General features: G+C 38.1%; 56 protein-coding genes, 3 pseudogenes and 2 riboswitches (1 of these 61 running past the window's edge). Of the genes and pseudogenes, 48 read left to right on the forward strand and 11 right to left on the reverse strand.

Going from position 1 to position 57,671, the window contains the following annotated elements:
- Positions 1 to 238 precede the first annotated feature (238 nt).
- The 18 genes and pseudogenes from B9P78_RS01495 to B9P78_RS01580 all read left to right on the forward strand — a co-directional run bounded on the left by B9P78_RS01495 (position 239) and on the right by B9P78_RS01580 (position 21,946).
- Complete coding sequence (locus tag B9P78_RS01495; protein ID WP_094517821.1) at positions 239 to 1,150, forward strand: restriction endonuclease; 912 nt, start codon at positions 239 to 241, stop codon at positions 1,148 to 1,150.
- Positions 1,131 to 4,415, forward strand: coding sequence for a DEAD/DEAH box helicase family protein (locus tag B9P78_RS01500; RefSeq protein WP_233487641.1), 3,285 nt, complete (start codon positions 1,131 to 1,133; stop codon positions 4,413 to 4,415). The genes B9P78_RS01495 and B9P78_RS01500 overlap by 20 nt, the downstream gene beginning before the upstream one ends.
- Positions 4,415 to 5,440, forward strand: a complete 1,026-nt coding sequence (locus B9P78_RS01505; protein WP_094517822.1) for an Eco57I restriction-modification methylase domain-containing protein — start codon at positions 4,415 to 4,417, stop codon at positions 5,438 to 5,440. Before B9P78_RS01500 ends, B9P78_RS01505 begins: the two co-directional genes overlap by 1 nt.
- Before the next feature lie 43 nt (positions 5,441 to 5,483).
- Positions 5,484 to 5,591: riboswitch (TPP riboswitch) on the forward strand.
- 49 nt (positions 5,592 to 5,640) lie between these two features.
- Positions 5,641 to 5,749: riboswitch (TPP riboswitch) on the forward strand.
- Between the two features lie 64 nt (positions 5,750 to 5,813).
- Positions 5,814 to 6,635, forward strand: coding sequence for a hydroxyethylthiazole kinase (gene thiM, locus B9P78_RS01510; protein WP_094517823.1), 822 nt, complete (start codon positions 5,814 to 5,816; stop codon positions 6,633 to 6,635).
- A pseudogene (gene thiE, locus B9P78_RS01515) lies at positions 6,622 to 7,285 on the forward strand (thiamine phosphate synthase). The gene thiM and the pseudogene thiE overlap by 14 nt, the downstream one beginning before the upstream one ends.
- Position 7,286: 1 nt before the next feature.
- Positions 7,287 to 8,126: a bifunctional hydroxymethylpyrimidine kinase/phosphomethylpyrimidine kinase gene (gene thiD / locus B9P78_RS01520; RefSeq protein ID WP_094517824.1), complete on the forward strand. Its 840-nt coding sequence runs from the start codon at positions 7,287 to 7,289 to the stop codon at positions 8,124 to 8,126.
- On the forward strand, positions 8,092 to 8,766 hold the full coding sequence (gene tenA / locus B9P78_RS01525) for a thiaminase II (RefSeq protein ID WP_199445716.1): 675 nt from the start codon (positions 8,092 to 8,094) through the stop codon (positions 8,764 to 8,766). Before thiD ends, tenA begins: the two co-directional genes overlap by 35 nt.
- A 95-nt stretch (positions 8,767 to 8,861) precedes the next feature.
- Complete coding sequence (locus B9P78_RS01530; RefSeq protein WP_094517825.1) at positions 8,862 to 9,131, forward strand: hypothetical protein; 270 nt, start codon at positions 8,862 to 8,864, stop codon at positions 9,129 to 9,131.
- Positions 9,132 to 9,254: 123 nt separating this feature from the next.
- Complete coding sequence (locus tag B9P78_RS01535; protein WP_094517826.1) at positions 9,255 to 10,364, forward strand: hypothetical protein; 1,110 nt, start codon at positions 9,255 to 9,257, stop codon at positions 10,362 to 10,364.
- 88 nt (positions 10,365 to 10,452) lie between these two features.
- Complete coding sequence (locus B9P78_RS01540; RefSeq protein ID WP_094517827.1) at positions 10,453 to 11,577, forward strand: NADH-dependent flavin oxidoreductase; 1,125 nt, start codon at positions 10,453 to 10,455, stop codon at positions 11,575 to 11,577.
- Positions 11,578 to 12,517: 940 nt separating this feature from the next.
- On the forward strand, positions 12,518 to 13,723 hold the full coding sequence (locus B9P78_RS01545) for an acyl-CoA dehydrogenase family protein (RefSeq protein ID WP_094517828.1): 1,206 nt from the start codon (positions 12,518 to 12,520) through the stop codon (positions 13,721 to 13,723).
- Positions 13,724 to 13,848: 125 nt separating this feature from the next.
- The gene (locus B9P78_RS01550; RefSeq protein WP_233487642.1) at positions 13,849 to 14,757 is read left to right on the forward strand and encodes a LysR family transcriptional regulator; all 909 of its coding nucleotides are present in this window, start codon (positions 13,849 to 13,851) and stop codon (positions 14,755 to 14,757) included.
- Positions 14,758 to 15,029: 272 nt separating this feature from the next.
- Positions 15,030 to 16,217: an acetyl-CoA C-acetyltransferase gene (locus B9P78_RS01555; RefSeq protein WP_233487643.1), complete on the forward strand. Its 1,188-nt coding sequence runs from the start codon at positions 15,030 to 15,032 to the stop codon at positions 16,215 to 16,217.
- A gap of 36 nt (positions 16,218 to 16,253) precedes the next feature.
- Entirely contained in the window at positions 16,254 to 17,099 is an 846-nt protein-coding gene (locus B9P78_RS01560) for a 3-hydroxybutyryl-CoA dehydrogenase (protein WP_094517830.1), read from the forward strand.
- A gap of 17 nt (positions 17,100 to 17,116) precedes the next feature.
- A complete protein-coding gene (locus B9P78_RS01565; RefSeq protein ID WP_094517831.1) occupies positions 17,117 to 17,902 on the forward strand; it encodes an enoyl-CoA hydratase-related protein in 786 nt (261 codons plus the stop codon).
- Between the two features lie 27 nt (positions 17,903 to 17,929).
- Entirely contained in the window at positions 17,930 to 19,228 is a 1,299-nt protein-coding gene (locus B9P78_RS01570; RefSeq protein WP_094517832.1) for an acetyl-CoA hydrolase/transferase family protein, read from the forward strand.
- A gap of 74 nt (positions 19,229 to 19,302) precedes the next feature.
- Positions 19,303 to 20,202, forward strand: a complete 900-nt coding sequence (locus tag B9P78_RS01575; protein WP_094517833.1) for an MBL fold metallo-hydrolase — start codon at positions 19,303 to 19,305, stop codon at positions 20,200 to 20,202.
- Between the two features lie 868 nt (positions 20,203 to 21,070).
- Positions 21,071 to 21,946: a CBS domain-containing protein gene (locus B9P78_RS01580; protein ID WP_094517834.1), complete on the forward strand. Its 876-nt coding sequence runs from the start codon at positions 21,071 to 21,073 to the stop codon at positions 21,944 to 21,946.
- Positions 21,947 to 22,028: 82 nt separating this feature from the next.
- Here the strand turns inward: B9P78_RS01580 and B9P78_RS01585 are convergent, their stop codons facing one another.
- Entirely contained in the window at positions 22,029 to 22,970 is a 942-nt protein-coding gene (locus tag B9P78_RS01585; protein ID WP_158520567.1) for a sugar-binding transcriptional regulator, read from the reverse strand.
- 152 nt (positions 22,971 to 23,122) lie between these two features.
- Here B9P78_RS01585 and B9P78_RS01590 point away from each other — a divergent pair, with 152 nt between their 5' ends.
- The 9 genes from B9P78_RS01590 to B9P78_RS01630 all read left to right on the forward strand — a co-directional run bounded on the left by B9P78_RS01590 (position 23,123) and on the right by B9P78_RS01630 (position 28,911).
- Positions 23,123 to 23,980 (forward strand): class II fructose-bisphosphate aldolase, encoded by an 858-nt coding sequence (locus tag B9P78_RS01590; RefSeq protein ID WP_199445717.1) that lies wholly within the window; start codon positions 23,123 to 23,125, stop codon positions 23,978 to 23,980.
- Positions 23,973 to 24,668: a triose-phosphate isomerase gene (locus B9P78_RS01595; protein ID WP_094517836.1), complete on the forward strand. Its 696-nt coding sequence runs from the start codon at positions 23,973 to 23,975 to the stop codon at positions 24,666 to 24,668. Before B9P78_RS01590 ends, B9P78_RS01595 begins: the two co-directional genes overlap by 8 nt.
- 12 nt (positions 24,669 to 24,680) lie before the next feature.
- Entirely contained in the window at positions 24,681 to 25,202 is a 522-nt protein-coding gene (locus B9P78_RS01600) for a YjbQ family protein (RefSeq protein ID WP_094517837.1), read from the forward strand.
- A 141-nt stretch (positions 25,203 to 25,343) separates the two neighbouring features.
- Positions 25,344 to 25,664, forward strand: coding sequence for a CAT RNA binding domain-containing protein (locus B9P78_RS01605; RefSeq protein WP_094517838.1), 321 nt, complete (start codon positions 25,344 to 25,346; stop codon positions 25,662 to 25,664).
- A 50-nt stretch (positions 25,665 to 25,714) separates the two neighbouring features.
- On the forward strand, positions 25,715 to 26,230 hold the full coding sequence (locus tag B9P78_RS01610; protein ID WP_094517839.1) for a PRD domain-containing protein: 516 nt from the start codon (positions 25,715 to 25,717) through the stop codon (positions 26,228 to 26,230).
- A 14-nt stretch (positions 26,231 to 26,244) separates the two neighbouring features.
- On the forward strand, positions 26,245 to 26,766 hold the full coding sequence (locus B9P78_RS01615; protein WP_094517840.1) for a YjbQ family protein: 522 nt from the start codon (positions 26,245 to 26,247) through the stop codon (positions 26,764 to 26,766).
- 21 nt (positions 26,767 to 26,787) lie between these two features.
- Positions 26,788 to 27,255 carry a PTS sugar transporter subunit IIA gene (locus B9P78_RS01620; RefSeq protein ID WP_094517841.1) on the forward strand — a complete coding sequence of 156 codons (468 nt, stop codon included), beginning with the start codon at positions 26,788 to 26,790 and terminating at the stop codon, positions 27,253 to 27,255.
- Between the two features lie 18 nt (positions 27,256 to 27,273).
- Entirely contained in the window at positions 27,274 to 28,608 is a 1,335-nt protein-coding gene (locus B9P78_RS01625; protein ID WP_094517842.1) for a PTS galactitol transporter subunit IIC, read from the forward strand.
- 18 nt (positions 28,609 to 28,626) lie between these two features.
- A complete protein-coding gene (locus tag B9P78_RS01630; RefSeq protein WP_094517843.1) occupies positions 28,627 to 28,911 on the forward strand; it encodes a PTS sugar transporter subunit IIB in 285 nt (94 codons plus the stop codon).
- Between the two features lie 50 nt (positions 28,912 to 28,961).
- Here B9P78_RS01630 and B9P78_RS01635 read toward each other — a convergent pair whose 3' ends face one another.
- A complete protein-coding gene (locus tag B9P78_RS01635) occupies positions 28,962 to 29,846 on the reverse strand; it encodes a LysR family transcriptional regulator (protein ID WP_094517844.1) in 885 nt (294 codons plus the stop codon).
- 129 nt (positions 29,847 to 29,975) lie between these two features.
- Here B9P78_RS01635 and B9P78_RS01640 point away from each other — a divergent pair, with 129 nt between their 5' ends.
- The 6 genes from B9P78_RS01640 (at position 29,976) to B9P78_RS01665 (ending at position 33,013) form a co-directional block, all read left to right on the forward strand.
- Positions 29,976 to 30,566 carry a DapH/DapD/GlmU-related protein gene (locus B9P78_RS01640; RefSeq protein ID WP_094517845.1) on the forward strand — a complete coding sequence of 197 codons (591 nt, stop codon included), beginning with the start codon at positions 29,976 to 29,978 and terminating at the stop codon, positions 30,564 to 30,566.
- The gene (locus B9P78_RS01645; protein ID WP_094517846.1) at positions 30,566 to 30,934 is read left to right on the forward strand and encodes a cyclophilin-like fold protein; all 369 of its coding nucleotides are present in this window, start codon (positions 30,566 to 30,568) and stop codon (positions 30,932 to 30,934) included. The genes B9P78_RS01640 and B9P78_RS01645 overlap by 1 nt, the downstream gene beginning before the upstream one ends.
- Positions 30,935 to 31,025: 91 nt before the next feature.
- A complete protein-coding gene (locus B9P78_RS01650; RefSeq protein WP_094517847.1) occupies positions 31,026 to 31,613 on the forward strand; it encodes a sugar O-acetyltransferase in 588 nt (195 codons plus the stop codon).
- Positions 31,614 to 31,649: 36 nt separating this feature from the next.
- Positions 31,650 to 32,123 carry a DUF1456 family protein gene (locus B9P78_RS01655; protein ID WP_094517848.1) on the forward strand — a complete coding sequence of 158 codons (474 nt, stop codon included), beginning with the start codon at positions 31,650 to 31,652 and terminating at the stop codon, positions 32,121 to 32,123.
- A gap of 250 nt (positions 32,124 to 32,373) precedes the next feature.
- Entirely contained in the window at positions 32,374 to 32,694 is a 321-nt protein-coding gene (locus B9P78_RS01660; RefSeq protein ID WP_094517849.1) for a PTS lactose/cellobiose transporter subunit IIA, read from the forward strand.
- Position 32,695: 1 nt separating this feature from the next.
- Entirely contained in the window at positions 32,696 to 33,013 is a 318-nt protein-coding gene (locus B9P78_RS01665) for a PTS sugar transporter subunit IIB (protein WP_094517850.1), read from the forward strand.
- A 204-nt stretch (positions 33,014 to 33,217) separates the two neighbouring features.
- Here B9P78_RS01665 and B9P78_RS01670 read toward each other — a convergent pair whose 3' ends face one another.
- From B9P78_RS01670 to B9P78_RS01685, 4 genes and pseudogenes are all read right to left on the reverse strand, one after another.
- A complete protein-coding gene (locus B9P78_RS01670) occupies positions 33,218 to 33,700 on the reverse strand; it encodes an ECF transporter S component (protein ID WP_094517851.1) in 483 nt (160 codons plus the stop codon).
- 587 nt (positions 33,701 to 34,287) lie between these two features.
- Positions 34,288 to 35,004, reverse strand: a complete 717-nt coding sequence (locus B9P78_RS01675; RefSeq protein WP_094517852.1) for a GntR family transcriptional regulator — start codon at positions 35,002 to 35,004, stop codon at positions 34,288 to 34,290.
- Positions 35,005 to 35,438: 434 nt separating this feature from the next.
- Complete coding sequence (celB, locus tag B9P78_RS01680) at positions 35,439 to 36,710, reverse strand: PTS cellobiose transporter subunit IIC (RefSeq protein ID WP_094517853.1); 1,272 nt, start codon at positions 36,708 to 36,710, stop codon at positions 35,439 to 35,441.
- 27 nt (positions 36,711 to 36,737) lie between these two features.
- Positions 36,738 to 38,139, reverse strand: a pseudogene (locus B9P78_RS01685) (glycoside hydrolase family 1 protein).
- A gap of 191 nt (positions 38,140 to 38,330) precedes the next feature.
- Between B9P78_RS01685 and rlmD the strand changes: the two are divergent.
- A complete protein-coding gene (gene rlmD / locus B9P78_RS01690; RefSeq protein ID WP_094517854.1) occupies positions 38,331 to 39,731 on the forward strand; it encodes a 23S rRNA (uracil(1939)-C(5))-methyltransferase RlmD in 1,401 nt (466 codons plus the stop codon).
- A gap of 463 nt (positions 39,732 to 40,194) precedes the next feature.
- Positions 40,195 to 41,361 carry a hypothetical protein gene (locus B9P78_RS01695; RefSeq protein WP_094517855.1) on the forward strand — a complete coding sequence of 389 codons (1,167 nt, stop codon included), beginning with the start codon at positions 40,195 to 40,197 and terminating at the stop codon, positions 41,359 to 41,361.
- 55 nt (positions 41,362 to 41,416) lie between these two features.
- Here B9P78_RS01695 and B9P78_RS01700 read toward each other — a convergent pair whose 3' ends face one another.
- Entirely contained in the window at positions 41,417 to 41,974 is a 558-nt protein-coding gene (locus B9P78_RS01700; protein WP_233487644.1) for a rhodanese-like domain-containing protein, read from the reverse strand.
- A gap of 165 nt (positions 41,975 to 42,139) precedes the next feature.
- On the opposite strand from B9P78_RS01700, the gene B9P78_RS01705 reads away from it, so the two are divergent.
- Positions 42,140 to 42,709 carry a TIGR00730 family Rossman fold protein gene (locus B9P78_RS01705; protein WP_094517856.1) on the forward strand — a complete coding sequence of 190 codons (570 nt, stop codon included), beginning with the start codon at positions 42,140 to 42,142 and terminating at the stop codon, positions 42,707 to 42,709.
- Positions 42,710 to 43,048: 339 nt separating this feature from the next.
- Here B9P78_RS01705 and B9P78_RS01710 read toward each other — a convergent pair whose 3' ends face one another.
- Positions 43,049 to 43,570, reverse strand: coding sequence for a hypothetical protein (locus tag B9P78_RS01710; RefSeq protein ID WP_094517857.1), 522 nt, complete (start codon positions 43,568 to 43,570; stop codon positions 43,049 to 43,051).
- Positions 43,571 to 43,728: 158 nt separating this feature from the next.
- Between B9P78_RS01710 and budA the strand changes: the two genes are divergently transcribed.
- The 5 genes from budA (at position 43,729) to B9P78_RS01735 (ending at position 47,659) form a co-directional block, all read left to right on the forward strand.
- Complete coding sequence (gene budA, locus B9P78_RS01715; RefSeq protein ID WP_094517858.1) at positions 43,729 to 44,433, forward strand: acetolactate decarboxylase; 705 nt, start codon at positions 43,729 to 43,731, stop codon at positions 44,431 to 44,433.
- A 33-nt stretch (positions 44,434 to 44,466) separates the two neighbouring features.
- Positions 44,467 to 45,174 (forward strand): M48 family metallopeptidase, encoded by a 708-nt coding sequence (locus B9P78_RS01720; protein ID WP_094517859.1) that lies wholly within the window; start codon positions 44,467 to 44,469, stop codon positions 45,172 to 45,174.
- A gap of 98 nt (positions 45,175 to 45,272) precedes the next feature.
- Positions 45,273 to 46,478 carry a dicarboxylate/amino acid:cation symporter gene (locus B9P78_RS01725; protein WP_094517860.1) on the forward strand — a complete coding sequence of 402 codons (1,206 nt, stop codon included), beginning with the start codon at positions 45,273 to 45,275 and terminating at the stop codon, positions 46,476 to 46,478.
- A 185-nt stretch (positions 46,479 to 46,663) separates the two neighbouring features.
- On the forward strand, positions 46,664 to 47,128 hold the full coding sequence (locus tag B9P78_RS01730; RefSeq protein WP_094517861.1) for a VOC family protein: 465 nt from the start codon (positions 46,664 to 46,666) through the stop codon (positions 47,126 to 47,128).
- Positions 47,129 to 47,140: 12 nt separating this feature from the next.
- Positions 47,141 to 47,659 (forward strand): SRPBCC domain-containing protein, encoded by a 519-nt coding sequence (locus B9P78_RS01735; protein WP_094517862.1) that lies wholly within the window; start codon positions 47,141 to 47,143, stop codon positions 47,657 to 47,659.
- A 306-nt stretch (positions 47,660 to 47,965) separates the two neighbouring features.
- Here B9P78_RS01735 and B9P78_RS01740 read toward each other — a convergent pair whose 3' ends face one another.
- Positions 47,966 to 48,652 carry a 2,3-diphosphoglycerate-dependent phosphoglycerate mutase gene (locus B9P78_RS01740; protein ID WP_094517863.1) on the reverse strand — a complete coding sequence of 229 codons (687 nt, stop codon included), beginning with the start codon at positions 48,650 to 48,652 and terminating at the stop codon, positions 47,966 to 47,968.
- Between the two features lie 494 nt (positions 48,653 to 49,146).
- Positions 49,147 to 49,916 (reverse strand): annotated as a pseudogene (locus B9P78_RS01745) (glucose 1-dehydrogenase).
- A 272-nt stretch (positions 49,917 to 50,188) separates the two neighbouring features.
- On the opposite strand from B9P78_RS01745, the gene B9P78_RS01750 reads away from it, so the two are divergent.
- From B9P78_RS01750 to nox, 3 genes are all read left to right on the forward strand, one after another.
- Positions 50,189 to 51,073 carry an AI-2E family transporter gene (locus B9P78_RS01750; RefSeq protein ID WP_255377051.1) on the forward strand — a complete coding sequence of 295 codons (885 nt, stop codon included), beginning with the start codon at positions 50,189 to 50,191 and terminating at the stop codon, positions 51,071 to 51,073.
- A gap of 17 nt (positions 51,074 to 51,090) precedes the next feature.
- Positions 51,091 to 51,408 carry an AI-2E family transporter gene (locus B9P78_RS10450; RefSeq protein WP_255377052.1) on the forward strand — a complete coding sequence of 106 codons (318 nt, stop codon included), beginning with the start codon at positions 51,091 to 51,093 and terminating at the stop codon, positions 51,406 to 51,408.
- Between the two features lie 417 nt (positions 51,409 to 51,825).
- Positions 51,826 to 53,163, forward strand: a complete 1,338-nt coding sequence (gene nox, locus B9P78_RS01755; protein WP_094517864.1) for a H2O-forming NADH oxidase — start codon at positions 51,826 to 51,828, stop codon at positions 53,161 to 53,163.
- Positions 53,164 to 53,226: 63 nt separating this feature from the next.
- Here nox and B9P78_RS01760 read toward each other — a convergent pair whose 3' ends face one another.
- Positions 53,227 to 53,973: an alpha/beta fold hydrolase gene (locus tag B9P78_RS01760; protein WP_094517865.1), complete on the reverse strand. Its 747-nt coding sequence runs from the start codon at positions 53,971 to 53,973 to the stop codon at positions 53,227 to 53,229.
- 249 nt (positions 53,974 to 54,222) lie between these two features.
- Between B9P78_RS01760 and B9P78_RS09845 the strand changes: the two genes are divergently transcribed.
- The 4 genes from B9P78_RS09845 to B9P78_RS01775 form a co-directional block, all read left to right on the forward strand.
- Positions 54,223 to 55,056 (forward strand): glycoside hydrolase family 3 protein, encoded by an 834-nt coding sequence (locus tag B9P78_RS09845; protein WP_199445718.1) that lies wholly within the window; start codon positions 54,223 to 54,225, stop codon positions 55,054 to 55,056.
- Positions 55,057 to 55,076: 20 nt separating this feature from the next.
- Entirely contained in the window at positions 55,077 to 56,318 is a 1,242-nt protein-coding gene (locus B9P78_RS09850; protein WP_199445719.1) for a glycoside hydrolase family 3 C-terminal domain-containing protein, read from the forward strand.
- A gap of 332 nt (positions 56,319 to 56,650) precedes the next feature.
- A complete protein-coding gene (locus B9P78_RS01770) occupies positions 56,651 to 57,079 on the forward strand; it encodes a pyridoxamine 5'-phosphate oxidase family protein (protein WP_094517866.1) in 429 nt (142 codons plus the stop codon).
- A gap of 39 nt (positions 57,080 to 57,118) precedes the next feature.
- Positions 57,119 to 57,671: the 5' portion of a CPBP family intramembrane glutamic endopeptidase gene (locus B9P78_RS01775; RefSeq protein WP_233487647.1), read on the forward strand. The gene runs 191 nt beyond the window's last position; 553 of the gene's 744 nt are visible here — the first part of the coding sequence; it begins with the start codon at positions 57,119 to 57,121; its stop codon lies off the right edge, out of view.

The following is a 57,671-nucleotide window of genomic DNA, read 5'->3' on the forward strand; positions in this document are numbered from 1 at the left end:
GACTTATTTTATTAAGTGTCTACTTTTAGGGGGAGCATATCAGCTACGCTATTTGCTTTTTTATTAGAGTTATAAGGAAAATTAGTAGTAGCAGAATATGAAATTTTCAATGATAATAGGTATAAATTACTTAAGGAAAGATGAATTATTTTTGTCTATTTCATTCTAAATTAGCAATAACATGATAGAATATACTTTAATAAGTATAAAGAACAATGATAAAGAGGGGAGGTTGAAAATGTCTACTACAGATGAATTAGAAGAACATAATAGTACTGATATTTCAGAAGATGCTATCTGGGAACAGTATCCAAAGATTTTGGATTTTTTATTAATTGATAGAACCAAAACGACTCCTCGAAAGATTAAAAACATAATTTGGGCTAATGAAAATTATGTGAAATTTGGTAGTGCTGCGTATGCACCGACATCAGAAATGAAACGTGAATTGATTACAGGTGCAATGGGGAAAATAATTAAACCTCGAGCTTTAAAATCTACAGAAACTCAAAAAAAACGAACGAGAGACAAAGCAGAAGTTTTTACGCCTACTTGGGTAGTGAAATTACAGAATGATGAAGTAGATAAGAACTATGCGCAAGATGATCTAGAAACTTATGTCGGGCGTAAATGGCTGGAAATAACATGTGGGGAAGCACCATATATGGCCACTCGCTATGATATGGAAACAGGGCAAATCATTTCCTTAGATGAACGAGTAGGATTTGTCGATAGAAAACTCCGTAGAATTAATAGCGAAATAGACGATAAAGCTGAATGGCAACGATTAGTTGAAAGCGCATACAAATCCAGTTATGGGTTTGAATGGAGTGGAGATTCTTTATTTCTAGCTAGGGAGAATTTGCTATATACCTATAGGGATTTTTATTTTGATAAATGGTCTGAGGAACCGTTAGCGGGTTTGTTTGAAGATATTGCCAAAATTATAAGTTATAACGTATTCCAAATGGATGGGTTGAAATATATTATTCCATTATCTGAAAAAAGAGAGCTAGTAACGACAGTACAATTATCTTTATTTGAGGATGAAGAATCAGTGGAACAATGGATTATCAAACCAGGTAAACGAGTAAAAATAATGAATTGGGAATTAGATAAGATGGAGTTTTTTGATAAGGGAGTTAAGTAGGTATGGGGAACAACAACGGGATAAAACTACTAAATTAATATATCCACAAATCTATGCATATACGTTACCAACAATTGAAGAAAATATTGGTTGGATAAAAATTGGTTATACTCAACGTGAAGATGCTGAACAACGAATTAAAGAACAAACGCAAACAGCCGCAATTCAACTTAAATATGACGAATTATGGGTGCAACCAGCATTTTTTGATGGAACAGATAATTTTTTTACAGATAAACAATTTCACTCGTATTTAAGAAAATATAAGCAAGTGCCACAACGTGGTAAACGGGAATGGTTTTATTATAACGGTACACCAAAAAAATCATTAGATGACTTAAATGATTTTAAAAAACAAAATTTCAAACAGATTAAAGAGGAAGCTGAATATGTCTTACGCCCTGAACAAGAGTCGGCTGTTGAAAAGACTTTGACTTATGCAAGAAAACACGAAGGCGGACGCTTTTTGTGGAATGCAAAACCACGTTTTGGGAAAACACTTACCACATATGATTTAGCAAGAAAACTAGAAGCTGAAAAAGTTTTAATTGTTACTAACAGACCAGCCATCGCAAATTCATGGTTTGATGATTTTGAAAAATTTATTGCTTGGCAAACGGACTATGTTTTCCTATCGAATAATGAATCATTAAAAAATCGTCCTGCCTTTTCTAGAGAACAATATCTCAAACAATTAGACTCAGAAAATCCTAAAGAAAAAATGATTACCTTTGTTTCCTTGCAAGACTTAAAAGGGGCAATTTCATTTGGTGGTAAGCATGATAAATTAAATTGGATTAAAAACCTGAAATGGGATTTACTTGTTATTGATGAAAGCCATGAAGGTATCGATACAATAATTACTGATGTCGCATTTGATCAATTGGAACGTAAATTTACCTTATATTTATCGGGTACACCTTTCAAGGCAATCGCATCTGGTGATTTTACGGAAGAACAGATCTATAACTGGACCTACGCTGACGAGCAAACTGCAAAAAAACATTGGCAGCCTGATTGGGATGAGGAAAATCCATATACTGCCTTACCTCAATTGAATTTATTCTCATATCAGATGAGTCAAGCAATAACAGATGAAGTAAATAAAGGTGCTGATATTGAAGGAAAGAATTTAGATTATGCATTTGATTTAAATGAATTTTTTGAAACGAATGAGGCGGGCAAATTCATCCATGAAAGTGACATTATCAAATGGTTAGATACCTTAACGCATAACGAAAAATACCCATTCTCAACGCCAGAACTTAGAAACGAATTGAAACATACTTTCTGGTATTTAAATAGAGTTGCTTCTGCTAAAGCGCTTGAAAAATTATTGAAGAAACATCCAGTATTCGAAAATTACCATATCATTGTCGCTGCTGGGGACGGAAAAACTGAAGATGATCAGATTATTAATACTAAAGCCTTGGAACGCGTGAGAGAAGCTATCAACAATAACGATAAAACCATTACATTATCTGTAGGCCAATTAACAACAGGGGTTACAGTTCCAGAATGGACGGGTGTTTTAATGCTCTCCAATTTACAATCTCCAAGTGTGTATATGCAGGCAGCATTTAGAGCTCAAAATCCATGGACTTACAAAAAAGATGGAAAAGTATACCAAAAGCAAAATGCTTATGTATTCGATTTTGCGCCTGAACGTACTTTGATTATTTATGATGAATTTGCGAATAATCTATCACGACAAACAGTAAATGGTGGGGGGACCACTGATAAGCGGGAAGAAAACATCAAGCAGTTATTAAATTTCTTCCCAGTAATTGCTGAAGATAATGATGGCAAGATGATTGAGCTTGATGCGAATCAGGTAATGACAATTCCGAAGTCCATTAAAGCACAGGAAGTTGTCAAACGTGGCTTTATGTCTAATTTATTGTTCCAAAATATATCAGGTATATTTGCTTCAGCCGGCGCACGTGAAATATTAGAACAATTAAACCCAGTGGCTCAAGGAACATATAAACCTAATCCTACTGATTCGCCTATTGATACGCAAAATGTCCAAGTTGACCAAGATGGTGGTGTGGTAGTTGACCCTACGATTACGATAGCAACCACTAAGGCCCATTTCGGTGACAAATTGTATGAAGAAATCAAATCAAAAATTGATAATGCAATTGATAGTAATCGTAATGACAAGTATGAAGAAGTAGTTACTGAATTAGTTGAGGAAACTTTGCGTCCGGGATTAGAGGATGTTGCAAGGGATATTGGTATATCTAAAACTGCTACAAATGGTGTGATTAAAGAAGAAAAAGCAAAAATAGCAAGAACCATTGAAATAATAGCCAAAAATACTGAAATAAAACATAATGAAGCACAAGTCGAATATAAACGAGAATTAGCTGAGGCCAAAGAAAATGAAGAAAAAATAACGAAAGCTAAAAAAGCGTTTGAAGAGATGACGCAAAAAATTGATGAAGAAGAAAAACAAAGTATCGAGGACAATGTTGTAGCGAAATTGCCAGAAATTGCGCAAAAATCCACGGAAAACATTCTTAAAGTGCATGAGAACAAGAAGAAAAATCATGTAGAAGATGAAGTTCGTGCTCGTTTACGCGGCTTTGCTAGAACCATTCCATCATTCTTAATGGCGTACGGTGAAGAATCGACAAATTTAGATAATTTCGATTTGACCATAGATGATTCAGTTTTCAAAGAAGTTACTGGGATTACACTTGGACAATTCAGACAATTGCGAGATACATATCATTTCTTTGATCCGATTGTGTTCGATGAATCTTGTCAGGAGTTCTTAAGAAAACGCGCTGAGTTATCAAATTATTTTGATGAAAATCAAGAAGAAGACATTTTTGACTACATCCCACCACAAAAAACGAATCAAATCTATACGCCAAAGAAAGTTGTTATTATGATGATTGATCAACTAGAAGCTGAAAATTCTGGTATTTTTTCTGATCCTGATAAAACTTTTGCAGACCTATATGTTAAATCGGGACTATATTTAACAGAGATAGTGAAAAGACTGTTTATTGGACTCGAAGAGATCATTCCAAATGAAGAAGAGCGTTTAAAACATATTTTAGAGCATCAAGTGTATGGATTTGCACCTAGCGAAATAATTTATAATATCGCTAAGAACTTTGTATTTGGTTTTGATAAAAGAGCAGAAAATATTGATACATCTCATCTTGTGTTGTTAGATACAACACCTTATGCCAAGGGTGAAGGCGATTTTGAAGCAAAACTGGATGAACTATTTGGAGGTAATCAATAATGAAATTTGATGTAGTTGTAGGAAATCCGCCATACCAACAATCTAATCTAAATACACGGGATGATGCTGTATATAATTATTTTTATGATCTGGCAGAGAAAATATCAAATAAATACTCAATTATTTCTCCTGCACGATTTTTATTTAATGCAGGAAGTACGGATAAAAAATGGAACAAAAAAATGTTATCAGACAAGCATTTAAGAGTGATGTATTATTCCTCGAAATCCTCTGAAATTTTTCCAGGTACGGACATAAAAGGGGGCGTTGCTATTTTGTATAGAGATACCTCAAAAAATTATGGTGAAATAGGAACTTTTACTCGCTTTGAAACTCTGAATTCTATTGTTAAGAAAGTTTCAAAATTAAGTAATGTTACTTTAAATACAATAATGTCGGGGCAAGGGATATATAAATTTACATCTTTGATGCATAAAAACCATCCTGATGCACAAAATATTCTATCTAAAAATCATCTAAATGATGTCGGTACTGCCGTTCTTGAAACACTTGACAATTTAGTTTTTTATGAAAATATGCCAAATGACAATAACAGCTATATAAGGATTTATGGTCGTTATAAAAATGATCGGGTTTATCATTGGATTAGAGAAGATTATATAAATAAACCATTTGGTCATGACACATACCGTGTGATATTACCTAAAGCAAATGGTTCAGGCGCGTTAGGTGAAAAATTATCATCACCAATTGTTGTGAAACCCATCACTGGATTTACACAAACCTTTATTTCAATTGGTGCCTTCAAAAATAGAACTGAAGCAGAAAACACATTAAAATATATTAAGACAAAGTTTACTCGCACAATGTTAGGTGTTCTTAAAATCACACAAGATAATCCCAAAGAAAAATGGTCTAAAGTACCTTTACAAGACTTTACTGTTGATTCAGATATTGACTGGACAAAATCAATTTCAGAAATAGATCAGCAGCTCTATAAAAAATATGAACTATCAGATGAAGAAATAGCCTTCATCGAAGAAAAAGTTAAACCAATGGATTAAGAGGTGGCATATTGAACACTTCAACCATTAACGTTATAATGAACCAATAAAACAGGGGAGCTTGTGATGCAGGCTGAGAGGAAGTAATCCAACTTCGACCCTTATACCTGATGCGGGTAATGCCGACGTAGGAAATCATATTTACTGAGATTTTTTGCAGGAGGTATCCGGATGGGGTGGCTCCTGTTTTTGTTTATGAATATTTTTTCGGGGGGAGCTTGTGGTGCAGGCTGAGAGGAAGTGATGTAACTTCGACCCTTATACCTGATGTGGATAATGCCACCGTAGGAAGTGATTTTGCGTGTAAGCGGGCGGATACTTCAACAGGTATCTGTCCGCTTTTCGTTTTTATGAAATAACAAGGAGGCGTCATATGTTTAAAAAAATTTTCGGAAATGTGCGTACGAAATCGCCACTCATCCACAATATTACCAATTATGTTACCGTCAATGATTGTGCCAACATATTACTGGCTGCGGGTGCATCACCGATTATGGCAGACGAAGCAGATGAAGTAGTGGACATCACGCGTCTTAGTCAGGCGCTCAATATCAATATAGGTACCTTGAACACACGGACTATCCCTGCCATGTTAAATGCCGGTAAAGAAGCCAATCGCCTACAACATCCAGTTTTATTGGATCCTGTCGGGGCAGGGGCATCCATTTTACGTACGGAAACAGCCCAATCTTTAATGCAAGCCATTGATTTTACGGTCATTCGGGGCAATATGTCTGAAATCAAAACTTTGGCATCTGGCACTGGGACTACCAAGGGTGTTGACGTTGATATAGCGGATAAGATTACAAGCGAAAATTTGTCTGAAGCAGTCGATTTTGCTAAATCTTTTGCTAGACAAAGTAAGTCTGTGGTGGTCATTACGGGTGCTATTGATATCGTAACAGATGGGGAAAAAGCCTATTGTATCTACAACGGTCATCCCATGATGTCGGTTATTACAGGCACCGGATGCCAATTATCCGCCTTAACCACAGCATTTATCGCAGCAAATTCGGACCAGGTTTTACAAGCAAGTGCAGCCGCGGTGATGGTGATGGGATTAGCTGGGGAAATTGCCCACGACCGTTTAACAGGGTTCGACGGTAATGCGAGCTACCGTAACTATATCATCGATGCTATTTATCACATGACGGGTGACCAATTGGAAGGCGGTGCTCAGTATGAAGTCTATTAAATCGGATTTGCGCCTATATGCCGTGACTGATCAAAGATGGACCGGGAAGCAAAGTTTAGTAGACCAGGTGAAAGACGCAATAAAGGGCGGGGTGACCTGTGTCCAGTTGCGGGAAAAATCCATGGATGACCAAGCCTTTTTGGCGGAGGCCTTATCATCAAAGACTTGTGCCAACGTTACGATATTCCGCTTTTTATCAATGATAATGTGGACGTTGCCATTGCTTGTCAGGCGGATGGCATTCATGTGGGTCAGGAAGATATGGCGAGCGATTTAGTGCGGAAACGGGTGGGACCCGATATGTTGATTGGGGTGTCCGTGCATTCGGTAGCTGAGGCACTAATAGCTGTCGAAAATGGGGCGGATTGTCTAGGCTATGGTGCCATGTTCGCAACTGCGACTAAGGACGACGCGGATGTCTTAACGATTGAGGGCTTGCGCCAAGTGTGTGCAGCGTAGATATTCCCGTCGTTGCGATTGGAGGCATTGATCATGAAAATATAGGGCAATTAGCTGGCACGGGCATCGCTGGTGTAGCCATTATTTCGGCTATTTTTGGGGCATCAGATATTGAGAAGGCATCTAGGGATTTAAAAATTTTAGCTGAGCACGTAGTAGATAGTGATTTGAATAACGAAGGAGGACAATAATATGAAGACGGCTTTAGCAATTGCGGGAAGCGATTCGTCTGGTGGGGCAGGCATCCAGGCAGATTTGAAGACCATGACCATGAATGGTGTATACGGGATGACAGCTATCACGGCTTTGACCGCCCAAAATACGACAGGGGTATTTGGCGTGGAGGAGGCTTCGCCAGCATTTTTGCAAGCGCAAATTGATGCTGTATTCGAAGATATTTATCCGGATGCTGTCAAAATAGGTATGGTATCGTCATCAGAACTGATTCGTGTCATTGGTGACCGCCTGCGTTTTTACCAGGCAACAAATATTGTCCTTGACCCAGTGATGGTTGCGACGTCTGGGTCATCGCTCATGAAGACAGATGCGGTGGAAACCTTAACGGCAGACTTGTTACCTCTTGCGACCCTAGTAACCCCCAATATTCCAGAGGCAGCGCTTTTGGCAGGTATAGCAATTCAAAACGCAGATGACATGGAAGCGGCTGGGAAAATTATTGGTGACACGTATGGGTGTGCCGTCTTAGTGAAGGGTGGGCATGCGATTAATGATGCCAATGACGTCTTATATGCAGACGGCCAATGCCGGTGGTTTGAAGGGCGACGCATCGATAATCCGAATACCCATGGAACGGGCTGTACCCTGTCGAGTGCCATTGCTTCAAATCTGGCTAAGGGCTACGATTTGGCTACTTCAGTAACGCGCGCCAAGGCATATTTATCAGCAGCGCTAGCGGATATGTTAGACCTTGGAACGGGCTCTGGACCAATGAACCATCATTTTGGTTTGCAAGGGCAATTTGCTGAGGAGGCAGATAATGACATCAATCCCATCACTGACAACAACCGATAAATTAATCGAAGCTACGCGTGAAATATGGGAGGCTTACAATGACCATCCCTTTGTGACGGGTATTGGGGATGGCAGTTTAGACAGAGAAAAGTTCCGCTATTACATCATGCAAGATTTTTTGTACTTGAAAGACTATACAAAAGTATTTGCCATCGGCCTAGCTAAGGCGACAGATGTTGATAATATAAATCTATTTGCCCAATCAATTGCTGGAATTTCGGCAGAATTGAATGTTCATAACGGTTTTATGGCCCAACTGGACATTACAGAAGAAGAACTAGACGCCATTCAACCATCTTTGGATAATCTTTCGTATACCTCATACATGTTGCGAGTGGCTTATGAGGAAACTGAGGTCGAAATCTTAGCAGCCATTCTATCCTGTGCCTACAGTTATGAAATGATTGCCAAAGAAATCATGCGCCGTAATCCGGATGCCATTCATGATGATTTCTATGGTTCTTGGATTCAAGCCTATGGTTCAAACACCTATTCAGCAAGTAATCAGACCTTGATTGAGAGTTTAAATCGTCTATCGCAACATTATACGGATGCCCAAATCGACCACTTGCTTGCTATTTTTACAGCTTGTTCCCGCTATGAATTGGCCTTTTGGGAAATGTCTTGGCAAATGCAATAAAGTGAATAACTTGCATCAATTTATCGGTACATTTCGGATAAATATACTATACTTGGGGTAATAAAATACTGATAGATATTGGGAGGTGCAGGATAGTGGCAGATGTAGCTTTAGTGGGTGTTTTTGCGGAGAAATGGTTGGCACTTTTTCAAAATCCGGATACAAGTTATGATGATTTATTTGACGAAAAGTTGGGATATGAATGCCAACAATTGGGCTTTTTGATGGATCAGGGCCAGTCATTTGCACATCATTACCTGAAAGATTGGTTGACCGTCAAGAACTTGGAACATGTGATTTATGAGGTAAATGATATAGAAATTTTGGGTGCAGCTATCTATTCTGCTTGGCGCCACTACGCATAATGGGCTTTTCAGGGAACACCTTACGTAACTGACACCATGCGCCAATGGTTCAAAGTGGCTTTGTACAGACTTAGCAGATTGGTACAATTGACGCCATTTGCTTTTCGAGGGACACTTAGAAAAATGAAAATCTCATCTAATAACATGTCCTATTTCAACCCGCCTCGTGTGGGAGAAACCTATCAACAAAATTTGACCCTTAATAATAAGGGTGGCCTATGGTTCCAATCATTTTTGGTTTCTGAGGATTCAAACCAAGAAAGCCCAGGGTCAAAATTTCAAAAGCATATACCCGCAGCGCAAACGGACAAAATCCTCCAAGCGATGGCGTCGTATTTTCGCAAACCCTATGATGAAATCCGGGCAACAGATATTGGGATTTGGGAACTTGAGTTAACCAATACTGATGGGGAAATGTATCGGTATGAGGGTTCTTTATGTGCCAATTTCATTGTTGATGGTGTCGATTTATCCGATCTCATTCGGGATACGCTAGGAATGTATGAACTAATTGTCTTTGATGACCATGGGACGGATGATAGGATTCAAAATATCACCGTTCATTATAAGGGGTTGACAGAAATCCATACGCGTATGGCGGATTATTTTGAAGATAATTTACCCTGGGATACTTATGATGAGCAAATCGTTATCGACCGCATGTCAGGGATGTTGCGTATCTTACAAACGATTGGTCAAACAGGCACAATTACCCATACCTATCAGATGGGGAAAATGGTATCCTCGCTATTAAATGAAATATATTTAGATCGATTATTTTCTGACCAGGAACCTATTCAGCGAATAACCAAAGATGCACCAAGTGAAGATGACGACTATACGATAACCATCACCTATGATAAGCAGCCCGAGAAGATCATTTATGGGTCATTTGAAAACGGAGACCTACCTAATCGTTGGGGTAGTTTTGTGGAAACGCTGCAATTCTTCCTCGAATCTTATGGTCTTGGCAAGGTTTTGAATCCACGTATTTTTGGTAAACGAAAACGGCGTCTAGGTGAATATATTTTCTGTAGTGTAGTATTTTCAGATAGTGAAAAATCCTACTATTATCTCAGTAACTCAGATACGATTCTTGAAGGTGACCACGTTCAAGTCCCTGTCGGCAATGACGGGCAGACTATTGGCGCTAGGGTAGTCGACATCAATTACTATACGGCAGAGGCTGTCCCGTTTCCCATTGATCAAATCAAATATATTGTGGAAGACTAGAACGTTTAGCAATTGCTATAAAAAAAGGTAGATGAAATTATCGAGACGATAATTTCGGTTCTATAATAAATAGTGGTGGTGAGATTTCATGTTGAATCTCATTGAAACTATTTTTGCAACAATCAAAAATCGTGTGGTTATTCCTCCAATGACTGAAGGTTCATCACTTGAAGATGGTTCAGTTTCAAGAGATGAATTATACTACTTTGACACACATACAGGTGGCGTTGGTATGTTTATCGCACCAGTTGCGAATGTTAGTGAAGATGGTAAAGGTTTTGAAGGTGAGTTGTCAATTACAGACGATTGCTTCCTACCAGGCTTAACCAACATGGCAAAAGCAATTAAAAAAGATGGTACAAAAGCTATTTTACAAATTTTCCATGCAGGCCGTATGTCTTCTAAAGCAATCTTACGCGGTACCCAAACAGTTAGTGCGTCTGCTGTAGCAGCACCACGTCCAAATGCTGAAACACCACGTGAATTGACAACTGAAGAAGTAGAACAAATCATTGTTGACTTTGGAGAAGCAACTCGTCGTGCTATCCAAGCAGGTTTTGATGGTGTTGAATTGCACGGTGCCAACACATACTTGATGCAACAATTCTTCTCACCACATTCAAACAAACGTACAGATAAATTTGGTGGCGATGTTAAGGGACGTATGACTTTTGATTTAGAAATTATTAAAAGCGTTAAGAAAGCTATCGATGAATATGCAACAGAACCATTCATTTTAGGTTACCGTATTTCTCCAGAAGAAATCGAAGAACCAGGTATCCGTTTAGAAGATACATTACAATTTGTTGATGTATTAGCAGACAGCGGTATTGACTACTTACACATTTCTATGGGTAGCGCATGGCGTACATCTTTAAATAATAGAGAAGACAAAACACCAATCGTGTTACATATCAAAGAAACAGTAAACGGTCGCGTACCATTAATTTCAGTTGGTTCAATCGAAACACCAGCACAAGCTGAAGAAGTAATGGATGCGGGTATTGAATTTGTTGCTTTAGGTCGCGAATCAATCCGTGAACCACAATGGGTGCAAAAAGTTGAAGCAGGTCAAGAAGATACCATTCGTTATACGCTAGACAAAAACGATATGGAAGAATTAGGTATCAACCCTGCATTCGCTAACTTCTTAGAAATGTTAGGCGCTGACATGCACTTTGTTGGTGAAGAAGGCAAAGACAACTTTGGTTAAGAATTAGGTTCAATCGAAGGTAACTACTAATTTCTCCATTAATCTAAAAATATTTTCAATAAATTCATTCAGGGGTTGGGACAAATAGTTCCAACCCCTTTTGTTGTACTGTGAACGATAAAATTACCGAATAACTCGAAATTCGGGATAAAAAAGCAGTGGCTGGTACAAAAAATTAAAATCATAGATTTTTCGTCCTTATAGTGTACGTTTCTTGTGAGCCGTGGGACCATTGAAAGCCAAGGTCTTTCAATTTGAAATCGATCCAAGGTCTCGATTTCATCCTCCTTCACGGCTAAGGAACTACACTTTCAGTCCTTTAACATCTGTTCCCATGATATATTTCAATCAAAATTTATAAGAATTTTTTCAAAGTAAAAGGCGTACACAACACTTATTCAGAATTGTGTACGCCTTTTTTAGAGGCCTTTTGTCCCAGCCTCTATTCGGTAAATAAATGACCAGTTATATACAATGACGATTCGTTCGATACAGATGGTAAAAATTTATCCTGAATGTGGTTATATTCAGTAAAAAAATAGCATATCTTATAGAACCACAATTTATTCGGGATAAAAAGGTCAAAAATGCCTGAATGACACGCGCATTCTGTAATTGCGGTTTTCTCAACAAATGTAGGATAACTATCCTCGGTAATTGTACTAGCCTTGTATGTGTGTGTGCATATAAACAAAAGCCTCACAGGAAGCATAATTTGGATGTATTCAGTTAGGAAGAAAAGTTTCATCCAATGCTTTTGACTGTATAAAATCTTGAAAGAATAGGGTTTTTGTACTATCTATAACTTAAACTTATATTTCAATTCAAATTCCTTATTTTAAAAATGAATATGGATGGGTTATTATATGTGTGTGGAAGCGTTTGCAACAAGTATTTAATTAAAATAAAACAAAATTGAACTTAAATGGAGGACAAAACTATGTCAACAAAAGCAGAAATTATCCGTGAATTATACCCAGAAGATGTATTCCATTACGCAGAAAAATTAACTGATGGTGAATTGGAAGTATTACAACATGTACGTCAAATCATTGAGAATGATATTCGTCCAGTTGTAACTGACCACTGGGAACGCGGTAAATTCCCGTTTGAAGCATTCTACAAATTAAAAGAAGCTGGCATTATGAACAGCCCTAAATTATTTGAAGGTCGCGATGACAAATGGAAAGCTAGCGAAATGTATAATGCCTTCCTATACTATGAATTAGCTCGCTTTGATGCTTCAATTGCTACATTCTACACAGTACATGGTGGTTTAGGTTACAACACAATCTTAATCGGTGGTTCTGAAGAACAAAAACAAGAATTCGCAACTAAAGTACGTAACTTCGAATGGCAAACATGTTTTGCTTTAACTGAACCAGATCACGGTTCTGATATTGCAGGTGGTTTAGCAACTACTGCAGAACGTAAAGGTGACAAATGGCTCTTAAACGGTGAAAAACGTTGGATCGGTGGTGCAGATACTGCTGATATCGTTCCTGTATTTGCTCGTGACGTTGAAGATGGTAAAATCAAATGTTTCATCGTTCGTAAAGGTACTCCTGGTTACAATGCTGTGCCAATTCCTAACAAAATTTCATTACGTATGGTTCAAAATGGCCACATCACTTTAGAAAACGTTGAAGTGCCAGAAGCTGACCGTTTACCAAACATCAACGGTTTCCGTTCTGTAAATGAAATCTTCATCCACACTCGTGCAGACGTTGCACATATTGCCAACGGTGTAACAGCAGGTGCTTTCGTTGCTGCTTTACGTAACACTTCTGAACGTGAACAATTCGACCGTAAATTAGCTGGTTTCCAATTAGTTCAAGAAAAATTAGCACGTATGCAATCTAACGCTACAGCAGCTTTAGGCTACTCAGTACGTATTGCTGAATTAATGGATAATGGCGAATACGAAATGTTCAACTCTTCATTAGCGAAAATGCACAACTCATTAAGAATGCGTGAAACAGTTGCCTTAGCACGTGAAGTAACTGGTGGTAATGGTATTACCCTAGAATCTGATGTAGCACGCTTCTTCGCAGATGCTGAAGCTATCTACACTTATGAAGGTACACATGAAATTAACGCTTTACTTGTAGGCCGTGAGATTACAGGTATCGGCGCATTTGTTTAATCGCAATCCACCTCAATAATTGCTATGAACAAATTCGGAAATCAACTTCAGGAAACACTTGAGGTTGATTTCTTTTTTTAGTTTTATAAACTTTGCTATAATCGAAACTAATAGAGAGGGGTGCCGTGAAATTGAACATCTTACAGTTATATTATTTTGTTAACATTGTGGAATGTAACTTTAACTTGTCGCTAGCTGCCAAGAAAATCCACATTAGTCAACCCGCCCTGAGTCAGTTTATCTCTACCTTTGAAAGAGATCATGAAATTGAGTTGTTTAACCGCAAGAATAGCCGTTTACAAGGACTAACAACCGCGGGTAAGGAAGTATATGACTATGCGATTAAAATTTTGGCTTTGTCAGATGAATTAGATCATATTATTCATTATGAATCTTTACGCCAAAAAGGAACCATTCGTATTGGTTTACCATCACTCATCTTAGAAACCTACTTTGCTGCCTATTTCCCTAAACTATCAGTAGAAAATAAGGAGATACAGATATCCATCAGTGAAGATGGTAGTCATGCTTTACGTCAAAAGTTGATTAAAGATGATTTAGATATAGCCATCCTTATCGAACCAACCTTACTAGACGAAAAGGTATATGAGCAGCATACGATTTGTTTTGATGAAATGGTGGCATTCTTGTCGCAGAATAATCCTTTGGCTAAGAAAAACCGCTTGAATTGGCGTGATTTAGATAAATATCCATTGGCAACCTTCAAAAGTTCTTTTATGACGCATCAACTCGTCAGCGAAAAGTTGGAAGAAAATCATTTGGATAGTCAAATTCTTTTCACGTCATCATCATGGTCTTACCTAATGGATGCAACTCAAGATACAGATATTGTGACTATTTTGCCTAGACCAGTAGAGAAGCATTTGAATCGAGATTTGTCTACGATACGAAAATTCAAGGATCCAATTCCATTTAATTTCACCATTTGTCGCGCACGTCATGAAAAACATGAACCGTTAAAAGATTATGTTTTCAATCAGATTGTAAGCAATTTTGCGCCAGCAAATACTTAGAAAAACATAACTTTTCCTAATATCTGTAGGTCCTAGAGCCATTCTCTGGCTTTAGGACCTTTTTATTTTATCGAAATCTACAAAGTTTTATAAGGATGACTTATACTTCAATAAGTTTCTGATAGCGTTTTCATGGTATAACCCCCTTTTATATTGTAAACGCTACCAGTATAATATAAGTATCGATTCCACAAAATCGCCAAATTAAATACAAAGTTGCATTAGTATATAATAGAATTTAAAAAGCATATATATAAATGGAGGAAAAAACAGTGAGTACAAAAGAAGTAGTAATTGTATCAGCATTACGTTCAGCAATCGGATCATTTGGTGGCGCATTTAAAAATTATTCAGCAGTTCAATTAGGAACAGATGTCGTGAAAGAATCTTTAAATCGTTTGAACTTGGATCCTAGCTTAGTAGATGAAGTCATCTTAGGTAATGTCCTAAGTGCTGGCTTAGGACAAAACGTGGCACGTCAAGTGGCTATGAATGCTGGTATTCCTAAAGAAGTACCTTCTTTCTCAGTAAATCAAGTTTGTGGTTCAGGTGTGAAAACAGTTATGTTAGGTGCGCAATCAATCATGGTTGGCGACAACGACATCGTGGTTGTTGGTGGTACTGAAAACATGAGCCAATCACCATATGTATTAAACGACTACCGTTGGGGTGGACGTATGGGTGACGGTCGCGCTGTTGATACTATGTTAAAAGATGGTTTAACAGATGCATTCGAAGGTTACCACATGGGTATCACTGCAGAAAACGTTGCCGAAAAATATGACTTATCTCGTGAAGAACAAGATGAATTTGCAGCGAAGAGTCAACAAAAAGCTGAAGCAGCAATCAAATCTGGTCGTTTCGAAGATGAAATCGTGCCAATCTCAGTACCGCAACGTAAAGGTGACCCAATTGTTGTGACACAAGATGAAGGTGTTCGTTTCGGTTCTACAGCAGAAGGTTTAGCTAAATTACGTCCTGCATTTAAGAAAGATGGCGGTACTGTAACTGCTGGAAACTCTTCAACAATCAATGATGCTGCTGCAATCTTAGTCTTAATGTCTAAAGAAAAAGCAGAAGAATTAGGTTATGAACCATTAGCTACAATCGTTTCATCTGCTTCATGTGGTGTGGATCCATCAATCATGGGTACTGGCCCAATCTCTGCAACGAAAAAAGCTTTATCAAAAGCTGGTTTAACAGTAGAAGATTTAGACTTAATCGAATCAAATGAAGCCTTTGCTGCACAAGCGTTGAGCGTTAATAAATCATTAGGTTTTGACCCTGAAATCACTAACGTAAATGGTGGGGCAATCTCATTAGGTCACCCAATCGGTGCTTCTGGTGCACGTATCATCGTTACTTTAATCCACGAAATGATTAAACGTGATGCGAAGACAGGTTTAGCAACTTTATGTATTGGTGGGGGCCAAGGTAACGCCTTAATCATCAAACGCTAATCTGAAACGAGACATTATAAAAGGAGCCATTACATTATGGAAAAAGTATTTGTAATTGGTGCAGGACAAATGGGCGACGGTATCGCCCAAGAATTTGCACAAGCTGGTTATACAGTTGTATTAAACGATATTAAACAAGAATTTGTAGATCGCGGTTTAGCAAACATCGAAAAAGGTCTTGTACGCCGTGTTGAAAAAGGGAAAATGACCCAAGAAGAAGTAGATGCTATTCTAGCTAAGATTACGACTTCTACTTCATATGACGATGCTAAAGATGTTGATTTAATCATTGAAGCAGCAACTGAAAATGAAAAAATCAAATTAGATATCTTCCGTCAATTAGATGAAATTGCTAAGGAAGATACCATCTTAGCGACAAACACTTCTTCATTATCTATCACTAAAATCGGTGCCGTAACAAAACGTCCTGATAAAGTGATTGGTTTACATTTCTTCAACCCAGTACCAGCAATGAAATTGATTGAATTAAATATTGGTATCAAGACTTCATTGACAACTGTAGAAGCAATGAAACAAGTAAGTGAATCATTAGGTAAAGAAGCAGTAGAAGTAAAAGATTCTCCAGGTTTCGTTGTAAACCGTGTGTTAATTCCGATGATTAACGAAGCAATCTTTATCTTAGATTCTGGCGTTGCATCTGCTGAAGAAATTGATACAGCAATGAAATTAGGTGCTAGTCATCCAATGGGACCATTGGCATTAGGTGACTTAATCGGTTTAGATACTGTACTAGCAATCATGAATACTTTATATGATGGCTACAAAGATCCTAAATACCGTCCAGCACCATTATTAGTGAAATATGTTGAAGCAGGTCAATTAGGCCGCAAAACTGGACAAGGCTTCTTCTCTTACGAGTAGGCCGTCAGGAGGAAATCATGACAGAATACAACACTTTGCAACTTGAAGTGGCGAACAAGATTGGGACGTTAACGATTAACCGTCCCAAATCTTTAAACGCCATAAACGCTGAAGTTTTATCGGAATTGGAAGCGATTACAAAAGAAATTGAAGCTAACCAAGACATTCAAGTATTAGTCATTACTGGTGCGGGTGAGAAAGCTTTTGTAGCCGGTGCTGATATCAAAGAAATGGCAGAAAAGAATGCTTTAGAAGGGCACACCTTCTCTGAATTAGGTAACCGTGCATTTGCGAAAATCGCTACATTACGTCAACCAGTTATTGCTGCAGTTAATGGTTATGCCTTGGGTGGAGGACTTGAGTTAGCTTTGTCTGCTGATATCCGTATTGCCTCTACGAATGCAAAAGTTGGTCAACCAGAAGTTGGTCTAGGGATTATTCCTGGATTTGGTGGGACACAACGTCTAAGCCGTTTAGTAGGACTTGGCAAAGCGAAGGAGCTTATTTTCACAGCGAACAATATTGACGCTGCTGAAGGGTTACGCATTGGTTTATTCAATCAAGTGGTTGAAGCAGATGCATTACTAGATACTGCCTATGCGATGGCTGAAAAGATTAACAAGAATGCACCGCTTGCAGTAGAAAGTGCTAAGGTAGCAATCGACAAAGGCTTTGATATGACTTTGGATCAAGGGTTAGCGTTTGAAGCACAAAGTTTCGGTCTGTTATTTGCAACGAAAGACCAAAAAGCTGGTATGCAAGCCTTCATTAATAAAGAAAAAGCGCAATTTACCAAAGAATAGATTGAATTTGAAGAAAGAGGACGAGATATGGCACAAACTGAATTTGAAAAATTATATCAAGAGAAATTAACAACGCCTGAAGAAGCAATCAAAGTGATTGAACCAGGTGAAGCAATCGTTTATCCATTGGGTGCAGGCGAACCTTCAGCATTACACGAAGCTTTAGAAAAACATGAAAACTTAGACGGTAACAGTTTATATACCATGTTAACAATGCACCGTGTGTTAGATTTACCAAAAGAAAAATTAACACAACTGTCATTCTTCTTATCAGGTCATGACCGTAAAGCTTTCAATAGTGGTAAAACTGAATTAATTCCTAACCACTTCTCAGAAATTCCAAACATCTTACATGCACGTGAACCAGAACCAGTTTTAGTGGCAACTGTTTCACCAATGGATGAAGAAGGAAACTTCTCATTAGGTGTTGGGAACTCATATTTTGGACCACAAATTAAATATGCGAAAAAAATCATCTTAGAAGTAAATGAAACAATGCCTTATACTTATGGTATCGAAAATACAATCCATATCAGCCAAGTAGATGCATTAGTAGAAAATAACGAACAAATTCCTGTATTACCTGAATCTGAAATCAATGAAAAAGACCAAAAAATTGGGGATTACATCTCTGAATTGATTGAAGATGGTGATATTATCCAAGTTGGTATTGGTGCAATGCCTAACGCTGTAATGAACAACCTAGTCAACAAGAAAAACTTAGGTTTACACAGTGAAATGTTTACTTCTAAAGCGCAATTGCTACATGAAAAAGGTGTATTAACAAACGAACATAAACAAAACTTTGTTGGTACGTCAATTTCAACATTTGCGTTAGGAACAAAAGAAATGTATGACTTCATGGACCACAATAAAGATATTTTGATGGTACCTTCAAGCATCTCAAATGGTCAAAAATACATTGCTGAAAATGAAAACTTCGTATCGATTAACTCTGGTATTGAAGTGGATCTTCTTGGTCAAGTTTCTTCAGAACGTGTCATGAATACTTACTACTCTTCAACAGGTGGTCAAGCTGACTTTACAAAAGGTGTTAACTTAACGAAGAATGGTCGCGGCTTTATAGCGCTATATTCAACTGCTGCTAAAGGTAAAGTATCAACAATTGTACCTAAATTATTCAGTGGTGCCCCTGCAACAACAAGTAAGAATGACATCAACATGGTTGTTACTGAATATGGTATTGCCAACTTGAAAAACAAAACAATTCGTGAACGTGTAGAAGCATTAATTGCGATTGCTCATCCTGATTTCCGTGATGAATTACGTCAACAAGCAATCGAAATGAACTACATTTCTGAATAAGATATAACAAGTACCGTCCTAGCGCTCCATGCTTCCACAAAAGGGCGGTATTTTGTTTAAGGAGGACATCGTTGATGTTAGATCAATACAAATTTCATGAAATGACCTTTACTTGGTTAAACGGAACCTTCTTAGCGACCGATGGTGGTAGGCTTTTTGGTCCTGTACCTCGTGCTGTTTGGGGTCGTTTCTATCCTTATAATGACAATAATCAAATACCCTCTGTTTCTGATCCCATTTTGATCCAATATCGGGGCAAGAATTATTTGATTGACGCAAGTATGGATGTGGATAAGTTAACGGATAAGGCCATTCGTAATATTGGCGTGCTTGAAGCAGCGACAATTGGTAACGACTTAGCGGAACTTGGTCTGACTTACGATGATATTGATGTCGTGATGATGACACACATGCACAATGACCATGCCAATGGGTTAACCTATTATGGGGAAAATGGCTTGGTTTCGCGTTTCCCAAATGCAACAATTTACATGAGTGAAGTCGAGTGGGATGAAGTGCGTCACCCCAACCGTCGAACACGAAATACCTATTTGAAGGAAAACTGGGAGCCTATTCAAGACCAGGTTGAGACCTTCAAAGAAGTGCTAGAAGTAGCACCAGGCATAACAATGGAACACACAGGTGGACACTCTAACGGCCATGCAATTATGCGTTTTGAACAAGCTGGGGAAACAGCCTTGCATATGGGTGATATTTTGATTTCATCTGTGCATACCAATCCTTTATGGGTTGGTGCTGTCGATGACTATCCAATGGACTCCATTGCTGCCAAAGAACGTTTGATGGCAGAGGCTTTACCGAATGGTTATAAATTCTTGTTTTATCATGACCCTTTCTACCGCATGATACAATATTCTGAAGATGCCAAAGAAATCGTTGGTGGATTAAAACGAAGCAAACCTTCTTTAATTCCATTGACTGAACAACAAGACAAATATCCTAAAGAGCAATAGGGTAGTCTTTATGCTAATGGCGTTGGCGATTAGCTTATATAAATTAGTAATATAAAAAAACGTTAATTGCGCGGGCAATCCTTCGACCGGTCGCCTATCAAAATAAATGTTAATTTTTGTTTTTTCTACAATCACAATCCTTTAAACATGATATTCTTCACTTTGCTGTGTGCGTTCAGGTATGCAGGGTGAGGGGTATCATGTTTTTTGCTCTTCGACTTTTAATGTAGATAGCTTAATTTAATCAAGAAACTTGAATTCATTTTATATGGATTTGAGTTTCTTTTTTATCTTATTTTAAATGTGATTTGATAAAAGAAAGATCATCTTGTTGTCCGGCTTATTTCGGATTGTATATATACACCGTTAAATAACCAAAAAATGGAAACCTCGGAAGGTTTTGGTTTCAAAAATGAGAAATTTTGCGCCACACAAGGGGCTGAGCTTTCGTTATTTTTAAAAAAGGAACGTTCAGAGGGGTTTGCTTTTCATTTTTTCTCATAAATATACTCAAAGGCAGTTCTGGTTTCCAGTTTTCATCTATTTTAAAACGGATATAAACAATCTCGCAAAAATATGCCAACCTAAGCGGTTAGCTGCGACAAAAGGGAATCTATTCATATATCTTTTTGTGTATTCAAACAATAAAGTGTGAATGATTTCTCATCCACACCAGAAGTCGGTGCCCCTTTTTTGTGTGAGCTAGTGGTTGGCGTGTTAGGAGGCTGGATTCATTTAGGTTGATGCACTGCGTTTATAAGACTAGATATTATCTTCACGAGGCTTGTGCTTTTCATAGGATGAAACTTGTAATTGTATATTTTATAATAGATAATTAATATAAGAATTGAGATGAGGAGTGGGTTTGATGGCAGAGGGAACGGCTAAGCAGTCAGCATTTATCGATGGCTACAATGAGTTGCATAAAGCGTTACAGGATTTGGCGGCGCCTTATTTTGAGGAGATTGCGCATAATAAGCGGCAGGATGATTTTATTGATGCGCGCAAGGCGAAGCGATTTTTGGAGAATAATTTTATTCCCTTTATGAATGCAGTCCATATGTTGAAGGATGATCATGAATTTTTGAAGCGTAATGTCAACAATTTGACGAAGATTAATGAGTTACGGAATGTAATAGTCCATGAATATAATAGTGATGAAGGGCTGTATGAGATTATTGAAATCGCGGAGCCAACGGATTTTGCGATGACTTTGCTAGCAGATGTGAAGGGGAAACTTTTACAACCTGTTTCTGTTAGCCAATATTTGACAGATCGTAACAAACAAGAGGTACATTTTCTACGAACACAGGATTCGGTGTATCAATTATTCCAAGCTGTGGATGAAAAACATTATACACAATTTCCGGTGTTTAATCAGAAGGATCAGTTTCAAGGAATTATTTCGGATAATGGTATTGCTACCTGGTTGAGCCATATGGCTTTGGTGGATAAGGCAGCTGGTAAAGTGACCATTAAGGATGCAATAATACAGGATATTTTAGATTTCGATGAAAAGAGCGGCTTATTTAAAGTTGTTGTGAAAGATACACTGCTCTATAATACTTTGCACTTATTTGAGGTTTCTGCTGAGTCTAAAGGAACGCCAACCGTCCTAGTCACAGATGGGCAGTCAACCGAAATGAGTGCGTTACATCCGGATAATTTAGTGGGTATCTTGACCACGCATGATTATGTGGATATGTATGCAGCAGCAATCGCCGAAGAGGCCGAAGACGTGTAGCATTTTTAAAAGTATGTTTTGAATTATAAAAACATTTAACCCCCACTAGAAAATATATCTAGAGGGGGTTTTATTGTGGAAATCAAACAGGCGATTCCAGTAATTTTTGAGCTAAGTCTTTATCTATAATTAAATGATTAATAATATTTAATTTCAGTAATGTTAAAATACTAGGAAATTTTTCAATTCCTGATGCCATGATCAGTTTTTCTTTGATTTTATGAATATCCTCTAAATTTATACCTACCATTCTTTCAGTTAAAGGTATTTTAACTACATTCCCATCGATATCAAAAAAACTCCCCAGAATATCTCCAATAGCGGGACTATTTTTTAGTTGTTTAATTTCTTCATCAGTAAAATAACCAAACAGTTTATAGGTAGAGGATTCTATGGGATTTCCTACGCCTAAAATAGCCAAATCTACATTTATACCTTTCTGATAAATTTCTTGATATAAAGAAGATGAAATAAACATATCACGCATTTTTATACTCTCTGCAAATACGGGTGCGTAAAAGTAACTTACCTGACAATTATATTTCTCACTTAATCGGAATGCTAAATGATTTGAATGTAGATCGGTATGGTGAATACCTACACCTCCAATCATAGGGATTATTTCAAGAGTAGGGTGGGAAAGAAAAGAGGCTTTATTTACATATTCGTTTACAGTTGTTCCCCAACCTAAGCCTATGTTATTCATATTATCTATTCTAGATTCAACAAATTTCGCACAAAGAATTCCTAATTCCTTTTTTATATTATTAGATGAAATATTTTTATCAGCAATCAATACTGTTTCAATACCATATTTTTTTTCTAATTCATTTTGAATAGAAAATACGTCAGAATTGGTATGATTTATTGTGATAGTAACGATACCTCTTTTTTTCGCTTCGGTAAGCATGTGAGAAATTGTTGGACGAGAAAGGAACATTTTTTTTGCTATTTCCGCCTGAGTTAAGTTCTCTTCATAATATAATGTGGCAACTTCAGCCAAAAGCTTATCTCTATCTAACATATGTAAAACTCCCATCATTATGGATAACTTAATTGACTTTTGATACTTATAAAAAAAAGCTCAAAATACTGTTGTAAACGCTTACTGTTATATTTATGATAATACCATAACATATGATATCGAGTTTAACAAATGTAAAAGGAGTGTTTATTTTGTTAGTAAATACGAAACAATTATTTGCAGAAGCACAGAGTCGTAATTTTGCGACACCTGCAACAAATTTTATTGATCTTGATTCGGCAAGAGCCTATGTTGAGGTAGCGGAAGAAAGGGGATTGCCCTTAATATTAGCTTTTGCACAATCACATAAAGATATTTTGTCGCTTGAGGAAGCATCTCTAATTGGAAAATATTTCGCGGAGAAATCTACAGTACCTATTGCTTTGCATCTTGATCATGGAGCAGATACAGAATATATTTTTAAGGCAATTGAATTAGGTTTCAAATCAGTAATGATAGATGCATCTGAAGAATCTTTTGAGGATAATATTATGATATCCAAAAAAGTTGTAGATTACGCTCATCAATTTGGCGTAACTGTAGAAGCCGAACTTGGTCACGTAGGGGCAAATGACAATTCAGAGTCTTCAGAGATTACCCACTCTATTTATACTGAGGTTAATGATGTTATTCAATTTGTTGAAGAAACCAAGGTAGATTCCTTAGCGGTATCTATAGGTACAGCTCATGGTGTTTATAAAGGAAAGCCGAAATTAAGTTTTGAAAGATTGGATGAAATTGCCAATATGACTGATATTCCCCTAGTGTTACATGGCGGCTCATCCACGGGTGATGAAAATTTAAATCGTTGTGCAATTAGTGGCATTGTAAAAATAAACATCTATTCAGATTTTATAAATGGTGCATTGCAAGAGATTCAAAATGAAAAACCATCAAATTATATTGAATTAAAAGAAATTGCAAATCAAAAAATGAAATCTATATTGAGTCATTATTATGATGTGTTTCAAACGCAAAGAGTAGAAATAAAGGGGGAGAACAATGAATAAATTAAATATTAAGCGTCCATTTTTCATGTTTAATCCAAAATCATATTTATATGGCAAGGAATTATTAGAATTAGCGATCGAAGCAGATAAGCAAGCTGAAAAATATCCTGAAATGTCTATATTCGTTACAGCTCCTTTTGCGGATATCGAAATGATATCAAAATCTACACATAACATTATTGTTACTTCGCAACACATGGATGGCATAATTCCCGGCCGAGGGATGGGCCATATTCTTCCCGAATCTTTATATAACGCTGGTGCACGTGCGACTTTTTTAAATCATGCCGAGCAACCATTAAAATTAAACGAAATAATTTCATCAATTCAACGAGCTAATGATTTAGGCATAATTACAGTTTTATGCGCAGATTCGATTGTAGAGGCAAAAGCGTTAGCAATGTTGAAACCGGACATTATATTATGTGAACCGACAGAATTAATAGGTACAGGTAAGACTAGTGATGCTAGTTATGTTGAAAAAACTAATAGTGCAATCAGAGAAGTTGATAAAAATATTTTAATTATGCAAGCAGCAGGGATAAGTACTCCAGAAGATGTGTATAACATAATTAAAATGAAAGCAGATGGGACAGGGTGCACTAGTGGTATTACAAATGCAGTAAATCCTAAAGAGATGTTAGTTAACATGATTGAAGCAGCTTATGAAGCCTTTAATAATGATTAGAAAGGAGATTCTATGAAGGTATTTAGAGAAAAAATTGAATTACAATCGAAAGGTATACTACCAACATATATTGATGTTACAGCCCAAGTTCGTAAAACGATAAAAGATAGTGGAATTAGAGAAGGTATAGTTACAGTTGTTAGCCCACATACCACTTGTGCTGTGTTTTATGAAGAATTTGCACACGATATAGATGAAACTGGGACTGAATCACTTCAAGTTGATTTAAATAATGTATTAGAAAAAATTATTCCTAAACATGTATCTAAAGATACATATATTTACCCGGGAGAAGAACATTATAGAGCAGTTGAGTCATGGCCAAATGCTGCAGAATATTTACCAAATGGAGATAGATCAGCCCTTTGGAATGGAGATGCTCACCTAAAAGCCACAATTATCGGATCTAGCGAAACCTTCGATGTTGAAGATGGGCAGTTAGGGGTAGGTACAACGGGTTATGTATATTTTGTAGATTTCGATGTAACAAGAGCTAGAACTAGAAAATGTTCAATTACAGTCATAGGAGAATAGAAGCGAAATAATTACCCTTTTAGAAAACGCTTGCAAAAAATAAAATATTGATTTACAATAAGAAAAAGAAGTAAATTAAAATATTTTGTGTAACTATTTAATTAGGCATAAATATAATTCCAGTCTTATGGAGTTCTATTTATGCCTTTTTTTAATGAAAGGGGTGTTATCTTGAAGATAATTCAATCTTTGAATCAGAATGCGCTTCTGGTTCGAGATGATAAAGAGAATGAGTTTATTGCATTAGGTAAAGGGATCGGATTTGGCAAGAAAAAAGGGGACTGCATTGATAATAAGTTGATTACTACTATCTATAGTATGAAATCAACTGTTCAGGAACAAAAAATATTAGAACAATTAAAGGATATTGATGAAACTATATTGATAATGGCTGATGAAATTTCAGAACTAGCAAAGAAGGATTTAAGTGAAGAATTAAATGAATCTTTTGTTTTTCATTAGCTAATCATTTACAGTACAGCTTTGAACGAGAATTCGATAATGATATTCCATTGCAACCTTTTCATTACGAAATTAAATATTTATATCCCAAGGAATATAAGTTAGCAAATAAAGCAGTTAATTATATTAATGAAAAATATGAAACAAAATTGCCAGAATCTGAAAAAGCTTTTATTACTTTACACTTTGTGAATGGTTTAAAAGATTCCACCAGCTTTCAAGAGACTATTAGATTGAGTCAAATACTTAGTGATATTGTAAAAATAGTGGAAGATGAAAGCCACCAGATATTAGATAAAAATACTGTAAATTATTCTAGATTTATTGTTCATCTTAGATATTTCTTATTCCGTCAATTACAACAAGACAATCCCAACAATAAAGAAGATGAAAATATATTGGAATTGTATGAATCGTCAGCCAGACTCTATTCTAGCCAACGGAAAATTGTACAAAAGATTAAACAATACCTTTTGGAAGTACACGAAATAAAATTTAATCATGCAGAATCATTTTACTTATTAATACATTTGATACGACTATTGGATGAAAATATAAATAATTAGGAGGGAAAGATGCTTTGATTATTAAACACGAAACTCTCTCATTAGAATCATCTGGAAAAAATGTGACATATCATGGAATAACAGATGAAGTCAAAAAAATGGTTATATCTAGTGGGTTAGTAAATGGGCAAGTCGTTATTTCATCCCCACATACTACTTGCTCAATAATTTTTGAAGAATATGTTCATGATGTTGATTGGAATGGATATGAGTATTTGCAGGTAGATTTAAATAGAATGCTAGATCGATTAATTCCAAGACAATTAACCGAATCTGACTACATTTATCCTGGTGAAGAACATGTTAAATTTATGGAAGAAATAAGCAAGATACACGGTGATTCGTATCCTAATGACAGGTCTAGTATTTTAAATGCTGATGCGCACATTCGAGCATCACTGTTTGGTTCAAGTGAAACATTTATAGTAAAAGATGGAGAATTACAGATTGGTTCCGTAGGTTACATTTACTTTGTTGATTGGGATCAGAATCGGAAAAGGAATAGATTATGCAATATTCTATTGATGGGTGAGTAAGATAAAATTTGGAGGTGGACAATGGTTGAATATGAAGTAATACATTTTAATGTAAGCGGTTTAAAAAGTGATTTAGATGTTTTGTCATTTTTATCTGATGATTTATTTGAAAAAGGTATTGTGAAAAAATCATTTAAAAAAGCAATTCAAGATAGAGAGAAGGAATTTGCAACTGGACTATTAGTTAATGGTATAGGATTTGCAATCCCACATACCGATATAGAACATGTAAATGAATCTCAAATAGCTATTCTAACGTTAAAAAATTCAGTGGAATTTTATCAAATGGGTGATAATACCACAAAGGTACCGGTGAGAATTGTATTTATGCTAGCTTTAAAAGAAGCAAAATCTCATCTAGAAATGTTACAAAAATTAGTGGAATTGATGCAAAATAATGAAAGTATTGACCAAATTTTATCTTTGGAAGACTCTGAAAAAAGTAAACAAGAGATGATTAAAATTCTAAAAACTAATAACGTTATTTAATAAAGGGAGGTAATTTTAATGGCAAATTTATTACAAGGGTTTGTTGATTTGGGTCCATCGATAGTTCTACCAATTTTAATTTTTATATTTGGGTTAATACTTGGTGCCAAACCTAGAAAAGCTTTTATTGCAGGTATTACAGTAGGGATTGGCTTTATTGGTTTAAATTTAGTAATCAATTTACTAGGCAGTAGCTTAGGACCAGCAGCTCAACAAATGGTCGATCGTTTTGGCTTAAGTTTAAAAACTATTGATGTAGGATGGCCAGCCGCTTCAGCAATCTCCTACGGAACTGTCTTGGGAAGTTTAGCAATTCCAGTAGGTATTGGTGTTAACATCCTGTTATTGGTTCTTGGGTTAACTAAAACATTGATGGTGGATATTTGGAATTTTTGGCATGCTGCATTTGTAGCCTCACTTGTACATGCTGTAACTCAAAATTTTGTACTAAGTTTGTTTGCAATGGTGACTTATTTGATGCTTATGTACTTGTTAGGAGATATTATTGCCCCTACAATTGAGAAATTCTATGGATATCCAAATATTACATTTCCACATGGTACATCAGCACCAGGTTTTCTAATAGCAATTCCATTGAATTGGTTATTCGATAGAATACCTGGCTTTAACAAATTAAAAGCTGATCCAGAAACAATTCAAGATAAATTTGGTGTTTTTGGTGAAACCACTGTAATGGGATTGCTAATTGGTATCGGTATGGGACTATTAGCGGGATATGATTTAGGTGCAACACTTGGTCTTGGGATGTCTTTAGCTGCAGTTATGATGTTATTACCACGCATGGTAGCCTTATTAATGGAAGGATTAACACCTATATCAGAAGCGGCAAATGAATTTGTTAAAAAACGTTTTCCAGGTCGTGAATTAAATATTGGTATGGATTCAGCATTATCTGTAGGTCACCCTGCGGTATTATCAAGTTCTTTACTCCTTGTTCCAATTACAATTGGCTTAGCGTTTCTATTACCCGGAAATACTACTATTCCGTTTGGCGATTTAGCAACTATTCCGTACGCTGTATGTCTAATGGCACCTGTATTCAGAGGTAACTTAATTCGTACAGTTGTAGCAGGTACATTATATATGGCTTCTATCTTATATATTACCTCTTGGGCGGCACCATTAGTTACAATTGCAGCACAAGCCTCTAATTTTGATTTAGGAGGTAATAGTTCAATTACAGCAATGGTAGAAGGTGGGTTGTGGCCTACACTTCTATACATTTTATCAGCACAATATATGCCTTGGGTAACGATTAGTATTATCTTTATCGCTTGCCTAGGTGGTTTGTACTATGTAAATAAAGTAAGAACAGTAAAAGTATCAGAATAAATTCAAGGAGTGGAAAGTATGAAAAAATTATTAGTTATGTGTGGGTCAGGTATTGCGACATCAACGATTGTTACTAACAAATTGAAAGATTGGTTAAAATCAAATGGTTTAGATAAAGAAGTAACTATCGTTCAATCTAAAGTTGCATCCGAAGTAAATAGAATTGATGACTATGATGCAGTAGTAACAACGACCGCAGTGCCCGATAAGATTAAGGATAAAGTTATTTCAGGATTACCAATCCTTACTGGTATGGGAACTGAAGAAATGTATAATGCTTTGAAAGCAGAATTAACAAAATAGAACTTAGTCATAATTCCCACCATAGTGATTCTAGGGTGGGAATTTTTATTTTATCCTTCTAATTGTTGCTGTAATACTTCTAGGAAGGCTTTAGCAGCAGGGGACAGGTGGTCATGACTTTTCCAAATCAGTTGTAAGGGTGCGGTAAGTTGGGGTGATAAGGGTACAAAGCGTAGTGGGCTATTTGCACCCGTCGTATTCACCAATTTATCAAGTGCTAAGGCGTAGCCAAGCCCTGCTTCTACTAGTAGAGAGGCATTGTAAATGAGATTGTAGCTGGCGACAATATTTAGCTTATCGAGCGACTCTCCGTACCAACCTGAAAATTCTTTGTTGGCAAATGCTTGTTTGGACACAATCAAGGGCAGATTCGTTAAATCTTTCGGATGTATACTTTTGTCTGTAGCCAAAGGACTGTCTGCCGGCACCAATAAGCCCCAAGTATCCACTTTTGGTAAGGTTAAAAAGTCATACGCCTGCTTGTGGACTGTCCCTATTATCAGGCCAAAATCTAGTAATCCCTGATCGAGTCGGTCCATGACATCGTCAGCGATGCCACTGTATAGATGATATCGAATATTAGGATGCTCACTGTTTAAGTGTTTGATGGCAGCTGTTACGAGGCGCATGGCGTCCGATTCACCACCACCAATATGAAGTTCGCCCACAATCTCCTCGTGATCACCATGAATGTCGCTGTCAATACGATCGACTAGGGCAATGATGTCCTGAGCGCGTTTCTTCAGCAACTTGCCGGCTTCGGTTAATTGAATTTGCCGATTACCGCGAATCAATAATTGGCTGTCTAATTCTGTCTCTAAATCTTTCATTTGTTTCGATAAGGCCGGTTGTGAAACGTGCAGAATTTTGGCTGCAGCTGTAATATTTTCTTCTCGGGCGATGGCTAGAAAATAGCGTAATACTCTAATGTCCACTTGAGTACCTCCTTTTTGCAGTGATTATACCATAACAAAATGTTATGTTTACCTATTATAAATAGGTATTTGTTATTTATGCGTTTACTACGTATAATCACTATAAAAATAGCGAAAGGATGAGCTGAGATGAAGATTTTGGATGATTATTTGGCACATGTGGCAGCAGAGAAAGTGATTGTAGGCGGTTCAGAATTCCATCAATTTATGCATGAAATGAGTGGTCAAGCCCAAAAAATTACTAGTAAAATCAATAACCAATATAATGGGGGAGATTCGATTCGGCGCTTGATGTCTGAATTAACTGGCCAAGAGATTGACCCATCCTTTGCGATGTTTCCACCATTTTATACGGATTTTGGGAAGAATATCCACCTTGGAAAGAATGTGTTTATCAATGCCGGATGCAAGTTCCAAGACCAAGGAGGCATCTTCATTGGTGACGGTACATTAATTGGCCACGGGGTTGTGATGGCGACCCTAGATCATGATTTGCATCCTGACAAACGGGCGGACATGCATCCAAAAGCCATTCATATTGGGGAAAAGGTGTGGATAGGTTCAAATGCGACGATTCTATCAGGTGTCACGATTGGTGATGGTGCTGTCGTGGCGGCTGGTGCTGTGGTCACCAAAGATGTTGCAGCCAACACAGTCGTAGGTGGGGTGCCAGCCAAATTAATCAAGCACATTGATTTGGCTGAAAGTGGGGATAACTGATGTTTGATGTATTATTGGAAACGACAGACCGCACCTATGAAGCTGTATTTTATGAAAATGAACTGACCGAGATACTGGTTGATGCCATGCCTTTTACTATTGATTTACGTGATTTTATGGGGCAAGAAAAGGTTGGTTCAATACCAATAAAATTACCATCACTAAAAGCTCAGCAAGTGGGCACAGTGGAAAAGGGCCATTTATACTTGTGGGCCAATACTGATTTAGTGTTATTTTATAAGACTTTCGACACGACGTATTCATATGTTAATATCGGTTATTTTAAGAATGCTAAAGAGGTAGACGCCCTTGTGTCGGCGACAGAAATAACGGTCATCTTGAGAAAAAATTTTAATCTAAACAGGTAAATTCGTCTTGAATTTACCTGTTTTTTTCGCATTGTAGGTATCAGATTCGGTATAATCGGGGTAAGAATATTTGCGAAAGCGAGGAATGATGATGCGTTTAACTGAACGAGAAAAGATGCTAGAGGGATTGTTGTATGATGCGAATTACGACGAGGCATTGATTGCAGAACGGGCAGTGGCCAAGGATTTGTGTTTTGATTTTAATCAAACACGCCCGTCGGATGTAGCGGGGCAAACCAAGATTATGCAAGACTTGTTGGGTAAAACTGGGGATAACTTCACGGTTGTAGCGCCTTTCTGGTGTGATTACGGCAGCAATATTGAAATTGGGGATAACTTTTTTGCCAATCACAATTGTGTGATCCTTGACGGCGCTAAGGTGACCTTTGGCGACAACGTCTTTATTGCGCCAGATTGTGGTTTTTATACTGCGGGACATCCACTCGACGCTGAGCGACGTAATCAAGGTTTGGAATATGCTAAACCAATCACGGTTGGGGATAATGTGTGGATTGGTGGCGGCGTAAAAGTGATGCCTGGTGTGACGATTGGAGATAATGCCGTGATAGGTGGCGGCAGTGTTGTCACTAAGGATATACCAGCAAATGTCATTGCGGTCGGTAACCCTTGTCGTATCCTGAGAGAAATTACGCCTGAAGACGGACTAAGAGAAGGCTAATCTGTTATAATAGGCTGACAGGAAAGGGTGACAAGTATGGATAATAATGATCGATTGACACGTCTACGATATGCCTTAGACATTAAGGATAGCGACGTAGTGACCATCTTTGGTATGGGTGGCGCAACAGTAACAACGGAACAAGTGAGAGCATTGACAACGCGCGATGAAGAGGGCATTTATGAGGAAGTACTAGATAATGAACGTTTGGAACGTTTCTTAAATGGTATGATTACGTCTCAACGAGGTGTACGTGAGGGCGCACCTGAGCCAGAACTTGAATTGAACGACGAAAACGTCAATAATCTACTATTGAAGAAATTGAAAATTGCTTTGTCTATGACAACTGATGAAGTTCATGAAATCATGGTCGAAGCAGGTGGTCGTTTAACAAAGAGCGAATTAGGGGCTGTCCTACGTAAGGAAGGGCACCGTAATTACAAACCTTGTGGTGACCGATATGCGCGTAATTTTTTAAATGGCTTAAAATTACGTTACCGTGGGGAATAAGTACGTTTTACTTATAGGTTTTGCTTGCATTGTGTACATGTAAACAGATACAAAGTCCAGACTAAATGGTTTGGACTTTTTTTGTGTAAAAAGTTGCCATTTCAGGAATGTAAGGGTTTTACTTACAGGGTATTTGTGGTAATATATGTCTATAGAAAACAAATGTATAAACAATAATCGTTATATGTCTATACATTATATACAAAGCGCTTTGGAATAAATAGCGCATGAACATAAGGAGAATACGACAATGGCAGAACCACAAAACTTAGAAGTAATTATGCAACTCATCATGCACGGCGGTGATGCAAAGGGTAAGGCAGTAGAGGCAATGGCAGCTGCCAAAGAAGGTGACTTTGAAACGGCGAATGCATTGTTGAAGGAATCTGATGCTGCACTAATTGAGGCCCATCATGCACAAACATCCTTGTTGACCGAAGAAGCAAGTGGCAATTCGGTTGAATTATCACTGCTAATGGTTCATGGGCAAGATCATTTGATGACGGCAATCGCCTTTAAAGATATGGCAAAAGAAATTATTGATGTATACCAAAAAATGGAGGAAAAATAAAATGGCTGATAAAACAATTATGCTCGTATGTGCGTCAGGAATGTCTACAAGTTTACTCGTTTCAAAAATGCGGAAGGCTGCAGAGGAAAAGGGTGTAGATGCGGAGATTTTTGCTGTATCTGCTTCAGATGCAGATGCTAACTTAGCAGCTAAGGATGTTGATATCTTGTTGCTTGGCCCCCAAGTAAAATATATGTTGAAAGAATTTCAAGCTAAATTGGCCGATACCAACGTCAAAGTCGATGTGATCAATATGCAAGATTATGGCATGATGAAGGGCGAAAAAGTATTAACCGAAGCGTTAGCAGCAATTGCCTAATTTGGTGGTTTTAATCAGGTTTGCTACTAGAAAATAGTTAAAAATAAAAATAGTGTTGGTGAAATTTCACCGGCACTATTTTCTGTTTCTTCAATGTATTTGTTAGATCCATAAGCTTGTGTAGATGAATTTAAAAAGACCACTACCCATATTTTTCGGGTAATGGTCTTTTGTTTGCTAATTGGTTCGTATCATCAAAAGAAATTATAAGTATCTTTTCACGATAGGTTTTAAACGGTTGCTAAGCAGTACGGCAATGACAACCCCTAGCGTTGATTGTAGGAAGTTCGCAGGCATACTAGCGATTGCAGTAGCTAATGAACCATATAGGAGCCAAGTAGCTAGGGCATAACCAACAACCATGATAATGATTGATAGGATAAAATAGGGGAATTGATATTTCAAGTCTTTGTCTTGGGCCAAGCCAGCGACATAGCCTTGTGCACCATGGATCAGTGCGGAGAAAATAATCCACTGTGCATATCCTGAAAGTAAATCAATTAGGCCACCACTTAAGGCACCAACTACAAGACCACCAATTGGGCCGAATAATAAGGATGCAGTGATAATACCCACGTCTGCAAAGGTGAAGAAGCCGTTTACAGCGGGAATAGGAATAATGATAAATAAAGAAATAGCTACCACTAATGCAATGGTTACAGCGTACAAAGTATAATGTTTTTTCATTTTCTCTCCTCTATAGTTTTTGTATACAAATAGATTCGACACTCAATAAATGAAAACTCTATTAGAATACAAATTGTATATTTAATCCAAAATTATAATAACACTAATCCATGTAAATGAAAAGATTGCCAATAATAAATGTAATGATTATCAAAACTATATAGTAAACAGTCAGGTAAGCCAATATTGGCCCCCTTAGTTTTTGCTAACCGTCCAATCACTTACAAAGTACTAAAAACGAGTGGTGGGCAAACGCCTTAAAAAGCTTGGAATTCACTTATTGGATGATATAAATGAAAATTTTTGGATTTCTTCATTTATTAGCTGAAATAAGTGAAGTTTCCGCTCGATCATTCATCTATTCGCGTCCATAAATGAATGCTGTTGATAGCTTTCATCTATATGCTTATATATTCGTGAATTGGCCAAGAGATTTTTCATTTATATAGCGAAATAAGAGAAAAATCCAGCCATTTTTTCATGTATTATCACTGAATAAGCGAATCAAGCAAGCTAACAAAATTATGGCTACAAAAAAGAGGTGGGGATTTTTTCATATGAACCCAGCCTCTAATGTATAGATTAAATTAGTGACGGCCAACAATATCAGTCATGGTATATGAGCGTGTATCATAACGATTTCTAGAAGTAGAATATTCAAATGGTGTACCATTTTCTAAGTAAACCACTTGCTCTACCTCAAGAACGGGGGTATGTTCATCACAGTTTAATTCCTGTATATCCAATTCACCTGGCACATCTGCGTGAATTTTACGGTAGGCACCACCTATTTTTAAGCCCAATTCATCTCGAATATAGGCATAAATTGAGCCATATAAATGTTCTTCTTTTAATTGCGTAATGATCGAAGCAACAAAATAGGAATCCTCCAAGATATATGGTTTGTTATCAATGATTCGTAGACGCTGGACATGATAGACGGGATCGGATGCTTCGATTAACAGGAGTTTTTGTAGTTCTTCGTTGGGAAAAACGATATCAAATAATATTTTCTTCGATACAATTTTACGGTGACCAAATTGTTGGGTTAAACCTTGATAGTCATCAATTTTAGAGTCCCCATTGTTCCATAAGGTACTTTTCAAGACAAAGGTGCCGACACCACGTTTCTTAATGATTAACCCTTCCATCGCAATCATATCGATGCCTTTCTTCAAGGTCATGCGACTAACACCAAATTCCTTGGCCAATTCAATTTGGTCAGGTAACATTTCACCTTCAGCATATTCGCCATCATTGATCCGACGGCGTAATTCGATGGCAATTTCTTCGTACTTGTTCAAGTAAACCCTCCTAGGTTAGTTTTATTTATCCGTATTATAGTACATTGTCTATACTTAGTAAACTCATGTTCAAAAAAATAAGACAATTGTGAAAAAAACAAAACGTATCTAACACACCGCCACTTTACATACCGTGACCACCATCAAAAACAAATGCCCCAAAGCCAGCAACCACTGGGCAGGATGATTTATCTAAATTTTTGGTGATTGTATATATTAAGTGGCAAATAAACGATAAATGAATATTTCAGGGCGCTTTGCTTTACTTTTTTTCTCATAAATACAAGCACTGCCTCTTCTTGTCACTTTTTGTCTGCTTTGAATTGAATATACATAATGTAGCAAAAAATAATCAACAATTTTTTTAAGACTAAAAAAAAGACAACTGAAGGGGATCAGTTGTCTTTTCAATAAATATCAATAACCAAACTTCATTAAACTTCTTCTTTTAGATTCAAGCGGTCTTGTACTTTCAAGAATGGGAACCAGATTGCCGCAACAATTACGACATCGATTAGTTGTAAAACACCACCCATTACTGAGTTCGTTGCCATCATACCTGAGAAGAACAATGGCACAGTCCAAGGTACAATAACCCCAGTTGTTAATGGGAAGATACCTGAGTACATCATGAAGTAGTTAAAAGTTGTTACAACTAGTGGTGTAAGAATCCAAGGAATGGCAACTGAAGCATTTAGTACAATTGGTAAACCGAAGATGACTGGTTCATTGACATTAAAGATACCAGGACCGATCCCCAAACGTCCGATTTCTTTCATTTGTTGGCTCTTCATAACAAAGGCCATTAGAACAACAACCATTAAGGTCATACCAGTACCACCAAGGCCTACAGTAAAGGTATCCATGAATGATTTAGTAATAATATGCGGTAATTCTTGACCAGCTTTGAAGGCTTCTAAGTTTTCTAAAGAAAGTGTTTGCCAGATTGGATCTAACACGGAATTGATGATAACTTGACCGTGTAAACCAAAGAACCAAAGCATTTGTGTTAAGAATAGCGCTAATAGGGTAGCTGGTAAACTTGAACCTAAACCAGTTAGTGGTTTTTGGATGAAGGTATAAACAATATCGTGTAAGTTGGTATTCAATAAACCGACCACACCGGCATTTAACAGTAAGAATACAGTTAGGGTACCAATGGCTGGAATTAATGAAGAAAATGAGCGAGACACTGCTTCCGGTACACCGTCGGGCATATTAATGGTAATACCACGTTTTTTGATGCGTACATAGATTTCAGTTGCTAAAAAGGCTGCAAACATCCCAATGAACATCCCTTTAGCACCAAGACGGTCAGTAGTTAAGGCGCCAGCAATTTCCACGCCTTCTGCTGTTACAAAGTTGAACGGGGTAAGGATTAAGAATGAAGCAAGGGCAACTGCACCACCGAAGACCCCATCTTCATCATAAGACTTGGTTAAATAGTAACCAATCCCAAAAGCCACAAAGACGGTCATGATAGACATGGTTGCATTTTGACCGTTACCAAACAGGGTGCCTAAGGTTCCTTTCAAGCTGTCACTGAAGAAAGGTAGGTTATTTAATACAACAACGATAGAACCAAACATTGTTAACGGGAAGGCCAACATGAAGGCATCACGTAATACAGTCAGGTAACGGTTATTGCCTAGTTTGGCAGCGAAGGGGGTTAGCGATTCCGCTAATTTATCAATAAAATTATTCATTATAGGTTCCTTTCTTTAAAACCAAATTTAAAAGCCGTTATTTGTTGTCACTTCTTTAAACCAATGACCACTTTTCTTGATGGTCCGTTTCTTGTTGTCCTCTAAATCGACAGATACAAAACCGTAGCGGTTCTTGTAGGCATTCATCCATGACCAGTTATCCATGCAGGTCCACATGTGGTAACCCTTGACATTCACACCTTCTTGAAGTGCTTGATGTACATATTGTAAATGCCCTTTGATAAAGTCAATGCGGTAATCATCTTCAATCACACCATCAGCATTTTTAAAGCGCTGTTCATCTTCAACGCCCATACCATTTTCAGAAATATAGCAGGCAATATTACCATAGTTATCACGGACGTTAATTAAACAATCATAAATACCTTTTTCGTAAATTTCCCAACCTCGGTAAGGATTCATCTTACGGTCTGGCCAGATATAATTGTCGAAATAGTCATCCGGCATGGGTTTATCAGATAGTCGTTCAGCGGATTCTTTCTTTTGAATTCGGCGCGGTTGGTAGTAGTTGATCCCCAATAAATCGATGGTATTCTCTTTGATAATGGCAAGTTCTTCATCGGTATAATCCGGTAAGTAGTCTAAGTCTTTCAACAAGTCCACTAGGTCTTCAGGGAAGGTCCCTTTGATTGCTGGGTCTAGGAATGAACGGTTGAAGAAGGCGTCAGCTAATTGCGCAGCTTTGACATCTTCTGGGTCATTTGCGTCACGAGGATAGCTTGGTGTCAGGTTTAAAATAATCCCAATTTCACCATCTAAATTCATCTCGTGATAGACTTTGATAGCTTTGGCACTTGCTAAGCTTTCGTGGTAGGCAACTTGTACGGCACGCTTCATGTCTACGACTGCAGGATAGTGGAATTGATATAAATAGCCACCCTCCACAGGGACGATTGGTTCATTGTGGGTAAACCATTTTTTCACACGATCACCAAATAGCTCAAAACATGTCTTAGCGTAGGTTACATAGGCTTCAACCACTTCCTTACTTTCCCAACCGCCTTTTTCTTGTAGCGCGAAGGGCATATCGAAATGGAATAAGTTTATAAATGGCTCAATATTATTGGCAATCAATTCATCAATATAATTGTTGTAGAAATCAACGGCTTGTTGATTAACTGGACCAATACCATCTGGAATCAGGCGACTCCATTGGATAGAGGTACGCATGGAATTGTACCCGGTAATTGTGCCCGGTTGCTTTCATTAAAGCGATATCCTCCTTATAACGGGTGTATACCTCTGATGTTTCGCTAGGGCCAACCTGGTCAAAGAATAGGTCGGGTTGTTCGCGGTACCAGTGATCCCAAATACGATCACCTTTGCCATCACCCGCTATGCGTCCCTCTGTTTGTGGACCAGAAATAGCCGATCCCCACCAGAAATTTTGCGGAAATTCATAATTCACCTAAATAACTCCTTTTATATGTATATACATAACTTTATGTAGAATTAGACATACAACCAAGACTATATGCAAGCGATTACAAGAAACTTATCAAAAATATTTTTCTAAGGGTGTAAACTATGCTAAAATGCTGAAGAAGCATGCAAGAATTGCGATGATTTTATAGAAATAGCCAGAAGAGGTGTAGATAATTGAAGAAAAATACATATCCGACTGAAGTATTGGATGTTATAGTTGAAAGCTTGAACGAAAAGGGTGTCGGCTTTGCACGTTATATTCATCCACCCGAAAAAGGACCAAATGGGAAACATTTGCTCCTACATATTGATAATGTGGTACCTGGCGACAAGGTTCGGGTAACTGTGGTCAACGCAAAAGGCCGACACCGCGCAGGCGTTGCCTATGATGAGTTGCTAGAACCAAGTCCATTACGTAACCTAGATATGCCAACCAATCGAGAAATGGCTGCTGGGGCCCCATTACAATTCATGAAATATGAAGCCCAATTAGCACACAAGGAAAATCTAATTAAAGGGTATATGGCGGATGCCGGTGTGAGCGAAGACTTGGTCAAACCAATCATAGGTATGGAAAATCCTTACCGTTACCGCAATAAAATGGAGTTAACCTTTGGGGCAGATGGTGTGCTAGGCATGCATCAACAAGGAAATTACCGTCGCGTAATTGACCTGGAAGATTCTATTTTGGCCCCAGAAGAAATGATTGCAATCAAAAAAATTGTAGGTCAGTGGCAAAAGGACTACCAGTTCCCGGGCGTGGACAAGGATACTAAGGAAGGATTATTGGCCAACCTATTGATGCGCCAATCCTTTGCAACAGGGGAAATCATGGTTGCCCTATATGCGCTTGAACAACCAGATCAGTATCAAGCAGCTATTGATGATTTACGTGACCGTTTGCTTGCTGCGCAACCACGTATTGAATCTTTCCAATGGATCGTGAAGAAGGGTGGCATGGAGCGCTCTTACGATAACGACGCCTACGTCATGTACGGACGTGACTACATCAATGACCGTCTGCAAGGCTTCAAATTCCGAATTTGGCCGGATACCTTCTTCCAAGTCAATCCAGTTCAAGCAGAAAAGATGGTAGATACAGCCTTATCAATGGCACAAGTATCACCTGATATGCGTGTATTAGACTTGTTCTGTGGTATTGGTACCTTTAGTTTGCCGTTAGCGCGCGCCAGCAAAGAGGTTGCCGGTATTGAAATTGTAGAAAATTCTATTCTTTCTGCCCGTCGTAATGCCGAAGACAATGATTTAGACAATACCTTCTTCATGGCGTCAGATGCACGATTGGGTATGAAAGAGTTACCTGAAGTATGGGGTCAACCTGATTTACTACTATTAGATCCACCAAGAAATGGTGCCGGTGGTAAAGTCATGCGTGCCATTGGCCGTTTGGGTACAGACCGCATCGTGTATGTATCATGTGGACCAAAGAGTCTAGCCACTGATTTAGTATGGTTGAAAGACTTTGGTTATGAAGTTGTAGAAGTACAACCAATCGACCAATTCCCCCACACTGCACACCTGGAGACAATAGTTTTGTTGAAGAAAGTGAAATAATTTAAGGGTTTAAGTAATCATATTGAAGGCTGGGACAAAAATACAGGACAATTCCCGTGGATTTGTTGTCCCGTACTTTTTTAGAAAACTGCGATTCTCGAATGAGACTGTCATTCGAGAATTTTTTTGGCTTTTTATCTCGAATAAAGGGCTATTGTATAGGAAATGAGCTTATTTTATACAATGTAACCCCATTCGAGATAAGTTTTGACATTTGTATCGAACGAATCTTCATTGTATAAAATTTATCATTTATTTATCGAATGGAATTTTATTCGATACAATTTCGCATTTTTGTCTCGAATCGCGCATTATTCAGGGATAATATCGTTCACTGTATAGCAAAAGAGGTTAGAACCATTTGTCCCAACCTTTTCTATATCAAGTAGCCTTTTAATATGTTTCGCACAATGAAAAAATCGTGTACACTATTAATTAATAGAGGACAGATTGGAGGGATTTTATGAGTGAAGAAAAGGGTAATACGATTGCCTCAATAGAGATTCGATTTGACAACGATCCTTGGCTTGAGGACATTTTTGAGGTTGAGGATGAAATTGAACCTGTTCAAAAATTGACGGTGGATGCTGATGGGAACGTGGATTTCTATGCTCAGGTATATTCTTTTGTGGAAGATAAGAAATTAAAGCCTAGAAGATTTGATGGCCAAATTCCTGTTGAAGTAACAAATGTACTTTATAGCGCGGTGTTACAATTTATCATAAAAAATGAACATGTAGCAACTGATTATAGTTTAGGCTTGTGGCACATAGTCGTAACATTCATTACGGGCGAAAAATATCAACTTTTAGGTAGCACAGATGCAGAAACTGCGGAGGAAACGTCTAACATACTTAGACAATGCATACCTATTCCTGGCTTACGTTTATTTGATGGTAATTTTGCAGACCCTTATGATGGCGATGAAATTACTCGGCTAACCTTGAATTATCATCGTAAAAGCAAATTACCACGACCGCTTTCAATTAGTGGGGAGGAGCTGATAACCACTTGGCGTTATACTGAATCCTTAGTGATTGACGGGGAAACTGAAACCGTGCAAATTATTCAAAATCTTGATGAAAATTCTGAGGCACGTCATTTTTTCAAAATGAAGAATCGGATAAAAATGTTGATGGACGATTTAAAAGATGAAGGATTGTTGAAGGATCTTGATATACCAAAAAGAAAAACACCCAAAAATCCTGATGAAACGATTACTTTCGAATTAGTGATTGAGTACGCAAAACGTGATACGCAAGAAATCAAAGGTCGTTTTGATTTGGCGCACTTGCCTGAAAATTGGTTTTTAATTGTAGACGCTATTCAAGATACGTTAGATAACTTTGGTAAGGGTGAAATCTTGCACGGGTTACAGCAAATCGATTTAAAATCAAGAAAGAAACAAATTGTCTGTGGGGTTTCTTTCCAAGAATCTGATGAAATAAGATATTACATTACCGACAACAAGAAAATTCAAGTAGGGGATCTCGTTGAAGTGCCTTTAGGATATGCGAATTCTTTCTCTACGATTGGATATGTGGAAACGGTGGAGATGTACGCACCAAAAGACGTGCCATTCCCCATGGAAAGCGCGAAACATATTCTACATGTACTTAATCGACATTAATAAAAGAGCCGCCAACACTTTTAGGGGTGTTGACGGCTCTTTTCATCTATGATAGTTATTTATTTTGTGCTTCGATGACTGCTTTAATACCGCCTTCAATGACGTGGGTATTGGTGAAGCCATTTTTAGCTAGATAAGCTGCACCTGCAGTGGCACGACCACCTGAACCACACAGGGTATAGATGGTTGCGTCTTTATCTAATTGGTCTAAGTTCTCTGGTAAGGTTTCTAATGAAATGTTGACTAGATTTTTCTTAGGTGCTGGTCGAGTAATTTCGTCTGGGTGACGTAGGTCTAGTAAGACATAGTCTGTATCTAAGGTTAAGAAATCGTCAGCTTTAATAGTATCTGTTGTCACCAATGCATCAGCATCGATGTCATCGAACAAGATATAACCAGCAAAGACAACTGTATCGATTGCATCTAAATCACTTGAATCATTTACAACTGCAACAATCGTCTGACCACTTTCTACTAAAGCTGGGTAATATTTCGGCATTTGTTTAGCAGTTAGGTTTAAACTGTTTGCTAAATGACCCGAACGGAAAATGGTGTTGTCACGAACGTCAATGACTAATTCATCAGTTAATTCTGTATAATTGTATGTTTTCAAAATAGCACACCCCTTTTAGGGAAATCATAGCATCTAGTTGCGAATACTGTCAATTTGGGGGCTCGTTGAATATCCGTTTTTTCTGTTGAAACAAGATGGTATGCAAATCAACAAATCAACAAATCAACAAATCGACAAATTGATAAATGAGAGGTTGGAAATACAATGGCAATTGAAAGTGTGGCAGTTTATTTAGGGTCTTCAGCGGGTAATGACCCAATATATCAAGCAAAGGCGAGGGAAATGGGACAAGTGCTGGCGCAAGCGGGGAAAACCTTGGTATTTGGTGGTTCTAATGTAGGGTGTATGGCCTCTTTGGCTGATGGTGCATTGGCGGCGGGGGACAAAGTTATCGGCGTTGTGCCTCAAAAATTAGTTGATAATGAAATTCAACATCCTAATCTAGATCAACTATATGTGGTTCACGGGATGCAAGAACGTAAGGCAAAGATGATGGCCTTAGCCGATGCTTTTATTGCATTACCAGGTGGACCTGGTACCATGGAAGAATGGTTTGAGGTATATACATGGGCACAGGTGGGTTATTTAGATCATCCGATTGCCTTATTGAATGTAAATAATTATTATCAACCGCTATTGACCTATTTGGATCATGCCGTGGCTGAAGGGTTCTTGCACCAACAGTACCGGGATATGGTCATTATTGATGCAGATCCACAGACCTTATTAGACAAAATTATTGCCTATCAACCAGATTACAAGAAGAAATGGTAGGCAGTTACTGTATTCAAATATACGGTAAATAGTGATTGAAATTAAAAGAGGCTGATACAAAAGGCCGCTAAAAAGGTGTACACAATTCTTAAAAAGAGTTGTGTACGCCTTTTACTTTGAAAAAATTCTTATCAATTTTGATTGAAATATATCATGGGAACAGGTTAAAGGACTGAAAGGGTAGTTCCTTAGCTGTGAAAGAGGATGAAATCGAGACCTTGGCTCGATTTCAAATTGAATGACCTTGGCTTTCAATGGTCCCACGGCTCACAAGAAACGTACACTGTAAGGACGAAAAATCTATGATTTTAATCTTTTGTCCCAGCCTCTTTTGTATCATTATTGCCATTCATTCAAGTCCGATTGATCATAGTAGTTTTTAAATCGCTTGATCATTTGGTCTTTTTGTTTGAGTAAAATCGTCAAGCCATTCAATAGTTCACTTGACGTTTCCACCATGGACATGGCTTCTTTTTGCTCCAACATGGCTTCTTCCACGCCTTCATAGGGGGCTTCGGCTACAATCTCATCTAAAATGGTCGTAATTTGGTAAATTATGCGGTCTTTGCGTTGTTCTTCATAAGCCTTGATTTTAGGTAATTCATTGATCATATAGCGAAAATCCAAGTGCCGCATCATATGGCCATCTTGAACAATGACATATTCCTTTTCAAAGGGGGATATGCCAGGAAATTGTCCGTGAATTTGATACCAACCGTCAAAAATTTGCCAAACACCAGGTTTTAGTTCGGGTTGGAAGTCGCGTTTTAGTACAAATGTTTCATCATCACCCGTAATTTCAGCTAACCAGCGTTTTTCATCAGGGCCAATCGGCATTAATGGGAGTTCGTGTGAAATCATGTGTTCACCTCATTCATATTTACTATATTGCATTCATTCCTAAGTATAGGGAATCTTTTACGCAAATAGCAAGCCTCGCCTTTTAGATTCGCTTGCGACGAACACTAGAAACGTTTAGTATAGTTTAAGTAAAGAACGCGTAAATGGAGGTTTTTCAGATGACAAGATTATTCCAACATCAAACATTAGGTGACCTCATGGCAGGTTTTTTTGACGGGTCAATGACCATCGATGCACTACTCGAACACGGTAATTATGGTATTGGTACCATGGACCACTTAGACGGGGAATTGATTGTCATAGACGGTCAGGCCTATCAAGCTCGCAAAGACGGTCAATTAATTGAATTGACGGGTAAAGAAACCGTACCCTATGCATCGGTGACCTTCTTCAAATCTCACCATACCTTCGATGTGGCTACGCCCATGAATATGCTAGATTTTCAAGAAGTGCTCAAGACACAGCTACAATCCTTACATACATTTTCTGTGATCAAAATAGAAGGTAGCTTTGAAAGTATGCATACGCGAGTCATTCCGCGCACGGAAAAGCCGTATCCACGTTTTGTTGAGGCGAGCCGTGTGCAACCAGAATTTAAAACCCAAAATGTAAAAGGGACTTGTATCGGTGTCTATGGTCCCTATCTATTCGAAGGTGTAGTGAAACAAGGCTTTCATTGTCACTTTATCTCAGAAGATCGACAATTTGGTGGCCATATCTTAGACTATGTCATCAATCAAGGGCATATTGCGATTCAAACCGTCCGTCATTTTGACCAACACTTTGCCATTGATAATGAAGCATTTATGAAGGCTGACATTAATTATGATAATCTCGTCGCTGAAATCAACGAAGGCGAGTAGTCACAAGCAGTTTAAGCAAAGGAGTATATCACCATGCAACAATTTATGATTATTGCAGACCATCCCGTGATCATCAATCGTAGTGCGTCCTACAAAAATATTACTTTGCGGATTGTATTATCTAATCCCTCTATTAGGATATCCGTACCCATGCATGCATCGAAAGCTGCAATCGAACATTTCTTCATATCGAATCTTGAACAAATCGAGGCCATGCAAGCCGAAGCATTCGCTGCTGCCGAGGCAAGTGCCAAGCAATATGTTACTGACGAGATGCATCATTTATTTGGGGAAATGTATCCCTTAAAAGTCGAAGAAAGTAGCCAACCAAGCGGCGGTCATTTTGACAATGGAACCATTTATCTGTCCGTGAAAAAGGGGGCTAGCAGAGACGATAGGGGCATCGTTATGGATAAGTTCTTGCGGGAAACCCTAAAAGAAAAAACGTTAGAAGTGGCGGCAAGACTTGAACCTAAGATGGGCGTCCACGCCAACAAATTCACCATGCGTCTGATGAAGACACGGTGGGGGAGCTGCAATATCAATAAAAAGACGATTTCCATCAACTTACTCTTAGTGCAAATGCCACTCATTTGTCTAGAATCTGTCGTAGCCCACGAATTGGTCCACCTCTTAGAAACCAATCATAACAAGCGTTTCTATAGCTTAATGGATCAGTATTACCCAGCATGGCAGGAAGCGAATGAATTATTAAAAGAATTTTCTCACAAATTTGATTAAAAATCTGTTAAAATTGTAAGTGGAATCTCATATAAGCCCCATAGATGCTATGGGACTTTTTCTATGCGTAAGACAATTTGAAAGGATGTAGTCATCTCATGTCAAAAAAGAAATTCACCATGCCATTAGCACTTAAGTTAGTGGTTGCTATTATTTTAGGTATTATCGTTGGGCAATTTAGTTTTCTGCCTGACTTCGTCTTCGAACTATTCAAGACGCTTTCAGGCATTTTTTCTGAATTCTTAAGCTGGATCATTCCATTAATGATTGTTGGTTTAATTATTCCGGGGATTGCGGAATTAGCGGAAGATGCTGGAAAACTATTAGGTATCACCCTAGGCATTGCCTATGGCTCAACATTGATTGCCGGGACATTCACCTATCTTGTTGCGAGCAATTTATTCCCCATTTTTATTACAACAGATTTAGCTGACAAAATTCAGTCATCTGGAAAAGGGGCAACTGCCTTGTTCTCCATTGGTCTTGAACCCATGTTTTCTGTGACGTCAGGTATCGTATTTGCCTTCATGGTCGGTCTAGGCATCTCGTGGTTGCGGACACAGGGCCGTGGTGAAGGCTTGTTAGCCATTTTCACAGATTTTGGGAAAATTATTGACCTAGCCTTGCAAACAGTTGTTATTCCATTATTGCCAGTCTATATTTTCTTCAACTTCGCGGACATGTCATATTCAGGCTCTGTATTTGCCGTTATGTCAGTCTTCTGGAAGGTCTTAATCACAGCAGTTGTCCTACATACCATCTATATTTCAGCTATGTTCTTATTTGCTGGATCTTATGGCGGGAAAAATGCGATTACCTTGATGAAGAATCAAATCCCAGGATGGTTAACTGCTGCGGGTACGCAATCGTCAGCAGCGACTATTCCAACTAACGTGGAAATTGCCAAGAAGAATGGTGTTTCTGAAGAAATTGCCAACTTTGTTGTACCTTTGTGTGCGACCATTCATTTGGCTGGTTCAATGATTACCATCACTTCAGTTGTAACAGCTATCCTATTGATGTACGGTATGCCAATTTCATTGGGTACGATGATTGCGTTCATCATGGTGTTGGGTATTGCCATGGTGGCAGCGCCAGGTGCACCAGGTGGGGCGATTATGTCAGCCTTGCCATTCTTACCAATGGTTGGTTTAACTGAATCTTTCAACCAACTGGCTATTTCACTGTATATCACGCAAGATTCATTTGGTACAGCAGCTAATGTATCAGGAGATAACGCCATTGCCGTGATGGTGGATACTATCTACCAAAAAGATAAGCAGAAAGAAAAAAACAAAAAATAAACCAAGATACGATGAGCGTGTGAGGCACTGGGTGTTTCGCACGCTTATTATTTTTCAATGATAGAAAATACCTAAATGTCTTTATTCTTATAATGATAAATTTTTGTATAAAAAAGAATTGATAAGTGATAAAATGTAAGGGCATACAATACACCTGTAATCCATTTAATGGAGGAGGATACACGATGAAAAATTTAGCACCTTGTTTATGGTTTAGTGATGGCAATTGTGAAGAAGCCATCCAATATTACGTAGATACTTTTCCTGATTCTCATATCCAGCAAATTGTCCGTTACCCGGATGCCACTCTAGATGAACATTTTGAGGGGATGGAAGGTAAGGTCATTACAGCTGAATTTACCTTAGGTGGCCATCAATACATTGCACTCGATGGCGGACCTGTTTTCCGCTTTAACGAAGCAATTTCCATCACCATTCTTTGCGATGATCAAGCGGAGATTGACTATTTCTGGTACAAGTTAAGTTTCGTACCTGAAGCAGAGCAATGCGGTTGGGCCAAAGATCAATTTGGCTTGTCGTGGCAGATTATTCCAGCTAATATGGGCGCGCTCCAAACAAAGCCAGCCCAAATTCAAGCAATGATGCAGATGAAGAAAATCATCATTCAAGACTTGGTGGATTTAGCATAAGGGGGTGGTTGCATGCCATATGGACAGTTGATAGAACATGATCATCGCTATGCCCTGTATTTTGAACGGAAATTGCGTTTTACACCAAGTTTCGTATTTGATGCTTTGGTGGATCCTAATATTTTCGCTCAATGGTATCCATTTGCAACAGGTGTGATGGACGTGAAGGTTGGCGGTCACATCAAATTTGATGATGGGGAAGGCGCTAAATATCACGGTATGATTACAAAGTTGGATGCACCGCGTGAATTCGAATTTATTGAAGATGCTACGGATGTTATCCACATTAGATTAGAAGCTACAGAAACGGGCACGGGCACACTCTTGAAGTTCTCACATACTTTTGATAGTCCCGATTGGATTGTGCCGACTGCGACAGGCTGGCATAATTGCCTGAATGTATTTCGGGATATTATGAATGGCTATGAAGCAAATTGGCCAATGCCCGATGAGTTGACCGCACTCGCGCATGTCTATGAGGAACGATTCGCATCGAATTATACAAAACAAGCTGGCAGGACAACAGCGTGAAAAAGATTGCGTTTCACTTATTTGATTATATAAATGAAAATGATTTGTTTTCTTGATTTTTTGGATGAAATAAGTGAATTTTCCGCTAAATCGTTCATTTATTTAAGTCGATAAATGAATCATTTTGAGGATTTTCATTTATTTCCATATATAGGTTAATATTCTTAAATATGTTCCATTTATTTTGCGATATAAATGAAACAGGCTTCCATTTTTTCACGTATTATCCTGAATAAATGAATCAGCTAGAAAAAAATTATGGATACAAAATAAGCCAGGGACCTGACGTCTCTGGCTTTTCTTGTGCTATTCAAATGTTTTTTTGACTAAAATTTTCTTATTCGTGATATGTAGATGATCATTCACGTCATATACAATTGGTTCACCTGTAGCAATTTCTAAATCGGGAATAGCCTCATCAGAAATATTTTCTAGGTATTTAGTTAATGATCGCAAACTATTCCCGTGAGCCACGATTAAGACGTTCTTGCCTTCTTTGAGGTCGGCTGCAATATGATCTTCCCAGTAAGGCATGGTACGTATTAGGGTATCTTTTAAACTTTCACCGGCTAACAAATGGTCGATATCCAAATCTTCATATCGACGATCGAAGGTATTACCAGTCGCTTTTGGTGGTCGCACATCATATGAACGACGCCAAATATGGACTTGTTCATCACCATGAATGGCCGCCGTTTCAGCCTTGTCTAGGCCTTGCAAAGCGCCATAGTGTCGTTCATTGAGTCGCCAATGTTTATGGACGGGCAAATACAATTGTTCTAAACTATTCAAGGTGTAATAAGTCGTTTGTATAGCCCGGGTTAATACAGAGGTATGGACGGTATCAAAAAGTATACCCTCCGCTTTAAGCGCCTCACCTGCCGCATGTGCCTCCTTGACACCAAGGGCACTTAATTCGGGATCCAACCAACCAGTAAAGACATTTCGGAGATTTAATTCGCTTTGACCATGTCGTACAAGTACTAATTTCATATGCTGTCACTACTTTCTGCAAGAATGCTTAAGGATGAAGCTGTATTTTATCTGTATCATACCCTTATGAGCTAGGGTATACAAGTAATTCGCCGTGGATACAAATAGGATAGGTATCAAAAGATGGACCGGGGCAGCGTATAAATAATGGCTTTTCCATCTTAAAGTGTAGGATCCTTAAACCTGTGACTTATATGAGCCAAATAAGCCACTTGGTAACTGAGGAAGTGACTTATCTGAGAAAATAAGCCCCTCATTAACTAAAGATGTGACTTATCTGAGAAAATAAGCCCCTCATTAACTAAAGCCGTGACTTATCTGAGAAAACAAGCCCCTCATTAACTAAACCAGTGACTTATATGAGTAGAATAGGTCACAGTCAAAAAGGCATAAAAGTTGAGTTGTGCCGTAACTACTACAATCCATGATTTTTATAACAATCAAAAAAGGAGGGTGGGACTTTAGTTCCAACCTCCTTTTCTAGAAACAGTCAATTATAATAGGCCTGCGGTAAAACCACCGTCAGCAACAATAATCGTGCCGGTCACGAAACTGGCGTCATCAGATGCTAAGAATACAGCAACGGTCGCAATTTCATTTGGCTGACCAATGCGCGGATTCAAGGCGGCTACTTGGCCAATACGACTGTTGCCAAAATCGCTCAAATCCGTCATAGTAGAGGCGATATTCGTTGCTACACCACCTGGGGCAATACCGTTTACGCGGATACCTTTGTTGACATACATGAAGGCAGTGGACTTAGTCATCGCAGTGACTGCATGTTTAGAAGCAGTATAAGTTGTACCCGCTACGCCTGTGAGTAACCCACCTATTGACGTCACATTGATAATATTACCTGGTTTATCTTCAGCCAGCCAGTAATCAACGACTGCGCGCATACCATACATGACGCTGTATACGTTAACGGCAAAGATGTGTTCAAATTTTTCAGTTTGAATCTCAGCAACAGGTTCATTATGGTCCATAATCCCTGCGTTATTCACCAAAATGTCGATAGTGCCATAAGTGTTTATCGCGTAATGAACTAAGGCTAGCATTTTTGCGTTGACCGCTACATCTACCTCAAAGGCAGTAGCAATACCCCCATTAGTTTCTATTGCTTGCACGACTGCTTGGGCACCCGCAAGGTTATATCTGCGACCACAACCTTGGCACCTTCCTTGGCATATAGTTCAGCAATACCTTTGCCGATACCGGATGCACCACCTGTTACAATAGCTACTTTGTTGGCTAATTTTCCCATGATAATTCTCCTTTATCTATCTTTTCCAATTGTAATAGTGAAGTTGATCAGTAGTAAAAATAGACGTGCATCCATAAATAGCAAAAATATTCTTGTTGCCTATATTGTACAATCAATCACAAATAATTGCGAAGATATCGATGTAAACGGATATATTATTTTAATCAAGTATAAAACCATTTTTACGCTTGCATAAATCCTTATCATACAAGCTTTTAAAAAAGCTTATGTTAAAATAGATAAATAATAGAAGAAAGAAAAGGTGACACAGAATGAAAAAATGGACAGGTCCTACAAAACAAGGGCTACAGTGGCTCGCACTCATCGCAGTCTTCATTTTAGCAATAATTTATTGGTCGAGTATCGTTGGTGCAGTGGGCATCTTATGGTCAGTTCTCTTCCCCATCATTTTAGGGGGCATGATTGCCTTTGTATTAAATATTCCCATGCGTTGGTTTGAGAAACATCTCTTTCCTAAGTCGGATAATAAATATTTGAAGGCATCTAGACGACCGTTAGCAATTATCCTCGCTTTATTAGTAATCATTTTGGCTATCACAGCAGTTGTGATTATTGTGATTCCGCAACTAGCATCAGCCGTGATGACACTGGTCGAAGTTGTGCCAACTTTAGTAGAAAACATTCAGAATTGGTTTAATCAGCAAGAGGCATTGGTCCCAATGTTAAACCAATTAACTGACCAAATGAAGGTCAATTGGTCTAGTGTTGTGTCAAGTGTAGCTTCAGGTGTGAATTCAATTGCTTCTGGTGTAGCAGCTACTTCAATTGCAGTGTTGACAACCTCTGTTTCTGCCGTAACCAATATTTTCTTAGCCTTAATGTTTGCCATTTACATTTTGGCTTCTAAAGAAAAATTAGGTAAACAAATCACTCGCTCTATGGCTGTGTATTTACCCAATGATATTGAGAACTTGTTATTGAACGTTTTAGCCGTTGCAAATGAAACATTCTCTAAATTTATTTCGGGTATGGTTACGGAAGCGGTAATTCTAGGTGTTTTAGTAACAGCAGGCTTATTGATTTTACAAATTCCTTATGCCGCAATGCTAGGGGTATTGCAAGGTGTCCTTGCTTTGATTCCTATTTTAGGTGCCTTCATGGCCGGTGCAATTGGCGTCGTCATCCTATTAGCCTAAACCCAACCTATGCATTTGTGTATATCATTTTCGTTTTAATCATTCAACAAGTAGAAGGCGATCTCATCTATCCACGTGTGGTGGGAGATTCTATTGGATTACCAAGTATGTGGGTACTTTTCGCTGTAACGGTTGGCGCAGGACTTATGGGTATTCCAGGAATGTTGCTAGGGGTACCATTCCTTGCTTCAATTTATAAGATTCTAAAATTAGACGTACGTTACAGAGAAACGCTAAAAGCCAATTCTGCCAATCAAGAAGATACTGATCATGTGAAGTTTTTGGATAGTTTACGTCATCACTTACTCACGAATGATGAAATTGATCGCTTGTAATTTTAGTTGAAGAAATATCACTTATAGATTTTTTTTTATGTAAAAAAACTGAAAAATACCATGTATAGCAGGGTTTTGTATAATGCGAAACATCAAGCTATGCTCGGTGTTTTTTATTTTATAACATCAATAAAGCCAATAAAAATACAATATCGGTACAAAACTAGTTGAATTTGTGAAAAATGAATTTGTTTGACTTTGGTTATTTTTTGAAAAAAAGACAAAAAATGCAATGAAAGTAGCGCTTACATATAAGTTTAACAACTATTTCACAAACTTAGTCGAAAATTTGCGAATTTTTGACTTTGTGCAAGCGCTAAATTGGTACAAGAATGTTTTGTAATCATGAAAAAGGCGTGTTATTCTTTGCTTGTAAATAAATGAGCAATTGGCAAGTATGCCGAGGAGGATAAACATATGAAAGTCGTTGTAGTCGGAACTAACCATGCAGGTATCTCAGCAGCTAATACTATTTTAGAATCAGGTCAAGATGTTGAAGTAACATTATTAGACCGTAACTCTAATCTATCTTACCTAGGTTGTGGTACAGCTTTATGGGTTGGTCGTCAAATCGATAGCTATGAAGGATTATTCTATACTAACGCTGCAGAATTTGAAGCGAAGGGTGCAAAAATCTCTCTAGAAACTGAAGTAAAAGAAATCGACTTCGAAAATAAAGTTGTTTATGCTGAAACAAAATCAGGTGAAAAATTAGAAGAAAGCTATGACAAATTAGTCTTAGCAACAGGATCTCTTCCAATCGCACCTAAATTACCAGGTAACGATTTAGAAGGCTTACACTTCTTGAAATTATTCCAAGAAGGCCAACAAGTTGATAAAGCTTTAGCAGCTGAAGACGCAAACATTGTATGTGTTATTGGTGCTGGTTATATTGGTGTTGAAATTGCTGAAGCGGCAGCCCTTCGTGGTAAAGAAGTACATATCTTTGATGCTGAAGAACATTCATTAATGAACTACTATGATGTAGAATTCGCTGAAATCATGGACAAAAACTTAACTGACAATGGTATCCACACACACTTCGGTGAATTAGCAGAAGCATACTTAGGTGAAAACGGTAAAGTAACTGGCTTGAAGACAACTAAAGGCGAATACAAAGCTGACGTTATCATCAATGCAATTGGTTTCCGTGCAAATGCTGCATTAGGCGAAGGTCATTTAGAAAAATTTGTAAATGGTGCTTACTTAGTAGACCGTACATTCAAAACAAGCGATGACTCTGTATATGCTGTTGGTGACTGTGCAACAAACTACTCTAACGCTGCGAACGACACTACTTACATCGCATTAGCTTCAAACGCTGTTCGCTCAGGTATTGTTGCTGCTACAAATATCTTAGGTACACATCTTGAAGGTGCTGGTGTTCAAGGATCAAACGGTATCGCAATCTTTGATAAAAAATTAGTATCAACTGGTTTCTCTGTTCGTGCCGCTGAAAAAAATGGCTTGAAAGTGAAATACACAGATATCGAAGATACACAATTACCAGACTTCATGCCAGCAGACGAAAATGCAGACGTGAAATTACGTATTGTATATGAAGAAGAATCTCGTCGTATCGTTGGTGCGCAAATGGCATCAGATTACGATATGTCAATGGGCATTCATATGTTCTCATTAGCAATCCAAGAACAACTAACAATCGATAAATTAGCATTGTTAGACATCTTCTTCTTGCCTCACTTCAACAAACCATACAACTACATCACTGTTGCAGCTTTAAATGCTGAATAAGTAATGTAAAAGACATACTCTCTAAAAAGACCACCAAGCGATTAGGCTAGGTGGTCTTTTTGTTTATAACAAATATTTTACAAAGAAAGCGGTCATCATATCCATGGTCTCTGTTTTGACTAAATGGTCCTCATCTTCATGGACGAAGTGAATATTATCCATGTCCTTATGTGCTTCGACAAATTGTAAGGTTTGGTCATAAGGTACGCGCCAGTCTCTTTCCCCATGCCAGATAAAGAATGGTCGCCCATTTAAAGTATCCATATGCGTGGACAAATCATAGCGATCAACCCATGCTGTTAAGTCAACGAGATCTTCCGGCACGAAACGAGTGGTCATGGTCTTACTATGTTGGATTAAGCGGTCGCGATATTGGATTGGTGTTGGTGAACCCATCATACATGAGGCAACTTTAATTTCAGGATGGTGGGTCAAAAGGGCACTAGATGTAAGACCACCCATTGAAGTACCACCAACACCTATTTTGTCATCTAAAATGACGTTCAATTTGCGAAAATGACTAATGATGGCACCAAATTCAAACAAGTTACTCTGGATACTTTGCCAAAAAGTTAATGAAGGAATAGCTGAGACATTTTGTTTGCGTGCGCCATGGTTCATGGCATCAGGTAATAGGACGCGAAAACCAGCCTGAGCTAGTTTACGACCTTGGGTTAAATTTAACTCCTTGCTCGACTGCCAACCATGGTAATAGACAATCAGGGGTAGTGGGCTATTTTTATCATCACTGGGTACCACTTCTAATAAGGGAATCTCTCCTATATGACGTCTGCGTATGGTTATTTTCACGTTATCTCCCTCTTTACTTTGATTTCATCATGCCCAGCATATAGGCTAGTAATTGAAAAAGCAAATGAAAACAATTTGACCAAATGCAAAGAAAAATAAACAAGGTTTTTATATTACAAATATTGCAAATATTGCTATTTTGCTTATGCGAATGGTGGTCAAATAATACAAGTTGGTGTAGGATGGTGGAGTAAAAAATTGTTTTCATAAAAATAAAACCGCATACTAAGTTAATGTTGGAGGGTCAAAATGGATACAAATACAAAAGAATTCCCTTGGATGGATACAAGTTTATCACCTAAGGAACGTGCAAGCTTACTTGTTGCAAATATGGATTTAGATCAAAAAATCAATCAATTACATGGTGCCAAAGCTACCATCGATATCTATGCAACAATGGATGGTATCGAAGATGACGAAGGTATGGAAAAATTGTCGGAACAAATCCAAGTAGAACGTCACTTGGATGCTATTGATGCGTTAGGCATCCCGCGCTACCGTATTACTAATGGACCGGTAGGTGTTGGAATGGGTGATGGTATGCCTAGTCCTAAAGCGATAGCTTTACCTATGACGATTGGGGTTGCTGCTTCTTTTGACCCAAATCTAGCATATACTTATGGGGATATTATCGGTGAGGAAACCTTTACTTTAGGCCAACATGTCCTTGAGGGACCAGCAGTTTGTCTACATCGTTTACCAATTTCAGGACGTAACTTTGAATACTTTTCAGAAGATCCATACCTATCAGGTGTGATGGGTGTAGAAATTACGAAAGCAATTCAAAGTCATGATGTCATTGCGATGGGGAAACACTTTGCTGTAAATGACCAAGAAGATGAACGTTTCCGCTATTCTGTAGAAATTGACGAAAATGTTTTGCGTGAATTGTACTTACTACCTTTTGAAATGTTAGTCAAAGATGGTGAAGTTGCTGCCATCATGTCTGCTTATAATCGGGTTCGTGGTACTTACGCAACAGAAAATCGTTACTTATTAAATGACATTTTACGTAAAGAATGGGGCTTTGATGGCTATGTGCAAAGTAATTTTGGTCAGCACGTTCAGCTGCAGGATCATTGAACGCAGGGATGGACCATGAAATGCCAAATGCGAAATGGCTCAATGAAACCAATATTAAAGTTGCATTAGCTGATCAATCTTTGGCAGAGGCGACGATTGACCGTGCTTTGATTCGTCGATTGACACAAATGTTTAAATTTAATGTGTTTGGTCGTGAATATAATCCTGGTGCCATTGATGCCAAAGCCAATGGTGCACGTGCACGTCGTATTGGTGAAGAATCGGCTGTTTTATTGAAGAATGATAAAGGCTTATTACCTTTAAATCCAACAGCACATGACAAGGTATTGATTGTCGGACTTGCGAAATTTGCTCAATTTGCAACCCAAGGTGGTGGTGGTTCTTCGAAAGTAAATCCATTGTATACAGTAGCGCCAGCTGAAGGGATGACAGATGTTCTAGCTGATGTAGGTTCTTCAACAACAGTTGATTTATTTGTAGTAGCGGACGATTTAAGTAATTTAAATGAAGCAAAAGATGCGGTTGCTGCAGCAGATGCAGTCGTGATTATGGCAGGTTTAGTGGCTACTGAGGGTGCGGATATGAAGACCCCACATCAACCCAAAGATCAAGATACTATGGTTGATGCATTGTTAGGTATAAACGACCATACTGTGGTTGTCTTAAAAGACTCTACACCAGTGGTCTTGCCATGGATTGACCAAGCGGATGCTGTCTTAGAATTCTGGAACCAAGGTGTTGAAGACGGACATGTAGTAGCTGACCTCGTATTCGGACGAGTAAACCCATCAGGGAAAGTACCAACAACGTATCCAGCTCGTGATGAAGATATGATTTCATACGGTCACGAAGAACGTTACCCAGGTGTCAACGAAGGAGAAGGGTTCCCAACAATCCATTACTCTGAAGGTTTAGAAATGGGCTATCGTTGGTACCAAGGTCAAGGTGTAAAACCTGGTTTTGCCTTTGGTCACGGTTTATCTTATACGACATTCGATATCTCAAATGTCGCTGTTGATCAAGCAAGTTCTGATGGACATGCCCCAATCAATATTTCAGCAACTGTAACCAATACCGGTGACCGAGAAGGTGCAGAAGTTGTCCAAGTCTATGTAGGCATTCCAGTTGATGGCCAACCACCGATGCGTTTAGTTGGCTTCCAAAAAGTAAACTTACAAGCTGGTGAGCATCAAGACGTTGTGATTACCATCGATCCTTTCGCAACAAATCATCCATTAAGTGTTTGGGATGACGCGGCGCATGATTTTGTGGTTGAAGCAGGAGACTACCAATCTACGTAGGAAATGCCAGTGACAACATCGTTACTAGCTTAACGCATACTATTCAATAATTTGGATGTTCAAAGGATGAGAGAAAAGGCGTTTAGCGTTCAACCAGCGGAAAATTGGTGGGCAAAGGGTTGCTTTTCGAACGTAGCTTCATGTTCTAACGTGGCTAAAGTTGTGCATTTCTTATCAAAACAATTTTTAGGAAAGTAACTATATAAATATTGATACCTCATGCGAGAGGGGGCTTTGTTCAGCCCTCTTTTTGATTTTCTTTAGGTTATCGGTACTTCTTTTGCTTTATTTATTTTATAATAGAAGAAAGATGATTTTTAGGAGATGATTTGATGGAATTACAAGATTATATGGATGTATTAGCAAAGATAGGGGCGGCTGTGTTTGCGACTGTAGATGCGGATGGGAAACCACGCACGCGATATGCCAACGTAGGTGTTGCGAATGAGAATGGCATTTTTTTCATGACTAAGGAAAGTAATGATTTCTATAAGCAATTGATGGCAAATGAACATGTTTCAATTTCAGGTTTGTTGAATGATGAAGATGGTATTCAAGCAATTACGGTGGATGGCAAGGTGCGCGCGGTGGATCAAGCCTATTTAGAAGCGATTTTGAAGGATAATCCTTATGTAAAAGATGTGTATCCGGATGAAGAAAGTCGTAAGGATGTTGTGGCTCTACAAGTGTATGAAGGCCATGGTTCTTATATGAATTTGAAGGCACATAGCAAAGGGACGTTTGATTTTTCAGCTGAGTAAAAAGTAAAATTTGGTGGCGGATATGGGCAAACGGATGAGGTGATTGGACGTGGGGATCAGAAAAATCGATCGCGATTGTATCCAGATGATGAAGCATTTGGTTTTAAGCAATTTTTCGTAGGGGCTTTACTTGTCATCTTTTGGACGATTGCCTACATGTTTATTGTGGCAGTTCCGCAAGTGTATACTATGTATGGAAACACGCTAGATGGTAATATGTTGGTCTTGCTCGGTATTTTGAGCTTGCTTTTCATGTTTGTGATGACTGTTTGGTTCTATCGAAGTTACCAAAAGAAGCATCCACAGAATTTCCAATCGCTCACGAAGAAAGATTTGCTTCATGTTGCAGGTTTATATTTGGGTATCTTGATTTTTAAAGTTGTCATGAGTCAACTCATGGCTTGGGTTTATGGTACTGAGACGACAGTTAATGATGAAATGATTTTTGGAATGTTGGGCGATAACCCACACATACTCTTATCACTAAATCTAGGACTAAGTGTCATTACCTTGGCTCCAGTCATGGAAGAAATTATTTTCCGTGGCATGATCGGCAAAGGGATGTTCCAAGAAAAGTATTTTTGGCCTGCCA

This window comes from Aerococcus sp. 1KP-2016 (genome assembly GCF_002252085.1).
In the GTDB taxonomy this organism is placed as follows: domain Bacteria; phylum Bacillota; class Bacilli; order Lactobacillales; family Aerococcaceae; genus Aerococcus.

Bases quoted from the DNA above. Each gene is read 5' to 3' on its own strand.
- B9P78_RS01495 (WP_094517821.1), top strand. From the start codon at position 239: ATGTCTACTACAGATGAATTAGAAGAACATAATAGTACTGATATTTCA.
- B9P78_RS01505 (WP_094517822.1), top strand. From the start codon at position 4,415: ATGAAATTTGATGTAGTTGTAGGAAATCCGCCATACCAACAATCTAAT.
- thiM (WP_094517823.1), top strand. From the start codon at position 5,814: ATGTTTAAAAAAATTTTCGGAAATGTGCGTACGAAATCGCCACTCATC.
- thiD (WP_094517824.1), top strand. From the start codon at position 7,287: ATGAAGACGGCTTTAGCAATTGCGGGAAGCGATTCGTCTGGTGGGGCA.
- tenA (WP_199445716.1), top strand. From the start codon at position 8,092: ATGACATCAATCCCATCACTGACAACAACCGATAAATTAATCGAAGCT.
- B9P78_RS01535 (WP_094517826.1), top strand. From the start codon at position 9,255: ATGAAAATCTCATCTAATAACATGTCCTATTTCAACCCGCCTCGTGTG.
- B9P78_RS01540 (WP_094517827.1), top strand. From the start codon at position 10,453: ATGTTGAATCTCATTGAAACTATTTTTGCAACAATCAAAAATCGTGTG.
- B9P78_RS01545 (WP_094517828.1), top strand. From the start codon at position 12,518: ATGTCAACAAAAGCAGAAATTATCCGTGAATTATACCCAGAAGATGTA.
- B9P78_RS01560 (WP_094517830.1), top strand. From the start codon at position 16,254: ATGGAAAAAGTATTTGTAATTGGTGCAGGACAAATGGGCGACGGTATC.
- B9P78_RS01565 (WP_094517831.1), top strand. From the start codon at position 17,117: ATGACAGAATACAACACTTTGCAACTTGAAGTGGCGAACAAGATTGGG.
- B9P78_RS01570 (WP_094517832.1), top strand. From the start codon at position 17,930: ATGGCACAAACTGAATTTGAAAAATTATATCAAGAGAAATTAACAACG.
- B9P78_RS01575 (WP_094517833.1), top strand. From the start codon at position 19,303: ATGTTAGATCAATACAAATTTCATGAAATGACCTTTACTTGGTTAAAC.
- B9P78_RS01580 (WP_094517834.1), top strand. From the start codon at position 21,071: ATGGCAGAGGGAACGGCTAAGCAGTCAGCATTTATCGATGGCTACAAT.
- B9P78_RS01585 (WP_158520567.1), bottom strand. From the start codon at position 22,970: ATGTTAGATAGAGATAAGCTTTTGGCTGAAGTTGCCACATTATATTAT.
- B9P78_RS01595 (WP_094517836.1), top strand. From the start codon at position 23,973: ATGAATAAATTAAATATTAAGCGTCCATTTTTCATGTTTAATCCAAAA.
- B9P78_RS01600 (WP_094517837.1), top strand. From the start codon at position 24,681: ATGAAGGTATTTAGAGAAAAAATTGAATTACAATCGAAAGGTATACTA.
- B9P78_RS01605 (WP_094517838.1), top strand. From the start codon at position 25,344: ATGCCTTTTTTTAATGAAAGGGGTGTTATCTTGAAGATAATTCAATCT.
- B9P78_RS01620 (WP_094517841.1), top strand. From the start codon at position 26,788: ATGGTTGAATATGAAGTAATACATTTTAATGTAAGCGGTTTAAAAAGT.
- B9P78_RS01625 (WP_094517842.1), top strand. From the start codon at position 27,274: ATGGCAAATTTATTACAAGGGTTTGTTGATTTGGGTCCATCGATAGTT.
- B9P78_RS01630 (WP_094517843.1), top strand. From the start codon at position 28,627: ATGAAAAAATTATTAGTTATGTGTGGGTCAGGTATTGCGACATCAACG.
- B9P78_RS01640 (WP_094517845.1), top strand. From the start codon at position 29,976: ATGAAGATTTTGGATGATTATTTGGCACATGTGGCAGCAGAGAAAGTG.
- B9P78_RS01645 (WP_094517846.1), top strand. From the start codon at position 30,566: ATGTTTGATGTATTATTGGAAACGACAGACCGCACCTATGAAGCTGTA.
- B9P78_RS01650 (WP_094517847.1), top strand. From the start codon at position 31,026: ATGCGTTTAACTGAACGAGAAAAGATGCTAGAGGGATTGTTGTATGAT.
- B9P78_RS01655 (WP_094517848.1), top strand. From the start codon at position 31,650: ATGGATAATAATGATCGATTGACACGTCTACGATATGCCTTAGACATT.
- B9P78_RS01660 (WP_094517849.1), top strand. From the start codon at position 32,374: ATGGCAGAACCACAAAACTTAGAAGTAATTATGCAACTCATCATGCAC.
- B9P78_RS01665 (WP_094517850.1), top strand. From the start codon at position 32,696: ATGGCTGATAAAACAATTATGCTCGTATGTGCGTCAGGAATGTCTACA.
- B9P78_RS01670 (WP_094517851.1), bottom strand. From the start codon at position 33,700: ATGAAAAAACATTATACTTTGTACGCTGTAACCATTGCATTAGTGGTA.
- celB (WP_094517853.1), bottom strand. From the start codon at position 36,710: ATGAATAATTTTATTGATAAATTAGCGGAATCGCTAACCCCCTTCGCT.
- B9P78_RS01695 (WP_094517855.1), top strand. From the start codon at position 40,195: ATGAGTGAAGAAAAGGGTAATACGATTGCCTCAATAGAGATTCGATTT.
- B9P78_RS01705 (WP_094517856.1), top strand. From the start codon at position 42,140: ATGGCAATTGAAAGTGTGGCAGTTTATTTAGGGTCTTCAGCGGGTAAT.
- B9P78_RS01710 (WP_094517857.1), bottom strand. From the start codon at position 43,570: ATGATTTCACACGAACTCCCATTAATGCCGATTGGCCCTGATGAAAAA.
- budA (WP_094517858.1), top strand. From the start codon at position 43,729: ATGACAAGATTATTCCAACATCAAACATTAGGTGACCTCATGGCAGGT.
- B9P78_RS01720 (WP_094517859.1), top strand. From the start codon at position 44,467: ATGCAACAATTTATGATTATTGCAGACCATCCCGTGATCATCAATCGT.
- B9P78_RS01725 (WP_094517860.1), top strand. From the start codon at position 45,273: ATGTCAAAAAAGAAATTCACCATGCCATTAGCACTTAAGTTAGTGGTT.
- B9P78_RS01730 (WP_094517861.1), top strand. From the start codon at position 46,664: ATGAAAAATTTAGCACCTTGTTTATGGTTTAGTGATGGCAATTGTGAA.
- B9P78_RS01735 (WP_094517862.1), top strand. From the start codon at position 47,141: ATGCCATATGGACAGTTGATAGAACATGATCATCGCTATGCCCTGTAT.
- B9P78_RS01740 (WP_094517863.1), bottom strand. From the start codon at position 48,652: ATGAAATTAGTACTTGTACGACATGGTCAAAGCGAATTAAATCTCCGA.
- B9P78_RS01750 (WP_255377051.1), top strand. From the start codon at position 50,189: ATGAAAAAATGGACAGGTCCTACAAAACAAGGGCTACAGTGGCTCGCA.
- nox (WP_094517864.1), top strand. From the start codon at position 51,826: ATGAAAGTCGTTGTAGTCGGAACTAACCATGCAGGTATCTCAGCAGCT.
- B9P78_RS09845 (WP_199445718.1), top strand. From the start codon at position 54,223: ATGGATACAAATACAAAAGAATTCCCTTGGATGGATACAAGTTTATCA.
- B9P78_RS09850 (WP_199445719.1), top strand. From the start codon at position 55,077: ATGCCAAATGCGAAATGGCTCAATGAAACCAATATTAAAGTTGCATTA.
- B9P78_RS01770 (WP_094517866.1), top strand. From the start codon at position 56,651: ATGGAATTACAAGATTATATGGATGTATTAGCAAAGATAGGGGCGGCT.